General features: G+C 61.3%; 38 protein-coding genes and 1 pseudogene. 17 read left to right on the top strand and 22 right to left on the bottom strand.

All coding sequences use genetic code 11. From position 1 onward, the window contains the following. Window positions 1-387 (bottom strand): DUF262 domain-containing protein (locus tag EIY71_RS26390; protein WP_134023704.1); only part of this gene is annotated, 387 nt, incomplete at its 3' end. A gap of 674 nt (window positions 388-1,061) precedes the next feature. Here EIY71_RS26390 and EIY71_RS26395 point away from each other — a divergent pair. Further along, the gene (locus EIY71_RS26395) at window positions 1,062-1,421 is read left to right on the top strand and encodes a DUF6124 family protein (protein ID WP_007955862.1); all 360 of its coding nucleotides are present in this window, start codon (window positions 1,062-1,064) and stop codon (window positions 1,419-1,421) included. 152 nt (window positions 1,422-1,573) lie between these two features. Then, on the top strand, window positions 1,574-1,783 hold the full coding sequence (locus EIY71_RS26400; RefSeq protein WP_064380963.1) for a hypothetical protein: 210 nt from the start codon (window positions 1,574-1,576) through the stop codon (window positions 1,781-1,783). Between the two features lie 3 nt (window positions 1,784-1,786). On the opposite strand, the gene EIY71_RS26405 is transcribed toward EIY71_RS26400, so the two are convergent. The 6 genes from EIY71_RS26405 to EIY71_RS26430 form a co-directional block, all read right to left on the bottom strand. After that, window positions 1,787-2,578, bottom strand: coding sequence for a transporter substrate-binding domain-containing protein (locus tag EIY71_RS26405; RefSeq protein ID WP_178083796.1), 792 nt, complete (start codon window positions 2,576-2,578; stop codon window positions 1,787-1,789). Between the two features lie 59 nt (window positions 2,579-2,637). Beyond that, window positions 2,638-3,501, bottom strand: coding sequence for a copper homeostasis membrane protein CopD (gene copD, locus EIY71_RS26410; RefSeq protein ID WP_134023708.1), 864 nt, complete (start codon window positions 3,499-3,501; stop codon window positions 2,638-2,640). Between the two features lie 3 nt (window positions 3,502-3,504). After that, window positions 3,505-3,879 carry a copper homeostasis periplasmic binding protein CopC gene (copC, locus tag EIY71_RS26415; protein ID WP_011335143.1) on the bottom strand — a complete coding sequence of 125 codons (375 nt, stop codon included), beginning with the start codon at window positions 3,877-3,879 and terminating at the stop codon, window positions 3,505-3,507. Window positions 3,880-3,910: 31 nt separating this feature from the next. Then, window positions 3,911-4,768 (bottom strand): copper resistance protein B, encoded by an 858-nt coding sequence (locus EIY71_RS26420; RefSeq protein ID WP_134023710.1) that lies wholly within the window; start codon window positions 4,766-4,768, stop codon window positions 3,911-3,913. Between the two features lie 11 nt (window positions 4,769-4,779). Further along, entirely contained in the window at window positions 4,780-6,483 is a 1,704-nt protein-coding gene (locus EIY71_RS26425; protein WP_134023712.1) for a copper resistance system multicopper oxidase, read from the bottom strand. A gap of 95 nt (window positions 6,484-6,578) precedes the next feature. Beyond that, window positions 6,579-7,061, bottom strand: coding sequence for a hypothetical protein (locus EIY71_RS26430; protein ID WP_041475362.1), 483 nt, complete (start codon window positions 7,059-7,061; stop codon window positions 6,579-6,581). 165 nt (window positions 7,062-7,226) lie between these two features. On the opposite strand from EIY71_RS26430, the gene EIY71_RS26435 reads away from it, so the two are divergent. Both EIY71_RS26435 and EIY71_RS26440 read left to right on the top strand, forming a co-directional pair. Next, entirely contained in the window at window positions 7,227-7,886 is a 660-nt protein-coding gene (locus EIY71_RS26435; RefSeq protein ID WP_134023714.1) for a ribonuclease T2, read from the top strand. Between the two features lie 137 nt (window positions 7,887-8,023). Next, window positions 8,024-8,617, top strand: a complete 594-nt coding sequence (locus EIY71_RS26440) for a hypothetical protein (protein ID WP_256661107.1) — start codon at window positions 8,024-8,026, stop codon at window positions 8,615-8,617. A gap of 21 nt (window positions 8,618-8,638) precedes the next feature. Here the strand turns inward: EIY71_RS26440 and EIY71_RS26445 are convergent, their stop codons facing one another. Continuing rightward, the gene (locus EIY71_RS26445; RefSeq protein ID WP_134023715.1) at window positions 8,639-9,496 is read right to left on the bottom strand and encodes a LysR substrate-binding domain-containing protein; all 858 of its coding nucleotides are present in this window, start codon (window positions 9,494-9,496) and stop codon (window positions 8,639-8,641) included. Window positions 9,497-9,606: 110 nt separating this feature from the next. On the opposite strand from EIY71_RS26445, the gene EIY71_RS26450 reads away from it, so the two are divergent. From EIY71_RS26450 to EIY71_RS26460, 3 genes are all read left to right on the top strand, one after another. After that, window positions 9,607-10,314 (top strand): haloacid dehalogenase type II, encoded by a 708-nt coding sequence (locus EIY71_RS26450; RefSeq protein ID WP_134023717.1) that lies wholly within the window; start codon window positions 9,607-9,609, stop codon window positions 10,312-10,314. A gap of 12 nt (window positions 10,315-10,326) precedes the next feature. Next, window positions 10,327-11,100, top strand: a complete 774-nt coding sequence (locus EIY71_RS26455; RefSeq protein WP_134023719.1) for an aldolase — start codon at window positions 10,327-10,329, stop codon at window positions 11,098-11,100. Window positions 11,101-11,287: 187 nt separating this feature from the next. Beyond that, on the top strand, window positions 11,288-12,859 hold the full coding sequence (locus tag EIY71_RS26460) for a GGDEF domain-containing protein (RefSeq protein WP_134023721.1): 1,572 nt from the start codon (window positions 11,288-11,290) through the stop codon (window positions 12,857-12,859). 61 nt (window positions 12,860-12,920) lie between these two features. On the opposite strand, the gene EIY71_RS26465 is transcribed toward EIY71_RS26460, so the two are convergent. The 4 genes from EIY71_RS26465 to EIY71_RS26480 all read right to left on the bottom strand — a co-directional run bounded on the left by EIY71_RS26465 (window position 12,921) and on the right by EIY71_RS26480 (window position 17,284). Continuing rightward, window positions 12,921-13,211, bottom strand: a complete 291-nt coding sequence (locus EIY71_RS26465; protein ID WP_134023723.1) for a hypothetical protein — start codon at window positions 13,209-13,211, stop codon at window positions 12,921-12,923. Window positions 13,212-13,289: 78 nt separating this feature from the next. Next, window positions 13,290-15,719 (bottom strand): TonB-dependent receptor, encoded by a 2,430-nt coding sequence (locus EIY71_RS26470; RefSeq protein ID WP_134023725.1) that lies wholly within the window; start codon window positions 15,717-15,719, stop codon window positions 13,290-13,292. A gap of 99 nt (window positions 15,720-15,818) precedes the next feature. After that, complete coding sequence (locus tag EIY71_RS26475; RefSeq protein ID WP_134023727.1) at window positions 15,819-16,778, bottom strand: FecR domain-containing protein; 960 nt, start codon at window positions 16,776-16,778, stop codon at window positions 15,819-15,821. Continuing rightward, on the bottom strand, window positions 16,778-17,284 hold the full coding sequence (locus EIY71_RS26480) for a sigma-70 family RNA polymerase sigma factor (RefSeq protein WP_134023729.1): 507 nt from the start codon (window positions 17,282-17,284) through the stop codon (window positions 16,778-16,780). The genes EIY71_RS26475 and EIY71_RS26480 overlap by 1 nt, the downstream gene beginning before the upstream one ends. 240 nt (window positions 17,285-17,524) lie before the next feature. Here EIY71_RS26480 and EIY71_RS26485 point away from each other — a divergent pair, with 240 nt between their 5' ends. Next, window positions 17,525-17,965, top strand: coding sequence for a carboxymuconolactone decarboxylase family protein (locus EIY71_RS26485; RefSeq protein ID WP_085748563.1), 441 nt, complete (start codon window positions 17,525-17,527; stop codon window positions 17,963-17,965). A gap of 4 nt (window positions 17,966-17,969) precedes the next feature. Here EIY71_RS26485 and EIY71_RS26490 read toward each other — a convergent pair whose 3' ends face one another. Both EIY71_RS26490 and EIY71_RS26495 read right to left on the bottom strand, forming a co-directional pair. Next, window positions 17,970-19,562, bottom strand: coding sequence for a DHA2 family efflux MFS transporter permease subunit (locus EIY71_RS26490; protein ID WP_064598011.1), 1,593 nt, complete (start codon window positions 19,560-19,562; stop codon window positions 17,970-17,972). Beyond that, complete coding sequence (locus tag EIY71_RS26495; protein ID WP_102688580.1) at window positions 19,559-20,680, bottom strand: HlyD family secretion protein; 1,122 nt, start codon at window positions 20,678-20,680, stop codon at window positions 19,559-19,561. The genes EIY71_RS26490 and EIY71_RS26495 overlap by 4 nt, the downstream gene beginning before the upstream one ends. A gap of 237 nt (window positions 20,681-20,917) precedes the next feature. On the opposite strand from EIY71_RS26495, the gene EIY71_RS26500 reads away from it, so the two are divergent. From EIY71_RS26500 to EIY71_RS26515, 4 genes are all read left to right on the top strand, one after another. Further along, window positions 20,918-22,645 carry a ShlB/FhaC/HecB family hemolysin secretion/activation protein gene (locus tag EIY71_RS26500; RefSeq protein ID WP_134023731.1) on the top strand — a complete coding sequence of 576 codons (1,728 nt, stop codon included), beginning with the start codon at window positions 20,918-20,920 and terminating at the stop codon, window positions 22,643-22,645. A gap of 94 nt (window positions 22,646-22,739) precedes the next feature. Continuing rightward, on the top strand, window positions 22,740-27,209 hold the full coding sequence (locus EIY71_RS26505; protein ID WP_134023733.1) for a hemagglutinin repeat-containing protein: 4,470 nt from the start codon (window positions 22,740-22,742) through the stop codon (window positions 27,207-27,209). Between the two features lie 145 nt (window positions 27,210-27,354). After that, a complete protein-coding gene (locus tag EIY71_RS26510; protein ID WP_134023735.1) occupies window positions 27,355-28,089 on the top strand; it encodes a class II aldolase and adducin N-terminal domain-containing protein in 735 nt (244 codons plus the stop codon). A gap of 222 nt (window positions 28,090-28,311) precedes the next feature. After that, on the top strand, window positions 28,312-28,707 hold the full coding sequence (locus tag EIY71_RS26515; RefSeq protein WP_085748557.1) for a hypothetical protein: 396 nt from the start codon (window positions 28,312-28,314) through the stop codon (window positions 28,705-28,707). A 91-nt stretch (window positions 28,708-28,798) separates the two neighbouring features. Here the strand turns inward: EIY71_RS26515 and EIY71_RS26520 are convergent, their stop codons facing one another. The 3 genes from EIY71_RS26520 to EIY71_RS26530 are packed head-to-tail and all read right to left on the bottom strand — an operon-like array spanning window position 28,799 to window position 32,705. Then, window positions 28,799-29,821 carry a GlxA family transcriptional regulator gene (locus tag EIY71_RS26520; RefSeq protein ID WP_134023737.1) on the bottom strand — a complete coding sequence of 341 codons (1,023 nt, stop codon included), beginning with the start codon at window positions 29,819-29,821 and terminating at the stop codon, window positions 28,799-28,801. Window positions 29,822-29,834: 13 nt separating this feature from the next. After that, on the bottom strand, window positions 29,835-31,496 hold the full coding sequence (locus EIY71_RS26525; protein WP_134023739.1) for a choline dehydrogenase: 1,662 nt from the start codon (window positions 31,494-31,496) through the stop codon (window positions 29,835-29,837). Between the two features lie 39 nt (window positions 31,497-31,535). Beyond that, window positions 31,536-32,705, bottom strand: coding sequence for an aromatic ring-hydroxylating dioxygenase subunit alpha (locus EIY71_RS26530; RefSeq protein WP_085748555.1), 1,170 nt, complete (start codon window positions 32,703-32,705; stop codon window positions 31,536-31,538). A gap of 180 nt (window positions 32,706-32,885) precedes the next feature. Between EIY71_RS26530 and EIY71_RS26535 the strand changes: the two genes are divergently transcribed. The 4 genes from EIY71_RS26535 (at window position 32,886) to EIY71_RS26550 (ending at window position 37,755) form a co-directional block, all read left to right on the top strand. Beyond that, the gene (locus EIY71_RS26535; RefSeq protein ID WP_085748554.1) at window positions 32,886-33,599 is read left to right on the top strand and encodes a class I SAM-dependent methyltransferase; all 714 of its coding nucleotides are present in this window, start codon (window positions 32,886-32,888) and stop codon (window positions 33,597-33,599) included. Window positions 33,600-33,708: 109 nt separating this feature from the next. Continuing rightward, the gene (locus EIY71_RS26540) at window positions 33,709-34,209 is read left to right on the top strand and encodes a sigma-70 family RNA polymerase sigma factor (RefSeq protein ID WP_102688587.1); all 501 of its coding nucleotides are present in this window, start codon (window positions 33,709-33,711) and stop codon (window positions 34,207-34,209) included. 40 nt (window positions 34,210-34,249) lie between these two features. After that, on the top strand, window positions 34,250-35,233 hold the full coding sequence (locus EIY71_RS26545) for a FecR family protein (RefSeq protein ID WP_134023741.1): 984 nt from the start codon (window positions 34,250-34,252) through the stop codon (window positions 35,231-35,233). A gap of 98 nt (window positions 35,234-35,331) precedes the next feature. Then, window positions 35,332-37,755, top strand: a complete 2,424-nt coding sequence (locus EIY71_RS26550; protein WP_134023743.1) for a TonB-dependent receptor — start codon at window positions 35,332-35,334, stop codon at window positions 37,753-37,755. A gap of 44 nt (window positions 37,756-37,799) precedes the next feature. On the opposite strand, the gene EIY71_RS26555 is transcribed toward EIY71_RS26550, so the two are convergent. From EIY71_RS26555 to EIY71_RS28640, 3 genes are all read right to left on the bottom strand, one after another. Further along, a complete protein-coding gene (locus EIY71_RS26555; protein WP_085613177.1) occupies window positions 37,800-38,951 on the bottom strand; it encodes an MFS transporter in 1,152 nt (383 codons plus the stop codon). 110 nt (window positions 38,952-39,061) lie between these two features. After that, on the bottom strand, window positions 39,062-40,168 hold the full coding sequence (locus EIY71_RS28790) for a hypothetical protein (RefSeq protein WP_085748550.1): 1,107 nt from the start codon (window positions 40,166-40,168) through the stop codon (window positions 39,062-39,064). 45 nt (window positions 40,169-40,213) lie between these two features. Next, complete coding sequence (locus EIY71_RS28640) at window positions 40,214-40,948, bottom strand: T6SS immunity protein Tli4 family protein (RefSeq protein ID WP_256578415.1); 735 nt, start codon at window positions 40,946-40,948, stop codon at window positions 40,214-40,216. Window positions 40,949-41,023: 75 nt separating this feature from the next. Here EIY71_RS28640 and EIY71_RS28645 point away from each other — a divergent pair, with 75 nt between their 5' ends. Beyond that, entirely contained in the window at window positions 41,024-41,272 is a 249-nt protein-coding gene (locus EIY71_RS28645; protein ID WP_166673450.1) for a hypothetical protein, read from the top strand. Between the two features lie 44 nt (window positions 41,273-41,316). Here EIY71_RS28645 and EIY71_RS26570 read toward each other — a convergent pair whose 3' ends face one another. Both EIY71_RS26570 and EIY71_RS28795 read right to left on the bottom strand, forming a co-directional pair. Next, window positions 41,317-44,565, bottom strand: a complete 3,249-nt coding sequence (locus EIY71_RS26570; protein WP_305881817.1) for a phospholipase D-like domain-containing protein — start codon at window positions 44,563-44,565, stop codon at window positions 41,317-41,319. A 2-nt stretch (window positions 44,566-44,567) separates the two neighbouring features. Continuing rightward, a pseudogene (locus EIY71_RS28795) lies at window positions 44,568-45,583 on the bottom strand (type VI secretion system tip protein VgrG); the annotation flags it as partial.

The following is a 45,583-nucleotide window of genomic DNA, read 5'->3' on the forward strand; positions in this document are numbered from 1 at the left end:
CAGTTTGAAATATTTTTTTCCGTCGTTATCTGTGCCTTCTATAACGTTCTTATATAGAGCGGTGGCTGCTGTTTCTTCTCCGAGCTCAATTAGGCGATCTACAATGACTCTGAGCAATATTGTAAGGGTGGTAAGCATTTGTTGGCCGTCAACGATCAAATACTCAGGCTTTGAGTCCTCTCCTACTAAAACGATGCATCCTATAAAATATTCTTCGTTGGTTATTTTTTTTCCGGAAGTTGTTTTTATTTGTTGCGCGACATCATCCCAGAATTCTTCTACTTCCTCGCTCTCCCATGAGTACTCCCGCTGGAAGCGAGGGACAATATATTTTTTGTTTGGGGAAAAAATCTCATTTACTGATCTCGTTTCGGCGTTCAATTCCATGGTTGTTATGTCTTATGCCAAGGTTGGTTGATTATGAGCTAGGTCAGCGCTTTTCATGTTTAACGTGCACAAAAATAGAGAGTGATAGACTGCGTTTGATTCTTCTATCGGTCCCTGTTTCGAAGTTAGCAATAAAAAATTACCGAATCAACGTTTCTTAAAGATGAGGCGAATTTATTTTGTAGAACCAGTGCTTTGTGTAAATGGTTCACGGTCCGGAAATCTACCCTGTCTGTCCAGCGACAAGTATTGCGGATGGCAATGAATGATTACCCTCGTCATCTGAGCTTGGTAGCTAGCCCTTCCGCCACCGTGGCTGAGTTGTGAAAGGTCCGCTTTGTTTAAAAAAATTGCCACCACGAACGAAACCCTACACAACCTTGCGCCACCCCCTACACCTAAGACAGAATCCGCCGGCTTGTGCGTCTACCCCGTGGCTTTTATCGTTCTCGGGTCACTGAAAACCAGTGATCGGGTTTGGTAGCCCGTGTGTTAGATGTACAGCGTCATCGTCCCCGGTCGTGCTTTCGGCCGGGGTCTATGGTGGTCATGTACAGGGCGTCTTCGGGCGCGCCGGCTCCTAACACCCGGTCTACCAACCTGTTCATGGCCGCCACCCTTCGTTTGGTAGCGAAAGGGTGAAGCCTTCACTAAAAGTGTTAGGAGTTTCATCCATGTTCAAACCAACACCCAACCCACCAGAAACCGATCCAGTTTCCCCCTACAAATTCCCCGATTCACGAACCCTGAACGAAGCCGCCGAGCGCGCCCTCGATCACTACCTCACCCCACAGCAACGGATCATGGGCAGCCACACCCAACATGACCCGATGTACTTCGCCAACCCGGCCTACGACACCGAATCCCTGCTCGCCAATGCCAGCGAATCATTGGGATCGGCCTCCGAAATGCTCAACAACTTCGCCGCCACCCTGGAACCCGCCCACCGCAAAACCGCCATCGGCATTGCGCAGTTGGTGATGTTGGGGTCTTTGGCGGTGAATCAGGCGCTGGATAACGTCGAGCCGAAGTAGGTTCGGGCAACCCTCTGCGGTGGAGGGTTGATCGTCAGGCGTGGGTTCAACCTGAACCCACGCTGAAAACCCTGCAAGTTTCATCTTCCCGCCACCCGCGCCGGCCTACGATCCCTCCACAAGATCCCGATCCCACCCGAGCGCCACACACCATGAACAATCCACTCAAAGCGCTGTTGATCGTCGCCACTGTCTCGGTTCTAAGCGCCTGTTCCGGCTCCGGTGGTTTGACCACCACCAGTTGTTTCTCCAGCGACTGTCAGTCGCCGGAAGCGCGTAACGTGAATACGTTGAAGTTCGGCGGGAGCAATATCGGTAACAGTTTCAACCAGTACAGCTCCGGCCTGATGCATGACGACTGAGGGTTACTGGGCCGCGGGCACGGCGATCCATTCGCTCAGGACTTTCTGGTATTTGCCGGTGACTTTGCTCAGGTGCAGCCACTGGTCGACGTAGAGTTTCCAGCTGATGTCGTCGCGTGGCAGCAGGTAGGCTTTTTCGCCGTATTGCATGAACTGGCTCGGGTTGACGGCGCACAGGCCGGGTTTGAGTTTTTGCTGATAGAGGGCTTCGGAGGCGTCGGTGATCATCACGTCGGCCTTGTTGTCGAGCAGTTGTTCGAAGATGGTCACGTTGTCGTGCAGCGCCAACTGCGCCTTGGGCAGGAAGGCGTGGACGAAGGCTTCGTTGGTGCCGCCGGCGGGTTCGACCAGGCGCACGTTCGGTTGGTTGATCTGCTCGATGGTCTGGTATTTGGACTGGTCGGCGCAGCGCACCAGCGGGATCTTGCCGTCGACGTCGAGGGTGTTGCTGAAGAAGGCTTTTTTCTGGCGTTCGAGGGTTACCGAGATGCCGCCGACGCCGATGTCGCATTTGCCGGCCTGCATGTCCGGCATCAGGGTTTTCCAGGTGGTCTGTACCCATTCGACTTTGACGCCGAGGCTGTCGGCCAGGGATTGCGCCATGGCGATGTCGATGCCTTCGAATCCGCCGTCCGGGCGTTTGAAGGTGTAGGGCTTGTAGTCACCGGTGGTGCAGACGCGCAACTGGCCTTGTTGCTGAATGGTGTCGAGGTGCGAGGCCGGTTCTTGTGCCTGGGCGGCGCTGGCCATGGCCAGCAGGCCGCAGAAGATCATCGTGCTTTTTGGAATTGTCATGGAGATCGGGCTTGTGCAGTGGAGGTGCGGGCCAGTGTAGTGAATGGGTTTGCCGGGTGTCATCCCGGCTCCGGGCTCAACGTGCCCAGCCACGCCACCAGTCCCACGATCAACAGCGCAATCACCAGCTCCGACGCCACGCTGCGGCGCAGGGCATTGGCCGCCACTTGATGCTGCCCGGCGCGCAACGATTGTTCGAGCAACGGCCCGAGGTGGAAGCGGTTCAACGCGGCCAGCACCAACATGCCTCCGAACAACACAACCTTGATCGCCAGCAGAATCCCGTAGGTGCCGAGCAGGACTTCGCCCAGTGTCGGGCCGACGATGAACAGGTAATTCGCCACGCCGGTGACCGAGAGGATGAGCACAATCGCCGCGCCGACGCCTTCGAAGCGTTTGACGGAATCCGCCAGCGAACGAATGCGCGCCTCGCTGCACAGTGCGTCGAGCCGCGCCATCAAGATCAACGCGAGCATCGCGCCCAGCCACGCACCCGCCGCGAGCAGGTGCAGGATGTCGCTGAGCAGATGCCACGCGTTATCCATCGCGCCGTGTCCGCTCCAGGCCAGGGAGGCGAGGGCGACGGTGCCGGCCATCGATGCCAGCCACAATCCGGGCCAGATCATCACGACGATCAGCGCAATCATCCGCAGCGTCCACGCCAGCCCGACGTCGGTTTCCAGCACCATCATTTGCAGGTGCGGCCACAGCGCCGCGAATTCCGTTTCGCCACTCATGGCGCGGGTCATCAGCACCAGTCCCGCCACTGACAGCAATGCCCCGATCAACGCCATCCCGCGCAGCATCGGCCGAAACCGCAGCACTGCGTCAACGCTGTACAGCCCGAACAACGCCAGCCCGAACAACAGCAGCAAATCCACATACAACGCCAGACGCAGGAGGATGTTGATCAGTTCAGCCATCGCTCACTTCACTTTGAACGTGACGTTGCCGGTGATCGGGTGCGTGTCCGACGACACTGCGCGCCATTCGACCTTGTAAGTGCCGGCCGGCAAGGGCGCGAGCGGGGTGACCAGCATGGTTTTCGGGTCGCTGCCGGCGCTGACTTTGGCCTTCATCGGCATCGGCGAGTGGGCCATGCCGGGCATTTCGGTCATGACCAGTTTGGCGCCGGAGAACTGGGTCAACAGATCCTCCGAAAACCGCAGTTCGATCTTGCCGGGCGCCGCGCCGTCGGCACCTTCGGCCGGGGTCGACGACAGCAGTTTCGGATGGGCCTGGGCCAGGGTGCTCAGGAGCAAACCGCTGGCGAGGACGAGGGAGATTTTCAATGTGCGCATACAAGACCTCGGTGTTGTTTTTTGAAGGGATTCAGAACCACAGCCGCACGCCGAGGACGAGTCGCGCTTCGCTGCGATCCTCGCCTTCTTCCCGTGCGTAATCGGCGGTGCGGCCGTAGGTACGGTTCCAGGTCACGCCGATGTAGGGCGCGAATTCGCGGCGGATTTCATAGCGCAGGCGCAGCCCGGCTTCGGTGTTCGCGAGGCCCGAGCCGATCCCGCGTTGCGGGTCGTTTTTGCCGTAGACGTTGAGTTCGGCGGTCGGCTGCAGGATCAGGCGATTGGTCAGCAGGATGTCGTAGTCGCCCTCCAGCCGCACCGCGCTCTGGCCGTTTTCGCCGATGAAGGCCGTGGCTTCGGCTTCGAAGTTGTACAACGCCATGCCTTGCAGGCCGAACGCGGCCCAGGTTTGCGGAGCGCCGGGTTTGAAGTCCTGACGCACGCCGCTGACCACGTCCCACCACGGCGAAACCGCGTGGCCCCACAGCGCCTGGATTTCCGCGTCTTCGGTCTTGCCGTTGCTGCGTTCGCCCTCGGAGCGCAGCCACAGCCGATCGATGTCGCCGCCGATCCAGCCGGACAAATCCCAGGCCAGGGTGCTGGCGTCGTCGGCGTCCTGCCATTCAAGTTTGTCGGCGAGGAAGTAAGTGTTGATGGCGCTGTCGTGGACTTGGTGTCCGGCGTGGCTGGTGAACACAGCGGCGCGGTCGGCGTCGGTCAGTGCCGGGATCGGCGTGCGGCTTTCGGTCGGCGCGGCGGGCTGCATCATGCCGTCGTCCATGCTTTGCATGCCGGTCATTTGACTGTGATCCATGCCCTGCATGTCGCTGGCGGCGAACGCCGGAGCCATCGACAGGAGTGACAACGAAAACGCGGCAAATCGAGTCATGGTCGGCGTCCTCATTCTTCCACCCGCACTTCGCGGAACATGCCCATTTCCATGTGGTACAGGAGATGGCAGTGATAGGCCCAACGGCCAAGCGCATCGGCAGTCACGCGGTAGCTGCGGCGGGTGCCGGGCGGCATGTCGATGGTGTGTTTGCGCACCTGGAAATTGCCGTTTTCGTCTTCCAGATCGCTCCACATGCCGTGCAGGTGAATGGGGTGGGTCATCATCGTGTCGTTGACCAGTACCAGGCGGATACGCTCGCCGTATTTGAGGCGCAGCGGCTCGGCGTCGGAGAACTTGATGCCGTTGAACGACCAGGCGAATTTCTCCATGTGGCCGGTGAGATGCAGTTCGATGGTGCGGCTCGGATCGCGGCCATCCGGGTCTTCGAACGTGCTGCGCAGGTCGGCGTAGGTCAGCACGCGACGCCCGTTGTTGCGCAGGCCGAGGCCGGGGTCGTCGAGTTTCGGCGCGGTGGTCATGGCTTGCATGTCCACCAGCGGGTTGTCCTTTTCGCTGTCGGGGTGCGCCTGCATCGGGCCCATGTTCATGCTTGAGTGATCCATGCCGCTCATGTCCATCGAACCATGATTCATGCCGCCCATGCCCATGTCGTCCATGGTCACCAGCGGCCGCGGGTCCGGCGCCGGCACCGGGGCCGACAAACCGGCGCGGGCGGCGAGGGTGCCTCGGGCGTAACCGGTGCGATCCATGGCCTGGGCGAACAGGGTGTAGGCGTCGGCGGCGGGTTCGACGATCACGTCATAGGTTTCCGCCACGGCGATGCGCAACTCGTCGACGCTGACCGGTTTGACGTGCAGGCCGTCGGCGGCGACCACGGTCATTTTCAATCCGGGGATGCGCACGTCGAAGTAGCTCATGGCCGAGCCGTTGATCAGCCGCAGACGCAATTTTTCGCCGGGGCGGAACAGGCCGGTCCAGTTGTCATCCGGGGCGTGGCCGTTCATCAGGAAGGTGTACGTGGCGCCGCTGACGTCGGCGATGTCGGTGGGGTTCATCTTCATCTGCGCCCACATCGTGCGATCGGCAACGGTGGCGCCCCAGCCTTTTTCGCCGACATCGTGGATGAAATCGCCGACGGTGCGCTTGTGGAAGTTGTAGTAGTCGGACTGTTTTTTCAGGGTCTTCATCAGGCTGGCCGGGTCTTCGTCGGTCCAGTCGCTGAGCATCACCACGTAGTCGCGGTCGTACTGGAAGGGCTCCGGTTCCCGGGCGTCGATCACCAACGGCCCGTAGACCCCGGCCTGCTCCTGCAAGCCGGAATGGCTGTGATACCAGTAGGTGCCGTGCTGGCGAACCTTGAACTGGTAGACATACACGCCACCCGGCTCGATGCCCTTGAAACTCAGGCCCGGCACGCCGTCCATGTTGGCCGGCAGCAGAATGCCGTGCCAGTGAATCGAGGTGCTGTCCTTGAGCCGGTTACGCACCCGCAGCGTCACGGTATCGCCTTCGCGCCAGCGCAGCAGCGGGCCGGGCAGGCTGCCGTTGATGGTCTGGGCGGTGCGGTGCTGGCCGGTGAAGTTGACCGGGGTTTCGCCGATGAACAGCTCGAAGGCGGTGCCGCTTAACTCGTTCACCTGGCCGGGGCTATTCAAGGCCCAGACCGGCGTGCGCCACAGGCCGAGGCCGCCGAGCAGACTGCCGGCGGCGAGGCCTTTGACGAAGGTGCGTCTTGAGGTGGTGGAAGGCATGCGCTTGAAGTCCCCGTTTGACCAATGACGGGGAGGCTAACCAGCGGCAGCTTTCAGCTGGCTGAGGGGCGGATTACAGTTGTGTCAGGTTCGGCCTACAAACCGAGTCCTTCCTGGACTACCAGCAGCAGGTTGTTTTCCGTCAACGCAATCGCATCCAGCTGTTGCCCGGTTTCGAGCGTCTGCAACCACCAATGGCTTTCACCGTGCTCATCGACCGTGCGCAGCAGCGATGCTTCGCGCCCCGGCAGGACGATTTGCACGCGCCCTGCGCCGTCTTCGGTGAAGCGGGCGATGGGGTCGAATGTCAGGCTGTGGTGGTTGGCTTCGATGATCAACTGGTCGATGGCGTAGTCGTGGGTCTCGCCATCCGGCGAACTTTCGCAAACATGGGTAGGATTGCGCCGAATCTTCAGGCCTACCTCGGTCACCGGTTGCAACCAGCCCTCGATGCGGTGATACAAGGCGTAGACCTGAGCCGGCCAGCAATCGATCTCCAGTTCAGCGCAGGTGATTTCGTCAGCATGGGTGTGCCGGGTTTGTTTGAGTTTCGCGGCGAGTTCGTCTGCTTTACTCATGTCGGTTCCCTGTGTTGAGTTCAACAACATCGTAGTCCTTTCAAAGTAATGCAGGTTTTGCCCTGCGTCATGCGCCTGCAACACAAGCGTGACTCAATCAGCCCCTGACCACGTGACGGTCAGACCACAGAAACCACGGACGCACGCGTCCCAAGGAACGGGAACATGAAAAAGCTTTTTACAATTATGGCGCTGATTGCGCTGACGGTCGGTAGCGTCAGCCTGAGTTCGGCGCGCCAGTCGTCTGCCAGCAAGGCGGAATCGGTGGCGGGGGTATTCGATTACTACCTGCTGACGTTGTCCTGGTCGCCGACCTTTTGCCTGACCCACAAGGACGACCCGCAATGCACCGGCAAGGGTTACGGTTTTGTCCTGCATGGCCTCTGGCCGCAATACGCCAAGGGCGGCTGGCCGGAGTCCTGCCCGCCGCTGACTAACCTGTCGGCCGCCGAAACGGCCAAAGGCCTGACGCTGTTCCCGACCAAAAAACTCCTTGACCACGAATGGAGCAAACACGGCACCTGCAGCGGCCTCGGCGCGATGGGCTATCTGGACGAAGCGGACAAAGCGGTGGGCGCGGTGAAAATCCCGCAAGAGTTGCAACCGTTCAGTAGCTCTTATTACTTCGAAGCGCAGGAAATTGCCGATCTGTTCCGCAAGAGCAATCCGGGCATCCCGTCAGACGGTATCGCCGTGATCTGCAACGGCCCGGAACTCTCGGAAGTGCGCGTGTGCATGGGCAAGGACCTGCAATTCGGCGCCTGCGGCAAGGGCGTGAAAACCCAGTGCCGGGCGGGGGATATTCGAGTACCGCCGTCGCGATAACGCAATCGGTTACTGGCCATAAAAAACAGGCGCCTTTTCAGGCGCCTGTTTTTTTGCGTGCGGGTTTGAACAACGCCGCGACTTTGTTCATGCTTGCGCGCCAATGGATGATGACGCGACACCGCAAGGAGCTTTTCATGAGCGGAAAACCCGCTGCCCGAGTGACCGACCCGACGGCCTGCCCGTTGCCGGGGCATGGCACCAGCGGTAAGAAAACCTTATTGCTTCTTCTATTGACCATCTTGTGTTCAGCCTGCGCTAAAAACCATACGGTCCAGCCTGCAAATCTCAATTTTCTGACGATAGAGAGAAAACCCAGCAGCCTGTATTACGAAATTTACTACGGCTCTGATGTAAATCTTTTGGATCTGTTTGGGAGAGGAATGAGGGAAGGCGCCGCTTCGACAATGTTGGAGTGTGCACTGGGTGACGATCAGGACTTCTCTATCACTAACCGATTCAGGTATTCGGCGTACGGACTGATTGATGTAGATGAGACCAACAAAGCCGGCGGGAAATACAACTACGTGACGAGTGCAACTTTAAGGCATACCGTAAATAACGGTTCAACTCAGGAATTTCTTTCAATTCAGGAGTTGAATGGCCTGTTGTCCGGAAAGCTCCAGGTTCCCTGCAAAGTCGTCATTACCGCCTGGGGCTACAAACCCTACTACTCAAACACCATGAACCTCCCGGTCGCCGACCTGGTGCGCGAAGTCAACAAGCCCTGAGCTCAGCGCCATTTGGGGGGATCAAGCAAATCCCCCCGCATCCACCCCCAGTTCTCCCCGCAAAAACTCTACCAACCCCCGCTGCAATCCACTCAACACCCCTTCGCGACTGACCAGCGCCAGTTCCGTCGGTGGCAGCGGCGGCAAGTCCGTGCACATCCGATGCTCCGGCAACACCGCCGACGCCGGCAGCACCGAAACCCCGAGCCCGGAGGCGACCGCCGCCTGAATGCCGGTCAGGCTGTGGCTGCCGAAGGCCACGCGCCAGGGGCGTTGCGCCACGTCGAGCAGGCGGATTGCCCGTTGCCGGTAAAGGCAACCCTGGGGAAACAATGCCAGCGGCAGCACGCCAGTGGAGGCATCGAATTCCACGCCTTTGACCCAAACCAGTCGTTCCGGCCAGGTCGCCCAGGCGGGGCCGCTGTCGGGTTCGCGTTTGATCAGGGCGATGTCGATTTCGCGGCTGTCGAGGCGTTGCCTCAGGTCGAGGCTCATGCCGCTGACGGTTTCCAGCCGCGCTTGCGGGTGGCTGCGGGTGAAGCCGGCGAGGATCAGCGCCATGCGTCGGGCGTCGAAGTCTTCCGGCATGCCGATGCGCAGGATTTCCAGATCCAGATCGCTGGCCAAGGCTTCGCTGGCCTCAGCGGACAAGGCCAGTAATCGACGGGCGTAGTGGATCAGCAGTTCGCCGTGCTCGGTGACGCTGACGTTCAACCCGGTGCGGTCGCGCAACAGCAGGGCGTGACCGACCAGGTCTTCCAGTTTGCGTACCTGTTGGCTGACCGTGGATTGGGTGCGGTGGACGCGTTCGGCGGCGCGCGTGAAGCTGCCTTCATCGACCACGCAGACGAAGGTTTTCAGCAGTTCCAGATCCAGCATGGCGGCGGCCTCGATATTTGTTTGGCAACTGACGGTCGGCTATTTATTTAATTTCACACTATCACCCCGAGTTCATAAGCTGAAGCCCTCACTTGCAGAGGAATGCCCCCATGACCTTGATCAACACACCGCGCCCGCAATGGCTGACCTTCGATTGCTACGGCACCTTGATTCAATGGGACGAAGGCCTGCGCGCCGTGGCCGAGCGGATCCTCAGCGAGAAGGGCGAGCACCGGGTCGACGCCGGGCGCCTGATCGAGGTTTACGACCGCCACGAACATCGCCTGGAACAGACGCCGCCGCACCGCTCGTTTCGAGAACTCAGCACTCTCGGCCTGCAACTGGCCCTGGAAGAACTGGGCCTGGCGAGTGCCAGCGAAGACAGTCAGCGCCTGGCCGCCGCGATTCCGCAGATGCCGCCGTTTCCCGAAGTCGTCGAGACACTCGCGCAGCTCAAGGCCAAGGGTTTCAAGCTGTGCATCGTCTCCAACACCGATGACGACATCATCGCCGGCAACGTCGCTCAACTCGGCGGCCACATCGACCGGTTGATCACCGCGCAACAGGCCGGCGCCTACAAACCGGCGCCGAGGCTGTTCGACTACGCTCATGAGCAATTGGGCGTCAGCCGCGATCAGGTGGTGCACATCTGCGCCAGCCCGATGCTCGATCACACGGCTGCCCGCGACATGCATTTTCGCTGTGTATGGATCGACCGCGGCACCGGTCGTCAGTTGCTGCCGGACTATCGGCCCGACGCGATCCTCAACACGCTGGACGAAGTGCTGCCGCTGTTCGCGTCCCTTGGCTGGTCATAAAGGAGTTTCGCCATGGCCCATACCCTGACCGGCAGCGCCCGACCCACGCGTTGCGCCTCGTTGAACCTCGACAGCGAAGCCATCATCACTGCTCGCCAAGAGCTGGCGGCGTGCTTTCAACTGGCGGCGCTGCACGGGCTGGAGGAGGGGATCTGTAATCACTTTTCGGCGATGTTGCCGGGCCACGATGACCTGTTTCTGGTCAATCCGTACGGCCATGCGTTTTCCGAAGTGACCGCGCACAACCTGCTGATCTGCGACTTCGCCGGCAACGTGGTGGACGGCGAGGGTCAGCCGGAAGCGACCGCTTTCTATATTCACGCGCGCCTGCACCATCGGCTGCCCCGAGTGAAGGTCGCGTTCCATACCCACATGCCGAACGCGACGGCGTTGTGCCTGCTGGAGGGGCCACCGCTGTTATGGCTGAGTCAGACCGCGCTGAAGTTCTACGGGCGCACGGCAGTGGACGAGCATTACAACGGGCTGGCGCTGGATGAGCGCGAAGGCGACCGGATTGCCGGGGTGATGGGCGAGGCCGACATTCTGTTCCTGAAAAATCACGGGGTGATTGTCGCGGCGCCGACCATCGCCGAAGCCTGGGACGACCTGTATTACCTGGAACGTGCCGCGAGAGTGCAACTATTGGCAATGGCCACGCAACGGGTGTTGAAACCGGTACCGCACGCGGTTGCGCAACGGGCGTACGAGCAGATGCGCGAGGGCGATCCGGAAAGTGCGCGGGCGCATCTGCACAGTGCGATGCGGCGGTTGGCGAGCCTGGGGTAAAAGCGAGGAAAACGGGCAGGCAAAAATAATTCGCGCCGCAGGTCATCCAATTGCCCTGCGCGCCGATAGCAACTGGGTCGGGATCGTAGCGGGGGCACTTGGTTGCCCCACACAACCCGGTGGGCTACGCTCACGAAAACAAGGGTTTCGGGCTTTTGCCCCTGTCGTACCTGCCCAGGACACGCTTTTGCCTATCCCCATTCACGATCCGAACCAAGCCCCCGGCGGCACCCTCAAGCGTTTGCCCCTGCGCAAGGCGGCGGTGTTGTTCATAGTGGCTGTGTGTCTGAGCCTGTCCGGCCTGTTGTATTTGCAGATCGAACAGTCGCGGCGCCAGGATCTGGCCAACGCACAGGTGTCGTCGGCCAACCTGACCCGGGCCATGGCACAGCAGGCTGAAGACACTTTTCTGGCAGCGGATCTGGTGTTGACCAGCCTGGTCGACTGGGTTCAGGACGATGGTTATGGCGCGGCGCAGAAGCCACGTTTGCAGAAAACCCTCGCGTGGCGGGTGCAGCAACTCGAGCAGTTGCACGGCATGTTTCTGTTCGACCGCGAAGGGCAGTGGGTGATTACCTCATTCGCGGATCTGCCGCGCGGCAATGGCGTGGCGGATCGCGAGTACTTCAAGTTTCACCAGCAGAACGTGTCGGGTGTGGCGCACATCGGCCCGGCGATCCGCAGCCGCGAAAACGGCGAGTGGATCATCCCGATCTCGAAACGGGTCAACGACCGCGCCGGCAATTTCCAGGGCGTGTTGCTGGCCGGGATCAAGATGTCGTACTTCGACAAGTTCTTCAAAAGCTTCAGCCTGGACGACAACGGCACCATGTTCCTCGGCCTGACCGACGGCACCTTGCTCGCCCGGCGGCCGTTCGACGAGAGCCTGATCGGCACCTCGCTGGCCAAGGGCGAGATCTACCAGAAGTTGCTGCCCAATGCGTCCGCCGGCACCGCGATGATCGATTCGGTGGTCGACGGTGTGACGCGCCTTTATGGCTATCGGCAGCTGGAAAGCTACCCGTTGGTGGTCGCGGCGTCTTCGTCCCGGGACACGATCCTCCAGGGCTGGTATGACCGGGCGTTCCAGTCCAGCGTCATCGTGGCGCTGGTGATGCTCGGCGTGGGGCTGTTTGGCTGGGTGTTCATTCATCAGGTGCGCGATGGCGAGCGGATCGAGAAAAACCTGCGCAAGGCCCAGCGGACGCTGGAGCAGATCGCCACCCACGACAGCCTGACCGGGCTGGCCAACCGGCGTCTGTTCGAGCGCTCGCTGGAGGTGGAGTTTGCCCGGGGCGCGCGGCAGTCGAGCCCGGTGAGCCTGATCATGCTCGATATCGATTTCTTCAAAAGCTACAACGATGCCTACGGCCACGTGGCCGGCGACCATTGCCTGACGCAGGTCGCGCAGGTGGTGAAGAACTGCTGCCAGCGCAAGTCCGATCTGGCGGTGCGCTATGGCGGGGAAGAGTTCGCGGTGTTGCTGCCGGATACCGACATCAATGGCGCACTGGCGATTGCCGGGCAGATCCGCCGCAGCGTCATGGACAAACACATCACCCACAGCGGCTCGCCCACCGGTTATCTAACGGTGAGCCTGGGCTGCTACTCGTTTATTCCGCTGGGCAACGACAGCCCGGAGCTGTTCATCCAGCGCGCCGATGCGGCGCTGTATCAGGCCAAAAACGCCGGCCGCAATCGTGCGGCCGTGTTATCGATGGACGTCGGCTTCGGCGAATTGCTGCGCTCGGATCGCTGACAAGAAAACAATCGGGTTCAGACACAGGCCATGGCGTTTACCACGGCCTGCTCTTGTTCGTTCAGCCGCCAGTGCCACCGCCGGCACCGCCCGTGCCGCCACCGGCCGAACCGGTGCCACCTCCCGCGCCTGAGCCCGAACCGCTGGCGCCGCCGTTGGTGCCGGTGCCGCCCCCCGCGCCGCTGCCGCCGGACGGCGAGCCCGGCGTGTTATCGGGCGGCATTTGTGAGCTATTGGTGGAGCCGGATTTGGTGCCCGTGGCATCGGCGCCGTCGTTGGCGGCGAATGTCACGGCTGAGCCCGTGGCCAGCAGGCCGATCAACAACAGCGAGGTGAGTTTGCGCGTCATCATGGTCTGTCTCCGGAAAGGGGATCTACCTGATATTGGTCTGACGCGCCGAACCCTTGGTGCCGGCCGGATGACGAGCGGTCAGAAGTCCACGGTGGCCGAAACCTTCAGCGTACGCGGCGTGCCCTGGGTCAGGTAACCGCCGTTGGCCGAGGCCCAGTAAGCTTCGTTGGCGACGTTCTCCAGATTGGCCCGCAGGGTGATCTGCTTTTCATCCAGCTTGAAGGCATAACGCGAGCCCAGATCGAAGCGGTTCCACGCCGGAATGCTCTGGGTATTTGCCGCGTTGAGGTACTGGCCGCCGGTGCGCAACATCCGCGCGCTGAGGGCGGCACCTTCGAGGCCCGGAATGTCCCAGTCGGCGCCGAGGTTGAACTGGAAGCGCGGCACCCCGACGGCGCGGTTGCCGTCATTCACGCCGTTGCTGCTGCCTTCCAGTTCAGTCTTCATCACGGTTGCGCCGCTGAGCAGGCGCAGGCCGTCGAGCGGTTCGCCGTAGACGTTGAGTTCCACGCCTTTGTTGGTCTGCTGGCCGTCGACCCGGAAGATTCCGTCCTGGGTGTAGCTCGACGGTTGCTCGATGCGATAGACGCCGAGGTTGGCGCCGTAGCTGCCCATGTCCAGGCGCACGCCGGCCTCGATCTGCTTGCTGCGCACCGGGGCGAAGGTTTCGTCGCGGTTGATCGCCGTGGTCGGCGGCGTCGGGCCCTTGGCCAGGCCTTCGATGCGGTTGGCGTAGAACGACACGTGCTCCCACGGCTTGATCACCAGGCCGTAGACCGGGGTGGTGATCGACTCTTCATAGCTCGAAGTGCGGGCGCCGGTGGCGGTGCTCCAGCCGTCGACTTTCAGTGCCTGGCGACGCACGCCGAGGGTCAGCAGGATGCGGTCATCGACGAAGCCGAGGGTGTCGGAAATCGCCTCGCTGCGCAGGATGTTCTTGCCGGTGATACGCGGGTCGTTGATGTCGCTGGCGAACGAGGTGGGCGCCGGGCGCGGCTTGTCGGTGACGTTGTACAGGTTGGTGCTGTAGCGCCCGGCGGTGCCAATGGTTTCAAACGCCGAGCGCTGCTCGCCCCAGATCCCCGCCCAGCCGAGGTTCAACTGGTGCGTGACGGGGCCGGTGTCGAAGCGGCCGTTGAGCCCGGCCATGGCGCTTTGATTGTCTTCGTCGTGGGGTGAATAGAGCATGCCGCCACGGGCGTTGCCGTTGAGGTCGGTGACGGTCAGCGACGAGTACACGCCGTTCTCGCGGGTGTGCTTGGCGCCGCCGGACACGTAGGCCGTCCAGTTGTCGTTCAGGTCGTATTCGGCGCGGACCATGCCGAAGGTGTCTTCGAGTTGCGAGTAGCTCCAGCTCTGGGCGTAGCTGGCATTGGCGTGCGGCACTTTGGGGGCTTTGGTCAGGCTCGAATCGACATAGATCACCGAGCGACCCTGGTTGATGACCTGCTTCTGGTAGCCGAAATCGGTCGAGACCCGCAGGCGATCGCCGCGATAGTCCAGGCCGACGCTGAACAGCGACGAGCGCTGATCTTCGTCATCGACCGCGGTGTCGCCTTCGCGCTGCATCAGGTTGACCCGCGCGCCGAAGCGGTTGTCCTCGCCAAAGCGCTGGCCCAGATCCAGATGCCCGCCGACCCGACCGTCGGCGCTGTAATCGAGAGTGACGCTGCGGGTCGGGGTGTCCATCGCGCGTTTGGGTTGCAGGTTGATCCCGCCACCGATGCCGCTGCCGCTCGGGGTCACGCCGTTGACGAACGCGTTCGGGCCCTTGAACAGTTCCACTCGATCCAGCGCTTCGACGGCGATGATCTGCCGGGGCAGCACGCCATAGAGGCCGTTATAGGAAATGTCGTCGGAGGCCAGCGGCAGGCCACGGATCATGAACATCTGCGAGAAGTTGCCGAAGCCGTTGGACTGGCGCACCGAGGCATCGTTGAGCAACACATCGCCGACGGTCTGGGCCTGTTGGTCGGCCATGGTCTTGGCGGTGTAGCTGGTGACGCTGAAGGGCAGGTCGTTGACCTCCTGGTTGCCGAGCATGCCGATCTGCGCGCGCCGCGCGACCTGTTCGCCGCCAAAGGTGTCGCCGCTGTCGTCGCGCAGGGCGCTGACGTTGGTGGCGCCCAGTTCCAGCGCGCCGTCCGCCGCGACTTTCGGGGCCACGGTGTAACCGTTGTGGCCGGTGCTGATCAGCTCGAAACCGCTGCCTTCCAGCAACCGCGCAAAACCGCTCTGCGCGGTGTAACTGCCTTGCAGGCCCGGGCTCTGACGATTGCCCAGTTGCGCCGGATCGAACGACAGCGGCACGCCGACGCTGACCGCAAATTGCGCCAGCACATGGCTGAGCAGGCCGGGGCCGATGTTGACGCTGCGGCTGGCGCTTTCACTGACGCTGTCGGCGGCTTGGGCGGCGCTCGGCAGCAGTGCGCTGAAGGCCAGGGCCAGGCTCAGGTTCAGGGCCTTGAGCGCAAACGTGGCGGGGCGGGGCGATGGCATTGCGGTCATTCGGTGTTCCTGTCGGGGGCGTGGAATTGAAAGGTCTATCCACTCACCGGACGAGACGCGAAAAGGTATCAGTGAATACGGAAAATATTTTCCGAGGGCTCAGACACGCGGTTCCACCGACAGCCAATAACGGGTCAGGCTGTTGATGTTCAGCGGCAACGTGTCGCTGAGCAGACGCAGGCTGGCGTCGGTGTCGCGCAGGGAAAACGCCCCGGACACGCGCATCGCCGCGACGTCCGGATGACAGCGCAGCACGCCCCGGCGATAGCGGCTCAGCTCTCCGAGCAATTCGTCCAGACGCATGTTGCTGGCCAGCAGCATGCCTTTGTCCCAGGCCAGGGAGGCGGTGTCGAAGGTTTCGGCGCTGTCGAAGCTGTTGAGTTTGAAGCGCTGACGCTCACCGGCCTGGAGAATCGCACTGTGCTTGAGCAGTTGCGGGGTGATCTGAACCTGGCCTTCAAGCACCGACACCTGACTGCGCGAACCCTCGGTGCGCACGCAGAATCGCGTGCCCAGCGCGCGGGCCACACCCTGCGGGGTTTCGACAATGAACGGACGGGCGCTGGCGTCTGCGGCGGTGTTGATCAGCACTTCGCCGTTGAGCAGCAGGACGCGACGCTCCACCGGGCTGAAAGCGATGTCCACGGCGCTGTCGGTGTTGAGCACCAGTTGGGTGCCGTCCGGCAATTGCAGGTTCTTCTGCTCGCCGACAGCGGTGCGCTGGTCGGCGGTCCATTGCTGCCACGGCACATGCTGCGAGGCGATGCCCAGCGGCCCGGCCATCAGCAGCAGGCCGAGGCGGGTAAGGGTCTGACGACGGCTCAGGCCTTCTTTGCGGGACGCGCGTTTCAAGGTCTGGATCGCGACGTTGGCCGGCACGCTGCGTAAATCCCCCAACAGCGCTTCGGCCCGTTGCCAGGCCATGGCGTGCTCGGCGCTGCGGCTGCGCCATTGGGCGATGGCCTGATGGTCGGACGGGGTGGCGGTGCCGGAATGCAGTTGCACCAGCCAGTCGGCGGCTTCGCCGAGAATCTGCGGGTTGATCATCGACGAACTCATCAGGCGACACTCAGGCAGGCAATGAACGCGGCACGCATGTGCCGTTTGACGGTGATCAGCGAAACATTCAGGCGCGTGGCGATCTGCGCGTAGGTCAGGCCTTCGATCTGCGACAGCAGGAAGGTCTCGTGGGTCTGTTCCGGCAGTTCGCGCAGCAGCGCTTCGATGCGCCACAGGGTTTCGAGAATCAGGTAGCGGGTTTCCGGCGACGGCACTTCGGCGGCGGGCAGCTGCGCGATGGTTTCCAGGTACGCGCGCTCTAGGTCCTGACGCCGCCAGCGATCGATCATCAGGCCTTTGGCGATGTGCGTCAGCAGCGCCCGGGGTTCATTGCCCAGCGGCTTGATCACCTGCCGGGTGAGCAGGCGCAAAAAGGTATCGTGCGCCAGATCGGCCGCCTCGCAGCGGTTGCCCAGCTTGCGCTGCAGCCAGCCCTGCAGCCACCCGTGGTGTTCGCTGTAGAGCCTCTGGACTTGCTGATTCAACGGCTGATCGAGGGACGACATGGAGGGCAGGTACTCGTTTCGGGCGTCCGTTGCCAGAGATGCAATCGAGAGTGCGATTAGGGTGCAATTAAGAATTGATCGCATTCTAGTGGCGCGCAACGAGTGATGGCAATTGTCCTTTCACACTTTCTTTTCTGACACCGACGCAGTGGCCTACCCATCTTCCGGGAGATTGGCTATTTGCCGGTCCGGGCGCCGGGACTAACGTAGCCCCACATTCACTTGCCCCGGAGAGTCGTCATGAAACCTCGTATCGATTTCTACACCGCGTCCCCCGATGCCCTGAAAGCGATGATTGCCCTGGAAACCGCCGTCTCGAAACTGCCGCTGGAAAAGACCCTGATCGAACTGGTCAAGCTGCGCGCTTCGCAGATCAACGGCTGCGCGTTCTGCATCGACATGCACACCGCCGACGCGATCAAGGGCGGCGAAACCCCGCGCCGGTTGTTCGCCGTGACCGCGTGGCGTGAAGCGCCGTTCTTCACCGAGCGTGAACGCGCCGCGCTGCTGTGGACCGAATCCCTGACCCAACTGAGCCTGACCCACGCCCCGGACGAAGACTACGAAGCAGTCGCTGCCCAGTTCTCGCCCAAAGAAATGGTCGACCTGACTGTGGCGATCAGCACCATCAACAGCTGGAACCGCCTGGCCGTCGGCTTTCGTAAAACCCCGCAAGCCTGATCGATCAATGTGCATCGGCACTCGGCGCGGCCGGTGGTTGCACCTTGCGCATCAAGGGCACCATCGCCGTGGCGATGCCGAAGCACACCATGATCATCAGGAACGTGTCGCCGTAGGTTTGCGTTTGCGCTTCACGGTAGGTCAGCAGCCATAGCTGACGCAGGCTGGCGGTGAGGCCGACATCGCCGCTCTGACCCAGCGCGGCAAAGTTGCCGCCGACCTGGGCCAGCCATTGATTCACTGCTTCGTTGCTGCTGTTCAGATGCTCCGCCAACCGGGTGAAGTGCAGGTTGGTGCGGTCGTTGAGAATGGTCGCGCACGCCGCAATCCCGATTGCACCGCCCAGGTTTCGCATCAGGTTGAACAGGCCCGACGCATGCTTGAGCCGCGCCGGTGCCAGGCCACCCAACGTCAATGTCACCGCCGGCGGCACCGCCAGTTGCTGGGCGATTCCGCGCAGGGCTTGCGGCAGCAGCAATTCTCCGGCGCCCCAGTCATGGGTGATCGGACTGAATTCCCACATCGACAACGCGAACAACGCCAGGCCCGCCATCATGATCCAGCGCAGATCGATGCGATTGGCCAGAAAGGCGTACAGCGGAATCGCCATGATCTGGAACACCCCGGTGGAGAAAACCGCCAGACCAATGTCCAGCGCGCCGTACCCGCGCACCCGGCCGAGAAACAGCGGCGTCAGGTAAATCGTCGCGAACAGGCCGATCCCGGTGACGAAGGAAAAGAAGCAGCCGAGGGCGAAGTTGCGATCCTTGAGCGCGCGCAGGTCGACGATCGGATTAGCCACGTGCAGCGTGCGGCCGATGAAGGCCAGCCCTGCGAGTCCACTGATCCACGCGGTGGTCAGGATGGTCTGATCGCTGAACCAGTTCCACCGCGGGCCCTCTTCGAGGGTGTATTCCAAGCAACCGAGAAACAGCGCCAGAAACACCATGCTCAAATAGTCCGCGCCCTTGAGCAGCGACAGTTCCGGCTGATCAATCTTGACCAGCATCGGCACTGCCACGGCGACGAAAATCCCCGGCACGAGGTTGATGTAGAACAGCCAGTGCCAGGAGGAAATGTCGGTGATCCAGCCGCCGATCACTGGGCCTAATGTTGGCGCCAGCGAAGCCACGGCGCCGATGGTGGCAGCGGCGATTACCCGCTGTTTGCCGGTGAAGAAAAAGAACGCCGTGGTGAACACCAGCGGAATCATCGACCCGCCGAGAAAACCTTGCAGCGCGCGAAAGGCGATCATGCTCTGGATGTTCCAGGCGATGCCGCAGAGCAGGCTGGCGAGGGTGAAGCCGACCGCTGAAGCGCAGAACAGCCAGCGCGTCGAAAACACCCGCGACAGCCAGCCCGACAACGGGATCACGATGATTTCTGCGATCAGGTAACTGGTCTGCACCCACGCCGTTTCATCGGTGCCGGCGGACAACCCGCCGCCGATATCGCGCAGCGAGGCCGAGACGATCTGGATGTCCAGCAGCGCGATGAACATGCCGATGCACATGGTGGCGAAGGCGAACACTTTGGTCGCCGTCGCCATTTCGGCAGCATTGAACGGCTGCGCGGAGGCGGTGAGGGCGGTGCTCATGGCGCGCTGGCCACGGCGGTGGTTTCAGGCTGGGCGCGGGTGTCGACTTCAGCGGTCACCGACAGGCCCGGACGCAAGTGGCCGAGCACGCCGTCCGCCGGGTCGAGCAGGATCCGCACCGGCACGCGCTGGACGATTTTGGTGAAGTTGCCGGTGGCGTTTTCCGGCGGTAGCACGCTGAATTGCGAACCGGTGGCGGGGGCGAGGCTGTCGAGGCGACCGTGGAATTCCTGGCCGGACAACACGTCGGCGCGGATGCTCACGCGCTGGCCGGGTTTCATCCGCGCCAGTTGGTCTTCCTTGAAGTTCGCATCGACCCACAGGCCGCTGGCCGGCACCACTGACAGCTGCTGCGAACCGGCCTGCGCATAAGCGCCGACCCGCGCGCGGCGGTTGCCGATCACGCCGTCGACCGGGGCGCGCAGTTCGGTGTAGCCGAGGTTGAGTTGCGCCAGATCACGCTCGGCCCGGGCTTGCTGGAGGGCGGCGCGGGCCTGTTGTTTCTGGGTTTCGATCACGGTGAGCTGGCGCTGCGCGGCCAGCAGTTCGGCCTGGGCTTTGGCGCTCAAGGCTTGCGCGGTCTTGAAGGTGGCGTCGGCCCGTTGTGCACTTTCCACCGAGACTGCATTGGTGGTCACCAGGCGTTTGTAGCGTGCGTTGTCATCTCGCGAACGGGCGGTTTCGGCGCTGGCGGCATCGATCCCGGCGCGGGCCTGACCGATCACCGCTTGCTGCAGTTGTTCGGTGGCGTCGAGGTTGGCCAGCAGCGCCTCTTCGGCGGCGACCGCGCCTTCAGCCTTGGCCAGATTGGCGCGGTAGTCGCGGGCATCGAGGCGGATCAACACGTCGCCGGCCTTCACCCTTTGGTTGTCGCTGACCAGCACTTCCTCGATGTAACCGGCGACTTTCGGCCCGATCACCGTGACGTCGCCGCCGATGTAGGCATCGTCGGTTTCCTCGAGAAATCGCCCCGTGCCCCACCAATGCACGGCGTACAGCCCGGCGAACACCAGCGCGGCCAGACCCGCAGTCGGCAACAGCAGGCGTTTGAGCAGGGGAGGTTTGGGGGCGCTGACCGGAACGGCGAGATCGGGTTCTACGGTGGGCATGCTGGTCATGGCGTAATACCTGAAGAAGCGGAATGGCTATTACGACCGTAATATGACGCGAGTAATATTTTGTGGCAATTGATTTTTGTCGCCGATCGTCAGATGAAGACTGTCGAAAGAAGAAGCTGACCATTTGTTTAAGAAATGTAAGCGCCGTAGGAAGCGTCTTGCATTTGTGTAGGAAGGCTCTGACTATCACCGCTATTGATGGGGTGGCATTAAGCCAGTTGATTGCAAGGATGTTGAGTGCCGTATTCGCTTTGCGCTGTTTCTCGTAGTCGTTCCCTGCCTCGCCCGCTGTTGTCGGCCTTGTTGTTGAGTGTGTGTGCGCCCAGCGTTCTCGCCGCCGAAACTCCAGCCCCTGGCCAGGAAGTGCTGCGCCAGCAACAACTGCAACAGCGCGATCTGCAACAGCTGCAACTCGAACAGCGCAAGCGGCAACTGGAGCGCGGCGCGTTCGGCCCGACGCCTGCCACTCCGGCCATTCCTGAGTCGATCAAACCCGATGAGCGCTGCTGGCCCTTGAGCGGTACGCGTATCGGTGGTGTCACGCTGATCGACAAAGACAAACTCAACGCCCGGATCAAACCGCTGCTGGCGCCGTGCATGGGCGTCGGCCAGATCAACCATCTGCTGGCGACCATTACCGCGCTGTACGTGGAGAAGGGCTACATCGCCAGTCGGCCTTACCTGAGCAGCGCGCCGGTAGCCGGGCAATCGCTGGATATCCTGATCGACGAAGGCTACATCGAGTCCATCGAACTGGCCGACCAGAGCCTGCCGGTGTCCCTCGGCGGTGCATTCCCGGGCATGCTCGGCAAGCCGCTGAACCTGCGGGATCTGGAGCAGGGTCTGGATCAGTTGAACCGCCTGCGCTCGCTCGATCTTACCGCCGACATCGCCCCCGGCAGCCAGCCCGGTGCGTCGAAAATCATCTTGCGATCGCGCACCTCGGGGCAGTCGCGCTGGAGCTTGGGCCTGGGCGTGGACAACCTCGGCAGCGCCAGTACCGGTCGTGATCGCGACACACTGAGCCTGACCCTCGATAGCCCGCTCGAACTCAACGACCTGTTGAGCCTCAGCGCCAGCGACACCCTCAATCAGGGCGACCGCTACAGCCGCAACGCCAGCCTCTATTACGCGATTCCCTACGGTTACTGGACGTTCAGCACTTTCGCCAGCCACGCCGAATACCGCGCGCCGTTCAAGCTCAGCACGCTGACTTTTCACAGCACCGGCATCACCGATCAACTCAGCCTGCGCGCCGACCGGGTGTTGTGGCGCGACCAGAGCCATCAGCTCAGCGCCAATCTGCAACTGGCGCACAAGGATGTCGACAGCTATCTGGAAAGCGTCCGCCTCGGCATCCAGAGCCCGACCCTGACCGTGGCCGAGGCCGGGCTCAATCTGTTCTGGCTCGACCGCGCGGTGTGGAACCTCGACGTCAATTACGCCCAGGGTTTGCGCTGGCTGGGCGCCGACGACGATGCCGATCGTCAGGTCAAAAACCTGCCCAAGGCACAGTTTCGCAAGTACCGCGCCGGCCTCAGCCAGTGGCGCAACGGCCAGCTCGGCGCGCAAGCCTGGCAATGGCAGAGCCAGCTCAATTTGCAGTACAGCCCGGATCCGCTGCCAGCCATCGAACAGTTGCTCGGCACCGACGATTCCGCTGTGCGCGGTTATCGGGTCAGCAGTGCGTCCGGTGCCAGCGGCGCGATCTGGCGCAACACTCTGCGCCTGCCGCTGCGCACCGATTTGCCAGTGCAGCTCACCCCGCGTGTCGGCCTCGACCACGGCTGGATCAAGGCCGATCACGGCGCCCCGGTTCAACGCCTGAGCGGCGCCAGCATCGGCCTCAATCTGGGCTGGAAAAACCTGCAAGTGGACGTCGATTATCAACGCAGCCTGAACACCCCGACCGGCCTGCACCGCGAGCCTGAAACCTGGCTGATGCGGGTCGGAATACAGATATGAACGTCAGTGAACAACAGCCATCGGACCTGAGCGCGACAGCCGTGGCCTTCAACTCAACGCGCAACGTGATGCCGCACTACATGGAGAGTTTTTTATGCCAATGAATACCTTTGCGTTTCATCTTTCCCCACGGGGCAAACTGCGTTGGGCCATCGCCAGCCTGTTCCTGGTCGCTCACCTGCCGGGCGCCATGGCCGGCGGCGTGGTGGTCGCGCCCGGCCCCGGCGGCACCGCGCAACTGCAGACCCAGGGCGGCGTCCCGATCGTCAACATCGTCGCGCCCAACGGCTCGGGGCTTTCGCATAACCAATTCCTCGACTACAACGTCGACCGACAGGGCCTGGTGTTGAACAACGCCTTGCAGGCCGGGCAATCGCAGCTCGCCGGGCAACTGGCGGCCAACCCGCAATTGCAGGGCCAGGCCGCGAGCGTGATCCTCAACGAAGTGATCAGCCGCAACCCTTCGGCCATCAACGGCGCCCAGGAAATCTTCGGTCGCGCCGCCGACTACGTGCTCGCCAACCCGAACGGCATTTCGGTGAATGGCGGCAGTTTCATCAACACGCCGAACGCCAATCTGGTGGTCGGCCGGCCCGAGCTGAACGACGGCAAGCTGCAAGCCCTGAGCACCCGCGACGCCACCGGTCAGTTGCAGATCCAGGGCGGCGGGCTGCGTAACGGTGAAGGCTCGATCAACCTGATCGCGCCGCGCATCGACAGCCAGGGCGCAATCAGCGCTCGCGATCAACTGAACCTCACCGTCGGGCGCAATCAGATCGACTACGCCAGCGGCCAGGTGAAAGCCGTGGACCCGGCGGGCAACACCACCGATCAACGGATCGACGCCAGCCTGTTCGGCGCGATGCAGGCCGGGCGCATCAACATCGTCAGCACCGCTGAAGGCGCGGGCGTGAAGGTCGGCGCGGTGCAAGTCGCAGGACGTGACGGCGTGCAGATTCGTTCGGCGGGCGACTTGAGCGTCAGCGGTCAGGCGATTCCGGACAGCCTCGACGTGACCCGCGCCGGCATCCGCAGCAGCCAGGGCGACGTCGGCCTGCACAGCGGCAAGGACCTGACGCTGGCCGCCGCCGACGTCAGCGGTCGCGACGTGAAGGTCGATGCCAAGCGCAATCTGACCCTGACCACCGTCGAAAGCCGCAAGCTTCAGGAACAGCGCGAAAACTGGAACAACAGCACCATCGGCATCACCTGGGAAACTTACGAGCGCACCAAGACCGACAGCGATTCGCGCCAGCACGGCAGCCAGATCGTCGCCAGCCGCGACGCGCAACTCTCGTCCGGCAAAGACACCGAACTGAAAGCCGCCAAGGTCGACGCGAAGAACAACCTCATCGTGCAAAGCGGCGGCGATCTGCGCCTGACCGCCGCCACTGAAAGCCACACCCAGACCGATCAGGGCAAGCACCGCAAACACCTGTGGAAAGCCGATTGGGACAGCAGCAGCGAAGAGCAGCGCAGCATCACCAGCCAGCTGAAGGCCGGCAACATTGCCCTGCAAACCGCCGCACTGTTGCGCTCCGAAGGCGCTGAATTGAACAGCGCCGGCGATCTGCAACTGGCCGGCAAACAGGTGGAAATCACCACCGCGACCCGCACCAACCGCAGCAGCGACAACCGCTATTCCGGTGATCTGGTCGGCGGCGGTTTCTTCGGCAAGACCGGCGACGCCGACAAGGGCCAGACCCAGCATCAGGGCAGCAAGATCAACGCGGCCGGCAAACTGTTGGTCAAGGCTGACGACGTGCGCATCAGCGGCAGCCAGGTGCGCGGCGGCAAGGACGCCAGCGTGATCAGCGACAACGGTTCGCTGACCATCGACGGCGTGCAGGACACTTCGCACAGCAACAACCACGACAAGGACAGCAAGTTCTTCGGCATCACCAAGGACGAGTCCCGGCAGAACAGCAAGGACAGCACCACGGTGCGCAGCGAGCTGGCTTCCGACAGCAACCTCAAGCTCAAGAGCGCCAAGGACATCGAACTCGCTGGTTCTACGGTCAAGGCCGGCGGTTCGCTGACGGCGGATGCGGCGGGTGATGTGAATGTGCATTCGACGCAGAACACCCACGACAGCAGCAACAGCACGCAGACCCGTGGTTTCGACGCTTACGCCAAGGAGCAGACGGCGGGGCAGTATCGCGCCGGCGTGCATTACGAAGACAAGGCGCAAACCGTCACCGCCAACGACGTCACGCAGCAGGGTTCCAGCCTCAGCGGCGGCACTGTGCAAGTGAAGGCGGGCGGCGATGTGACGCTCAAGGGCGCCGAGGTGAAATCTACCGCCGGCGACACCACCCTGAGCGGCAAGAACGTCTCGCTGCTGGCCGAGCAGGACAGCCACAACACCTCGACCGAAACCCGCAGCACCGGCGGCGGTTTCTACTACACCGGCGGCCTCGACCGCGCGGGCAGCGGCGTGGATTTCTCGCACAGCACTTCGCAGGACACCACCGCTAAAACCACCGCGCAAACCACCGGCGTGCAGAGCAGCGGCAGCCTGAACATCAACGCTGACAAACTCGCCACCGAAGGCGCGCAACTGAAGGCCGGCAACGGCCTGAACGTCGCCGCTAACCAAGTGGACAACCGTGCCGCCAGCAACACCGAAAGCAGCACTCACAGCGAGAGCAACTGGTCGGCGGACATCGGCGCCAACGTCGAGTACAAAGACATCGCCCGGCCGATTGCCGGTGCGGTGAAAGACGTGCTCGGCGGCAAGGTGCCGGACAAGGACGCACTGACCAATCTCGGTCAGCCGAACGTCGGTATCGACGTGGCAATCGGTCATGCCAGCGCCGATAAAACCGAGCAAGGCAGCAACGCTGTGGTCAGCCGGTTCGACGGCAAGACCGTGGACGTGAAGGTCGGCGGCACGCTGCACGACCAGGGCACCCAGTACAACGCCAGCGCCGGCAAAGTGAACATCGGCGCCGACAAACTGGTGGCCGATGCCGCGAACAACACCCACAGCAGCACCGAAAAAACGGTGGATGCCAAGGTCGACGTGCGCGTCTACACCAAGACTGGTGAAGACGTGAACGTGGCCGGCAGCGGCGCGGGTGGCAGCAGCCAGTCGAGCAAGGATAGCTCTACGGCGGCGGTTGGCGGTTACGCTGGCAATCAGGGCGTGAGCATCAATGTCGGCGGCGATGCACAGTTCGAAGGCAGCCGTTTCGATGGCGGGCAGGGCGGTGTCAGCGTCAAGACCGGCGGCGATCTGGCTCTCAATCAGGCCAACGACCGCCAGAGCAGCGACAGCTCCAGCCTGCGTGGCAACGGTTCGCTGACCGTCGGCACCTTGCCGGGCACCGACGGCACCAAAGTCGATCTCGGCGCCGGGTTCCAGCTCGATCACAAAGGCAACAAGACCACCGACACCCAGGCCCACGTAGCCAGTATCAATGGCAACGGCCCGGTGCAATTGAGCAGCGGCGGCAATCAGGTGCAGCAGGGCACGAAGATCGACAGCGTTGGTGCTATCGACCTGAAGGCCGACGGCAAACTCGACCTGCAAGCGGCCACCGACTCGCACGTCGCCACCGGCAGCAATCTCGGCGGCGGCCTGAAGGCGGGCGGCAGCAAAACCAGCAGCGAGAAGAGCCGCGATCAGGGCGGCAATCTCAGCGGCAACTTCAACATCGGTCGGGTCAACGAGAACACCCAGACCCTCAGCGGTGGTCAGCTTAACAGCCAGAACGGCATCGCCCTGAGCGGCAATTCGGTGCACCTGCAAGGCACTCAGGTCAGCGCGCCGAACGTCAGCATCGATGCGCAGAAGGGCGGTTTCGTTCAGGAATCCGCGCAATCCACCGACAACCGCAACAACTGGAATGTGGCGTTGAATGCCGGTGGCAATCTGAGCAAAAGCACACCGACCGCCGCCGATGAAAAAGTCAGCAGCGATCACGGCTTCAATGCCGGGGCCAAGGTCGGCGTGGATTACCTGCAAGGCACCACCCAGCAGAACAGCCAGATCAAGGCTGACAGGGTGGTGTTGAACAGTGGCGGTGATGCGAGCCTGAGCGGCGCGCGGATTGATGCGCGCAACGTCAGCGGCAATGTGGCGGGTGATCTGTCGGTCGAAAGCCGTCAGGACTCCAGCACTCACGCCAAGGTCGACGTGGATCTGGGCCTGACCGCCAAGAAAACCCCGGCCGACGACAAGGGCAAACTCGCGGGCACCGACTACAAGCCAACGCTGAAAGCCGGAGGCGAATACGCGCACAAGGACAGCGTCAAACAGGCCTCCGGCATCAGCGCTAGTCAGGGTGTGAACCTCGCTGTCGGCGGCGCTACCCAGCTGACCGGCGCGCGGATTTCCGCCGCCGAAGGCAAGGTCGATCTGGGTGGTTCGAAGGTCAGCAGCAGCGATCTGAGCAACCTCGACTACGGCGTGAAAGCCGGCCTCGACCTGCCACATAAAACCGAAGAAAACGCACCGAAGGTGTCCCTTGAAAACGGCAACCTGAAAGTCGGCCCGGTGACCCTGAGCGGTCATCTGGACAGTCAGCCCCTGCAAGCCGGGATCGACGAAAAAGGCTGATTTACCGTCAGTGAAACCGGCGGGAGCGAGCGTGCTCGCTCCCGTTTCTGATGGACACCCGGCTCAAAACGGCAGCCACTGTCGTTTCCCGTCAAGTCGATGAAAGCATGCGCTCTACACTCGGGTGAAACCGGGAGGCCGCGCCATGCACGACAACGTCGAACACCTGAGAATCCAGCTGGCCTGCGCCCTGCGCTGGGCCGCGCGTTTGAACCTGCACGAATCCATCGCCAATCACTTCAGCGTGGCCACTTCGCAGGACGGTGGCGAGTTTCTGATCAACCCCTACGGCAAACACTTCTCGCGGATCCGTGCTAGTGATCTGCTGTTGCTCAATGCCGACGATCCGTCCAGTCTCGACTGCCCGGACTCCCCGGACAAAACCGCGTGGGCCTTGCACAGTGCCTTGCACCGCAACCAGCCCCAGGCCCGTTGCATCCTCCATACCCACAGCAGATACGCGACGACGCTAGCATGCCTGAAGGACTCGCGCCTGCCACCGATCGAGCAGAACAGCATGCGGTTTTTCGAGCGGGTGGCGATTGACGAAGGATTCGATGGCATGGGTCTTGGGGAAGAGGCGGAGCGGGTGAGCAGGCTGCTCGGTGACAAGCCGATCCTGCTGATGGGCAATCATGGATTGCTGGTCGCGGCGCCGAGCGTGGCTCAGGCGTTTGATGATCTGTATTACTTCGAACGGGCGTGCGAGGTGTATATCACCGCACTGGCGACCGGGCAGGAATTGCGCGTGGCCAGCGATGAAGTGGCGCGCAAGACGTGTCGGCAATGGCTGGATTATCCGGGGTTTGCGGATAAGCATTTCAATGCATTGATGGGCATCCTCGACGAAGAGGAACCGGTCTATCGCCAGCTGAATTAGCGATGGGTTCTCGGATGGCTGATCCAGAACCCGCGCGGATTCGCGCCACAGTGAAATTGAGTTTGGCTGGAAAGAACAAATTGTTATAGCGAATGGGTATTGAATGACTGTCAGTTCTGACAGTGTGCAAAAAGCTGATAAGGGACGACGATTGGCTTGAGGCGCGTGGTTTCAATTTAACCTGTGCGAGCATCAAACCAATCAATTCATGGAGCAACAGAAATGGCTGATATTCATTTTAAAGACTTGTTTAACGGTGTGATTAACTGCAGCTCAAAACCTCAAATTAACGGCATTTCGGTAGAAGTGGGGGCGTTGTCAAATGAGGCGAAAGTGGGTGACGAGTTCATCGGCAAATTTCAGGGATGCAGTGATTCCGAAGGTGAGGTACCCATCCAGGGCGCTTCGACATCATTGAGCCGAAATGTAACACGGGCTGACATCGAGAATGGCTCCGTTGATTGCTTTAAGGAATGGAACAAAATCAAACTCATTGGAAATGGCTCGGTTCGTTATAACTACCTGATCAATGGCGTAATGGGGAACACTGCATCGGTAGTGGTCCGGTTAATGAATTCAAGTGGTCAATCGTGCGACGAGGTCCGAACGCACAACTGAACGTCCGAGTTTCAACAATGCCTGCCTGTTGCAGGCATTTTTTTGCCAGCAAGGCTTGCGCAACGTCACGGGTGAATGGCCGCTCTTCGTTTCAAGGTGCCTTGCTCAACGGCTGGCGCATCACCGGCGCACTCCACGCCTGGCGCCGATCCTCACTCGGCGGGCAACCAAAGCGTGCGCGGTAAGTGCGGGAGAAATGCTCCAGCGAGCCAAACCCGGAACACGCCGCCACCTGGGCCACGCTCATCTGCGTCTGTTGCAACAGGTTGTGCGCCCGGGCCAGGCGCAGGGTGATGTAGTACTTGAGCGGCGAGAGCCCGGTCTGATGTTTGAACTGGCGCTCGAGTTGCCGTCGCGACAGGCCAACTTCGCTGGCAATCGCCTCGCAGTCCAGCGGTTCTTCCAGAGCCTTTTCCATCAGTTGCACGGCACGGCGGATCTTGTTGCCGTACATCCCGCTGTTGCCCAGACCGCCGTCGAGCTGATTGTCCGCCGGCGCGCGCATCTGGCCCATCAACAGGTGCAGGCCGATTTCCCGGGCCAGATCCGCATCGAAACGCTGGCCGATCCAGCCCAGCAGCATGTCGAGAATGGTGGTCGCGCCGGCGCAGGTCAGGCGCTGACGTTCGAGGGTATAGAGCTGCGGTCGGGCGCGGACCTTGGGGTAACTCTCCTGAAAACCCTGCAGGTTGTCCCAATGCACCGCCGCTTCGTAGCCGTCGAGCACACCGGCGGCGGCCAGCAGTTCGGTGCCGGTTTCCACGCCGATCAAGATCGCGCCGAACAGCGCCTGCTTGCGCAGCCAACTCTTGAGCGCCGGATTGCGGCTGTGTTGATGCACCTCGAAACTGGCCAGTACCACGCAGGCGTCGAAGGCCTGCTCGTTGTTCAAGCCGTCCTCGGCGATGCTCGCCAGACCGTTGCTGGCCGTCACCGGGCCCGGCTGCAACGACAGCAACGTCCACTCGAACAGCGTGCGCTGGCTCAACCAGTTGGCGATGGCCAGCGGTTCGAGCACTGCCGCCAGACCGAAATTGGAAAACGCCGGCAGCAACAGCACCGCCACTCGCAGCGGTGCTTCATTGCGCGGTACAGCTTCAGCGGATCGGGTCATCGCCATCTCTGCTTCATCGTTGTTCGGTCTGCCAGTGCGGGTTGATCCACACCGGTACATCGAGGGCTGGCAACGGCGTGAGGTTACGGATCAGGTCGCTGGCCTTTTCCGCGATCATCACCGTCGGTGCGTTAGTGTTGCCGCTGACGATCGCCGGCATGATCGACGCGTCCACCACCCGCAAGCCGTCGAGGCCATGCACTCGCAGTTGCGGATCGACCACCGCTTCAGGGTCGCCCGCCGGCCCCATCTTGCAGGTGCCGCTGGCATGGTAGCCGGTTTCCGTGACCTGCCGCGCCCAGGCATCGAGTTCGTTGTCGGTCTGCACCGAACGGCCCGGCACCAGCTCTTCGCCCTTGAACGGCGCCATCGCCGGTTGCTCGATGATTTCCCGCACCAGCCGAGCGCCGGCGCGCATGTCGGCACGGTCCTGCGCGGTCTTCAGGTAGTTGAACAGAATCCTCGGCGGCCGCCGCGGTTCGGCGCTGTGCAGGGTCACGCTGCCCAGGCTGGTGGGGCGCATCAGGTCGATGTGGATCTGGAACGCGTGGGTCGGCACCAGCTCGACGCTGCCCGGTTGCACCGCCAGCGGCATGAAGGTCAGTTGCAGGTCCGGGTGTTCGACGCCGGCTCGGGAACGCAGGAACGCACCGGCCTCGAAGTGATTGCTCGCCGCCAGGCCGTCGTGACGGACGAACCAGCGCGCGCCAATCCACCATTTACCCGGCGCGGTGGTCCAGCGATACAGCGACACCGGTTGTTTGCAGCGAAATTGCACCACCGCGTCCGGGTGATCGTTGAGGCGTTTACCGACGCCGGGCAGGTCGTGCACGACGCCGATCCCGAGGTCACGCAGTTCCGCCGCCGGGCCGACGCCCGAGAGCAACAGCAACTGCGGCGAATTGATCGCCCCGGCCGTCAGCAACACTTCCCGGCGAGCGCGGACGGTGTTCGTTTCGCCGTTCTGTTCATAATCAATCCCGACCGCTTGCCGGCCCTCGAACAGAATGCGTAGCACCAACGCATCGGTGACCACGCGCACATTGCCCCGAGCCAGTGCTTCGCTCAGATAACCGCGCGAAGCGCTCCAGCGCCGACCGTTGCGTGTAGTGCGATCCACCGGGCCGAAGGCTTCCTGACGATAGCCGTTCAAGTCCTCGCTGACGCCATAACCGGCCTCGGCCCCGGCCGCGATGAACGCCGCGCACAATGGTATTTCTACATCGCCGGGAGTGACGTGCAAATGGCCGTCGCCGCCGCGATAGTCATCGCCACCGCCGGCGTGAGTCTGCGCTCGCTTGAAGTACGGCAGTACCTCGCGATAGCTCCAGCCAACGCAGCCTTGCTCGGCCCAGCCGTCGTAATCCCGGGCATGGCCACGGATGTAGACCATGCCGTTGATCGACGATGAACCGCCGAGGGTGCGGCCTCTCGGCGTGCCGATTCGGCGGCCGTCGAGGTACGGCTCGGGCTCCGACTGATAACTCCAGTTATAGCGCGACCCACCCACCACAAGGCCCATGGCGGACGGCATGTCGATCGTCCAGCTCTTGTCCTCGGGCCCGGCCTCCAGCAGCAGGATGCGCACGTTCGGGTCTTCGCTCAAGCGATTGGCCAACACGCAACCGGCCGAACCGGCGCCCACGATCAGGTAATCAAACCCGGTTTCGTCCATGGTTTGCTCCGTTCAGACAAATGACGAGGGAAGGGCGGATCAGTCCACGCAATGGCCGTGAATACCGTTGAACACCAGACGATGAAAGTGATGCACCAGATGCTCGCTTTCATTGCTGCGCTGGGCGTCGATCATGTAGCGGCCCTGGTCGTAACCGAGCGAGCGCAGGCCCTTTTGCACCGAGATGTTCAGGGCGATGTCTTCGGGGCCGAGGTCTCCGTTCATCCACTTCATGCACGCCGTGCTGACGGCGGCGGTTTCGGGGTTGCTGGAGTAGTAACCGAAGCGCAGCAGCGAGCGCTCGGCGTCGAGCGGAATCATGATGAACGAGCCGAGAAGCTCGGAGAACGGGAAGGTGTAGAAGGTGTTGTTCGGCCACAGGCCGATGTTGAAGAAACATTCCTGCGGGTTCAGTTCGCTTTTCAGCGGCACGCCATAGGCCTCGGTCGCCGACAGATTGGCCGGTGCGGCGTAGGTCCACCAGTTGTCGCGTTTGATCAACTGGTAACCCTTGAAATCGATCAGCCGGGCGAGGTCGATGTGGCACGGGCCGGACAGCTTGAAGTGATAGCCCTCGATGGAATTGTCCATGATCACTTTCCAGTTGGCCGGCACGATCACGTCTTGTTCCTCGATCAGATGCATGTCGGCCAGGTCTGGAAACACCCGGCGCATTTCTTCGTCGGCACCGGGGAACAGATCCCGCAGCGACGGCGCATTCGGATCGAGGTTGAAGTAGACGAAGCCGCCGAGTTCTTCCGTGCGCACCTGTGGAATGTTGAACTGCGCCAGCTCGAAATTCTTCATCCGCTCGCAACGCGGCGCACCGCGCAGGCTGCCGTCCATTTCATAGCACCACGAGTGATAGGCGCAGCGCACCACGCCGCCGGTAGTGCCACGGCGTTCTTCGAGCAGGCGATTGCCGCGATGCTGGCAGACGTTGTGAAAACCATGGATCTGCCCCTGCCGATTCTTCGCCACCACCACGCTCTGGTCGAACAGATCCGTGACGACGAACTGCCCCGGCTCGGCGAACTCACTGACATGCCCGGCGACATGCCAGGCCCTCATGAAAATGTTGTCGCGCTCGGCACGGAACAGGCTGTCGTCGTAGAAATAACGCGAGGGCAGGGTGAAGGCCTGCTCCGGATCCTGCTGATCCCAGGCGTCGACCGGACTGTGCTGCTTGCGGGTCTGGAAACTGTGCATGAGGCGATCTCCACGGCGTGTTGTTGTGGGATCTAATCTAGGGTGCGGCGCGAGGGTGGGGTTGATGGATTGCGACCAGTTGATGGGTGGAATGATCAATCTCAGGCTGTATCGGGGAGGTCTTGACAGCCCTGCGATAATGAAACTTCACCGCGATCATGATGCAGAGGAAGGTTTTCCATGGACAATCAAGCACTCAAGGCCTTGTTCGACCAGCAGTCCGCCGTCTATGACAAACAGTGGAGCGGCATGGCGCCCCTTCGTGATGCCCTGTATCTGCTGCTGGATTCAGTGTTCGCGGGCCTGCCGGAGAATGCCCGGATACTCTGCGTCGGCGTGGGCACCGGTGTGGAAATGGCCCATCTGGCGCAGCAGTTTCCCGGCTGGCAATTCACCGCAGTCGACCCTTCGGGCGCCATGCTCGACGTGTGCCGTCAGCGAGCGACAGAGGGCGGTTTTCTCTCCCGCTGCCATTTTCACGAAGGCTACCTCGATACGCTGACGGATGAATCCGGTTACGACGGCGCAACCTGTTTTCTGGTGTCGCAGTTTTTGCTCGACCCTCAGGTGCGTATCGACTTTTTCCGTGAGATTGCCCGTCGTCTGGTACCGGGTGGGATTCTGGCGAATGCTGATCTGGCCTCGGATACTCAATCCCCGGCCTATGAAGCATTGCTGCGTCACTGGATGACGCTGATGGCTTCGGCCCAGGTGCCGCCGCAAATGCTCGAACGAGCGCGCACGGCGTATGCCCGGGATGTGGCGATTCTGCCGGTGCCGCAGGTCGCCAGTCTGATCGAGTCGTCCGGGTTCGAGGCGCCGGTCCAGTTCTTTCAGGCGGGTCTGATGCACGGGTGGTTCTGCCCGCGCAAGGCAGGGATTGCCGCGGGTTAGAGCGCCGGATTGATAGAAGGAAACAGCTTCGTCGGCATTCCCGAGGAATCCATTGCTTCGGCTTAATAGGAAGCATTACTATTCACGCCCCTTTCTTCAGCACGCCGCAATGATCCCCATGCTGCCCCGCAGACCCGGCTTTCTCGAGCATTACGAAGAGTTGATCGGCACCTGGACCCGTCGCCTGCGCAATCGCTCGCAGGCCGAGGATCTGGCGCACGACACCTTTGTGCGGGTGCTCGAATCCGATTCGTCGACGGTGCAGCAACCCCGGGCGTATTTGCATCAGACCGCGCGCAACATCGCGGTGGACGGCTATCGGCGTGAGGACCGGCGGGGCGCCATGGAGTCGGAGGCGATCGATCTCAGTGAGTCGCCGAGCGGCGATCCGGAGCATTACATGCATGCGATCCAGCTGGCCGATTCCATCGAACGCGCGCTCACGGAGCTTCCGGTCAACTGTCGACGTATCTTCGTCTGGCAGAAGATCGAAGGCCTGACCCAGGCGGAAATCGCCGAGCGCCTGGGCCTGTCCAAGAACATGGTGGAAAAGTATATGATCCGCACCCTGCGGCATCTGCGTGATCGCCTGGACGGGGCGCAATCATGAGCCGCGGCGTCTTTTCATCCCCAGCCAAACAGGACATTCCATGATGGATACTCGTGATTGCGCGTGCGGGCAAACAACGGTGCGCGATGACGCGGCACTCTGGTTTGTGCGTTTGCAGGAGCCGGCCGTCAGTGTCGACGAACAGCAGCGCTTCGACGCGTGGCTGAACGAACATCCCCAGCACCGTGACGAATTCCAGTTGCTCCAGGGCTTGTGGACGGCGGCGGATCTGCTGCCGGCGCCACGCCTCAAAGCTTTGTGCGAAACCCCGCCGGCACGGCGCGAACGCCGTCCGTTGTTGCGTTATGCCGTGGCGGCCAGCGTGGTCGCGGTGGCGCTCGGGCTCGGTCTGTTCAGCGGTCTGAATCACCCGCAAGGTTACAGCGCCGAATTCGCCACCGCGCTGGGCGAGCGCAAGCATGTCGCGCTGCCGGACGGTTCGGTAATCGACCTTAACAGCCGCAGCCGTTTGCAGGTGCGTTTCGAGAAGGATCGGCGGCTCATCGAGCTGACTGAAGGCGAAGCGATGTTCAGCGTCGAGCACGATACTTCTCGCCCGTTCGTGGTCGAGGCCGGCAGCGGCAAGGTCACGGTGACTGGCACTCGTTTCGATGTGCGCCGCGATGTGACGCAGACCCGGGTCGCGGTGGAGCAGGGCACGGTCAGGGTGCAGGGTCTCGGTGCGGCCGATGCCGATTTCATCAGCCTCACTGCCGGCCTCGGCACGCGGATCGATGCACAGGGCAAAGTAACGCCGGCCTACGCGGTCAACCCGGCGGAGCTGACAGCCTGGCGCAGCGGCAAACTGGTGTTCAACAACGCCAGCCTCAGCGAAGTCGCCGAGGAAGTGTCGCGCTATCGCGACAAGCCGCTGAAGGTCGCCAACCCCGCCGTGGCCAATTTGCGCCTGACCAGCGTGTTCAAATCCGACAACACCGATGCCTTGCTCAAGGCCTTGCCGAGCATCCTTCCGGTGGCCGTGCGCACCCTTGCCGACGGCAGCCAGGAAATAATTTCAAAATAACATTCAGGTTTTTTTCGAGTTCGTCGTCTTCCTGTTCAACTGCAACTGGTTTGCATTAACAGCCGCACACTCTTGCGATCCACAGGACTCCGTTCGACGTGAAAAACTCCACCGCCAAAAACAATAAATCCCCTTGGTTACCGCTGGCTCTTGCGCTGGCGGTCAACGCCGCCGTGCCGATGGCTTTTGCCGCCGAAGCCATTCACATCCGCGCACAGCCGTTGGGTCAGGCCCTGAGTGAACTGGGCCAGCAAACCTCGTTGCAGGTGTTTTTCAGCCCGGACCTGGTTGCCGGCAAACAGGCCCCGGCGGTGGACGGCAATCTTTCTCCGGAGCAGGCCCTGCGCCAATTGCTGCAAGGCAGCGGTCTGGATTATCAGATCAATGAAGGCTCGGTGACCTTGTCCCCGGCCCCGACTTCCGCCGCCAACGGCCCGCTGGAGCTGGGCGTGACCGACATCAAAGTGGTCGGCGACTGGCTCGGTGACGCCGACGCCGCCGTGGTGCAGAACCACCCCGGCGCGCGCACGGTGATCCGTCGCGAAGCGATGGTCGAGCAGGGCGCGATGAACGTCGGCGACGTGCTGCGCCGCGTGCCGGGCGTGCAGGTGCAGGAAGCCAACGGCACCGGCGGCAGCGATATTTCGCTGAACGTCGGCGTACGGGGTTTGACGTCGCGCCTGTCGCCACGCTCGACCGTATTGATTGATGGCGTGCCGGCCGCGTTCGCCCCGTACGGTCAGCCACAACTGTCGATGGCGCCGATTTCTTCCGGCAACCTCGACAGCATCGATGTGGTTCGTGGTGCCGGCTCCGTGCGTTACGGGCCGCAGAACGTCGGCGGCGTGATCAACTTCGTGACCCGCGCGATCCCGGAAAAAACCACCGGTGAAATCGGCACCACCCTGGAAACCTCGCAGCACGGTGGCTGGAAACACATCGACACCGCGTTCCTCGGCGGCACTGCCGACAACGGCATCGGCATGGCGCTGTTGTACTCGGGCGTCAACGGCAACGGTTACCGCGAGCGCAACAATGGCAACGACATCGACGACGTGATCCTCAAGACCCACTGGGCACCGACCGATCAGGACGATTTCAGCCTCAACTTCCACTACTACGACGCCAGCGCCGACATGCCCGGCGGCCTGACGCAAAAGCAGTACGACGACAAACCGTTCCAGTCCGACCGCGACTACGACGGCTTCAGCGGCCGCCGCAAGGACGTGTCGTTCAAGTGGATCCGGCAGATCGACGAGCGCACCCAGGCAGAAGTGCTGACCTACTATTCCGACAGCTTTCGCGGCAGCACCATCGCCGCCCGCGATCAGAAAACCCTCAGCTCGTTCCCGCGCTCCTACTACACGCTGGGCATCGAGCCGCGTGTTTCGCGTGTGTTTGACGTCGGCCCGACCACCCAGGAAGTCAGCGTCGGTTACCGTTATTTGAAAGAGGCGATGCACGAGCAGTCGAGCCGCCTGGCGCTGGTCAACAACGAGCCGGTGGTCACCAAGACCTCCGACGGTCATGTGTTCCAGGACCGTACCGGCGGCACCGAGGCCAACTCGGTCTACATCGACAACAAGATCGACGTCGGCAACTGGACCGTGACCCCGGGCATTCGCTTCGAACACATCAGTACCGACTGGCATGATCGCGCTGTGCTCGACACCGCCGGCAAACCCGTCCCCGAGAAAAACCGCAGCATCGAAAGCAACGAGCCGTTGCCGGCCCTGAGCGTGATGTATCACCTGTCCGATGCGTGGAAACTGTTCGCCAACTACGAGACGTCGTTCGGCAGCCTGCAATATTTCCAGCTCGGCCAGGGCGGCTCGGGTGATCAGACCGCCAACGGCCTGGAGCCGGAGAAAGCCAAGACTTACGAAATCGGCACGCGCTACAACGATGACGTGTGGGGCGGGGAAGTGACGCTGTTCTACATCGACTTCGATGACGAACTGCAATACATCAGCAACGACGTGGGCTGGACCAACCTCGGCGCGACCAAGCACCAGGGGATCGAAGCGTCGGTGCATTACGACATGGCGGCGCTCGATCCACGCCTCGACGGCCTGACCGCCAACGCCGGTTTCACTTATACCCGCGCGACCTATGAAGGCGAAATCCCGGGCTTCAAGGGCCGCGACCTGCCGTTCTACTCGCGTCAGGTGGCCACCGTCGGCCTGCGTTACGACATCAACCGCTGGACCTACAACATCGACGGTTTCGCCCAGTCCAAACAGCGCTCGCCGGGTACCGGCGTGAATGCTGACGGCAGCTTCAATGGCAACTACATCACCGAAGGCACGGCGGACGGGCAGTACGGCGACATTCCGGGCTACGTGACCTGGAACGTGCGCGGCGGCTATGACTTCGGTGCACAGCTGTCGAACCTGAAGCTCGGCGCCGGGGTGAAAAACATCTTCGACAAGCAGTACTTCACCCGCTCCAGCGACAACAACTCGGGAATCTACGTGGGCACGCCACGGACGTTCTTCGTGCAGGCCAGCGTCGGTTTCTGATCTGCACTGATCGTTCCCGCGTCTCGACGTGGGAACGATCCAGCTCAGACCTTCAGCGCTTTCCCGCCAATCGCCACCGCCACCAGCAACGTCGCCATCAGCCCGAAGGCGAAACTCAAACTGCTGGCATGGGCGACAAAGCCGATCACCGCCGGCCCTGCCAGAATCCCTGCATAACCCAGCGTGGTAATTGCCGGCACGGCGATGCTTTCCGGCATCACCGTCTGTTTGCCCACCGCCGTGTACAGCACCGGCACGATATTCGAACAGCCGGCACCGACCAGCGCATAGCCCAGCAGCGCGGCTTGCCAGCTCGGGGCGAACGTCGCCAGAAACAATCCCGCCGCTGCCAGTAGTCCGCCAAACAGAATGATCCGGGTTGCGCCCAGTGCGCGGACGATCCGGTCACCGGTCAAACGGCCGGCCGTCATGGTCAACGCGAACGCTGCGTAACCCAGCCCGGCATAGGCGGTGTCGATCCCGCGTTCCTGCGCCAGGAACACCGCGCTCCAGTCCAGCGCCGCGCCTTCGGTAAGGAACACGATGAAGCACATGCCGCCGATGAACAGCACGATTCCGTGGGGCACTGCGAACGCCGGGCCCGAGCTTTCACTGCCGTAAGGCAACATGTGCGGCACCGCCTTGAACAGCGCCGCGATCAGCACCACGACCACCACCAGCATCGCCGCCAGTGGCGACAACCCGAGACCGAGCAGGGCGCTCACGCCCGCTGCGCCGACGATCCCGCCGAGGCTGAACAGGCCGTGGAACCCAGACATCATGTTCTTGCCGCTGGCCCGCTCGACGATCACCGCTTGCAGGTTCACCGTCGAATCCACCGTGCCCAGTCCGGCGCCGAACATGAACAACGTGGCGATCAGCGCCGGAATCGACGACACCGTCGCCAGCAACGGCAACGCCGCGCAGATCAGCAGCGTGCCGCCGGTAGCCACCTTCCGACAGCCAAACCGCGTGGCCAGAATCCCCGCCAGCGGCATCGCCAGAATCGAACCAACACCAAGGCACAGCAACAGCAACCCCAACGTGCCTTCATCGAGCCCGGCCCGCGCCTTGGCGTAGGGCACCAACGGCGCCCACGCGGCGATGCCGAGCCCGGCAATGAAGAAAGCGATGCGCGTGGACATCTGTTGCAGACGTCCGGGGGCGAGGGGCGGCGGGGTGTTGATGGCAGTCATGAAACGTCCTTGGTCTTGCGGTCAATGGCGTGATGCAGGGCAACATCGTTGCACATCAGTCCATGGGCCGCGACCTTGAGTTCCCGATTCGGCTGATCGGTGACAGCGTTTCACTGCTCACGGATGCTTTGCGTCAACTTCAAAAAGCGCGGAACGACCGCCTCGGGCGGTGGCACCAGATCTTTCAGGCCGTCGGTGCCTTTCTGGAAAGTGAACATCTGCGCTGCGATCAGCGGGCTCGCGAGACCGCCGACATGGGCGATGGCGGACCAGGCGCGATCCTGTTCGGTGGTTTCCGGACGAGGGTCAAGACGCCAGCCTTCTAGGGTGGTCATGCGATCGCCGATGTAGAACTTCTCCATGATCTTCGACTTTTTCCAGATTTCGGCGTCGTAGCCGGGGCGGTAGTCGGTATCGTAGGTGCCGTCGGTGGGTTTGGCGTGGTTGCCGAGTGAGGCGTTGATCAGGCTCATGATGACGTTGGGCGTGCTGGTAAAGCGCAGGCTGTTCTTGACGTTGAAACCGGTTTTGCCGTCGTCATGGATAAATCCGTAGGGCATACAGACGCCGGGGCCTTCGGGGACTTGATAGAGGTCGCGGGCTTCGAAACGCGCGGCAAGGTCCTTGATCCGTTGTGCGGAGTTTTCGGCGGGTTTGTTCATGTTGAAGTAGAACACCCGGTTGTTGCGCCAGAGCAGGAATTCGTAGGGGATATTTTCGCCGCCCATGACGTAGGAGTCGGGGATACCTAGATCGTGTTCGTATTTTTTTACTTTGGGTATTTGCTCTTCCAGTTTTTTGATTTGTTCCTCCTGCTTTTTCACTTGGTCACGGGAATAGTTCATCTCCTTGATCGATACCAAAAGGTCCTTGTTGGTTTCAAGCTTGTCCTCGAGGCGCTTTTTGTAGAGTTCGGTTTCGTGAACGATGGCGTTGCGTTGTCTTTCAAAATTTTCACGTGTCGTGGCATCGCTGACTCTGATGGTGAGTTCGTCAAAGTCATAACTAACGTAGTCGCCCACCGCATGCACATTCTTGGAAAATACGTGTCCTCCTGCACCTTTCATGTTGCTACGTTCGATAGCAAACGTTGCCCACTCGAATGCTTCCGGTGACTCGAATCTGGTACGTCCCAGACATTCGTGCAAGGCAGGTTCCGCAAGTGCTGACTGACTGCCCAGCAGCAGAACTGCGAAGGAAAAGAAGATTCGGTTCATGAACTGTGCTTACTTCGATGTGGCTTCATGTTCACGACCCGACTCTCACTGCTCACGGATACTTTGCGTCAACTTCAAAAAGCGCGGTACGACCGCCTCGGGCGGTGGCACCAGATCTTTCAGGCCGTCGGTGCCTTTCTGGAAAGTGAACATCTGCGCTGCGATCAGCGGGCTCGCCAGACCGCCAACATGGGCGATGGCGAACCAGGCGCGATCCTGTTCGGTGGTTTCCGGACGAGGGTCAAGACGCCAGCCTTCGAGGGTGGTCATGCGATCGCCGATGTAGAACTTCTCCATGATCTTCGACTTTTTCCAGATTTCGGCGTCGTAGCCGGGGCGGTAGTCGGTGTCGTAGGTGCCACGGGTTGGTTTGGTCGGATCGTTTTGCGAGGCATTGATCAAACTCATGATCACGTTCGGAGTGCTGGTAAAGCGCAGGCTGTTCTTGACACTGAAACCGGTTTTGCCGTCGTCATGGATAAAGCCGTAAGGCATACAGACGCCGGGGCCTTCGGGTACTTCATAGAGGTCGCGGGCTTCGAAGCGGGCGGCAAGGTCCTTGATCCGTTGTGCGGAGTTTTCGGCGGGTTTGTTCATGTTGAAGTAGAACACCCGGTTGTTGCGCCAGAGCAGGAATTCGTAGGGCGTTTCCTTGCTGCCCAGAACGTGGGAATCGGGGATGCCCAGGTCGTGTTCATAGGTTTTGGTCTGTCGTATCTGGTCTTCCAGTTTGGTGATTTCGTTTTCGTGGTTTTTGACGATGTCGGCGCTGTATTTCATTCGCTTGATCGTTTCCAGCAGACGCTCATTGGTTTTGAGATCTTCCTCTAAGTTTTTTTTATAGAGTTCGGTTTCATGGATGATGGCATTACGTTCCCTGTCGAAATTTTCACGGGTCGTAATATCGCTGACTCTGATGGTCAGATCGTCGTAGTTGTAACTAACGAAGTCGCTCACTGCGTGAACATTTTTCGAAAAAACATGGCCGCCGGCACTTTTCATGTTGCTGCGTTCGATCGCGAAGGTTGCCCACTCAAACTTTTCTGGCGACTGGAATCGCATGCGTCCCAAGCACTCTTGCAGCTTGGATTCAGCCCAAGCTGACTGAGCGCCAAGCAGCAGGCTGGTGAAGGCAATGATGACTCGTATCATGAATTGTGCTCATTTGAATGGGGCGTCTTGCTCGCGCTTGCGATGCGAACATCGTTCTTCTTATCGTCATGGTGAGCAATGATCGTCAGGTTCAATCCCGAATCGTTATTCTCACCTTTTGTCCAGTTGATAGGTAACGCCGTGATGAATCCTTGAATCCCGATAGGGGCGGGATACGTTTTTACTCCAGCCAAGGTCTTGCTTTCCCAAAAACCTTGTTCATGGGGCAATGGGTCCGATATCTGGCCGCCTTGATCGAGATACAAAGTTGAGCGATATGTCCAGGTTGGCCAGATTGGGGCTGGAAATCCGCTCTGGTACATTTGGATCGTGGATGATTCGATTACTTGTAATCGACTGAAATTTCGCGGGATAAAGCTGAAGGCAAGTTCATAAGCTTTGGTGTTGTCAGCAGCCTGATTCTGGATCGCTCTCCAGGTCTTTTCAGCAGCAGGCTGATCGAGAACTTCGTCCGAAACAGAAAAGTGAGCCACAGGGCCATTTTGCTTCGCCTGACTCATTCCGAAGTGCTTCTTCCACAAATCCTTGCGCAATTTATTGATTGTCTTCCCTACCTTCTGGTTGTGTTTGCCGTCCAGCTTGGCGTCAGTCGATTCGCTATCGCGCACAATGACTGCCAGCTCAGAGTCACGTGTCCCGCATTGACTGCGGTCATTGATGTTGGCGCTGCCGAGAATCGCTACACGATCATCCGCGATCAACAACTTGCTGTGCACGTAGATCTGTTCAGTGACCACGCGATCGCCAAGCGTATCCCAAGTGCGCAGGTTGAGCAGGGTCAAATATTTTGACCAGTCCTGTTGGGCGTAGACGGGCTTTTTGTTGGTATCCACCCGCTCAATAATCTTCCCGGCCTCTTCCTTGCTCGCCCCGCGATCCATCATGTCCTTTATCGCCATGTGCCGTTGAATGCGTTTGACCAGACTCTGTTCGCCAAACACCAGACTTTGCATGGTCAGGTGAACCTGGTGCATGAGGTTCAGCACGTTCAGCGCACCTTCCGGATGCACCGGCAAAATCAGGTACACGTGAAAAGGACGGTTTTCGGCAATCGCCCGACCGATGCGGTCGGCCAGCGCCTTGCCAATGGTGTTGGTGAGCTTCTGTTCTTTCCCCAGTTTCTGCGTCAGCCAGCCCTGTGCGTTGGTCTGCCAGATCGTCAGAAAACTTTTGAGAAAGGTGCGGGCCTCTTCGCCGGGCTCCTTGCTGATGGCGTTGACTTCTTTCCAGTCGATCTGGGTGAAGTCCTGGTCTTCCATCGCTTCACGCAGTTTGATCCGGGCGACGAAATTCTCGTTCAAGGTGGACGGGTCGCGCAGGCTGGCCATCGGGCCGGACAGCGGCCGGCCTTCCGCCAGCTCGCCCTCGTCACCGAAGTCGGTCTGGAAGAACTGGTTCTCGATGTAGATGAAGTGCTGGGCACTGGAAATGGTCTGCAGCATGGCGCGCAGGCAGTTGTCCTGGACCCCGCCCACGTTGAAACCCTCGGGCAGCGGCAGGTTGACCCTGGCCATGTCTCGACCCTTGGCTTCCTGAGTGGTCATCGCGGCTGAAGCGCTGCGCAGCACTTGCACGCTGACTCCGCCTTGCGCTGTCTGCGGTGGCGTCGGCAGGGTCGGGGCCTGATCGATCCAGACCGGTTTGGGCATGGGCAGCTTCAGGTTGATCTGATTGTTGAGATCCAGGTGATGGGGCAGGCCGGCGTCCCTGACCAGCGTGTTGACCCACTCCATCAGGGCGACGATGACGGTGGTTTTTTCCAGGCTCTTGATCTCGGCGATGTAAGCCTGTTGGCCGTTCCAGCGGTCGATGAAGTTGCGCGACAGGTCGTACACCGACGGCCCTTCGATGCGGCTATGAACGTCCTGCCACGGCATGCGCGGCTGATCCTTGTCCAGCCGGCTGTAATCTGCCGAAGCCAGCGGCTGCGGTTGGTGTTTGAGATATTCAAAGGGCTCCCGGTGATTGGCCACGCGGTCTTGCAGCAACGCGTAAAAGTGCCCGAGCAATGAAGTGGTCAATTGGCCGATGTTGTTCAGCCAACCCATTTTCTCTGCGGGCATCGCGTCGTAACCCTTGTCGCAGAACATCGCGACAAGACGGCCGAGATCGGTCGAGTTCGTCCAGTTGTTGATCAGCTCGTAACTCTTCAGACGCACGGAAGCCTGCAAATTGCCGGCGCTGGTTTCGACTTCGCGAATCCACACTTGAGCCTGGCCTTTGAGCGGTTCGGCCAGCGGCAGGCGCGTCCAGTTGTGTTTGATCAGCGCGGTGATATTGCGGATGGCCGCGTCGGTCAGATATTCCCTGGGCCTGGCCAAAGGATCGATGGAGGACACGGACTCCTTCAGACTTTTGCCAGCCTTCATTGCCCGGTCCAGAACGGGCAGTGGGGGACTTGCGAAGAAGTTCTGAATCGCCGCGATGGCGTTGATCACGCTGGCGCGACGGGGCAACGCCAGTTTGATGTTGGTGTTTTCTGTGCCGATGGTCGTTTCGGCCAGCGGTTTGGACAGGTCGAACAGCGTGCCCAGCAGCAGGCCGGCTCGACTGACGTGCTTGTTCATGTCCATCCAGCCCAGGTGCGGAATCCCCGGGTTATACGCATCGTTACCCTGACGGTCGACGGCGCTGAGGCTGAAGTTGTTGTCATCTCGACGACCGTAGGCCAGGTCGATACCGCCGACATAGCCGATCTTGTTGTCGATCACCACGCACTTTTGGTGATGGGAAAATGTCGAGCCCAGACCCTTCATGTCGCTTTGCTGGATGGCCGGGGTGCAGAAGGCGCGCGGCACTTTCAGCCCGGCGTTGAGCTGGAAAACCGCGAGCATGGTTTCGAAGTCATGAGTGCCGACGCTTGCCGCCGGGCTCAGCCACGGCATGACAAAGACTTTCAGTGTCGGGTGCGCCTGGAGGGCGTTGTACAAGCACTCCCACAAGGTCTGCTTGCCGTCCAGGGTCACATCGTAGTTGACCTGCCAGCCAGTGATGAAAATCGAGGTTTCGGCCTTGGCGATTTTCTTGGCCAGATCCTTGTAGTAATCCTCGCCAGTGGTGAAAAAACGTACCTGGTTGCCACTGCGCTTCGGCGCGAAGGCGGACTTGTCCTGTATGAAAAAGTCCGGCGCGTTGACGGCGGGCAGCGCTTTGCCGGCGGCCGTGTTGATCTGGCTGACTTCCTTGTGGCGAACGCCGTTGTAGGGGGTAGCGGAATCCGTCATGGTCATTCGTCCGTGCTGTGCAGGCGGCTGTACAAGTCGCCGTCGGTGAGCAAGTCCTGCTTGCTGCGTTCGTTGCTGGCGGTGTTGATGGTGCGGTGGTGGGTGCTGTCATGAAAGTCGAGGGCAGCGAGAGCGAAGCGCTCCTTGTCCGCATCCGCCGGTTCGTCATGCAGGGCCACGGGCACGCGTTGCCCCGGATAGCACAGCCACAACGGGCCGGCTTCGGCATAAGCTTTGGAGAGTTTCAGGCGTTGCGGTTCGTCGATATTGACGCGTCCGTTCTCGTCGGTCTGACCTTCGAGCAACGGTTGATCCACGCCGTCCTGGACGATCTGCCAGAGGGTGTGGGCCAGCGGGAAACCTTCATCGCCGGGCACATCGGTCAGGGTAATGTCGAAGAAGTATTCCCGTGGCTCGGGCTTGGTCGGCAATACGCCCGGTTGCGCGGGCGCCATGAGATTGCCGGCCTTGGCCGACGGCGCAGGGATCGGCAGCAGCGGCATCAGGATCGCAATCCCGGAACCTGTTCCCGCCGAGCCACCGGCGTTGATCTTCACCACCGGCCCGACCACCGTGATGCCGCCGCCATCGAGTTTGATGAAGCTGCCACCCGCCTGGAGGGTCAGTTCGCTGCCGGCCTCGATGACCATTTTGTCCCCGGCCTTGAGGTGGATTTCCTTGCCTGCACTGGTCAACTGAGCGGTGCCGAGTTTGATGTGCTGGTCCTGGTTAACGGTCAGGTGATCGCTGGCTTTCACTTCCACTTTGCGATCGGAAATCGTGGTGCGGTGTTCTTCAGCCTTCAGCTCGGTGTAGGTGTTCTTCACCACAGTGTCGTGACGTTCATTCCCAACGCGGATCTTCTGGTCGTGTTCGACGTTTTCATCCCAGTCGCGCTGGGCGTGGATGAAGATTTGTTCGGCGCCTTTTTTGTCTTCGATGCGCAGTTCGTTGTAGCCACCGCCGCCCGGGGAGCTGAGGGTTTTGAAGACGCTGCGGGTTTTGTTCGCCGGCAGGG

Origin of the sequence: Pseudomonas sp. CH235 (assembly GCF_004368175.1) — a bacterium.
GTDB classification, from domain to species: Bacteria; Pseudomonadota; Gammaproteobacteria; order Pseudomonadales; family Pseudomonadaceae; genus Aquipseudomonas; species Aquipseudomonas paraglycinae.

Coding starts and splice junctions, on each gene's coding strand:
- EIY71_RS26395 (WP_007955862.1), top strand. CDS start 1,062: ATGTTCAAACCAACACCCAACCCACCAGAAACCGATCCAGTTTCCCCC.
- EIY71_RS26400 (WP_064380963.1), top strand. CDS start 1,574: ATGAACAATCCACTCAAAGCGCTGTTGATCGTCGCCACTGTCTCGGTT.
- EIY71_RS26405 (WP_178083796.1), bottom strand. CDS start 2,578: ATGACAATTCCAAAAAGCACGATGATCTTCTGCGGCCTGCTGGCCATG.
- copD (WP_134023708.1), bottom strand. CDS start 3,501: ATGGCTGAACTGATCAACATCCTCCTGCGTCTGGCGTTGTATGTGGAT.
- copC (WP_011335143.1), bottom strand. CDS start 3,879: ATGCGCACATTGAAAATCTCCCTCGTCCTCGCCAGCGGTTTGCTCCTG.
- EIY71_RS26420 (WP_134023710.1), bottom strand. CDS start 4,768: ATGACTCGATTTGCCGCGTTTTCGTTGTCACTCCTGTCGATGGCTCCG.
- EIY71_RS26425 (WP_134023712.1), bottom strand. CDS start 6,483: ATGCCTTCCACCACCTCAAGACGCACCTTCGTCAAAGGCCTCGCCGCC.
- EIY71_RS26430 (WP_041475362.1), bottom strand. CDS start 7,061: ATGAGTAAAGCAGACGAACTCGCCGCGAAACTCAAACAAACCCGGCAC.
- EIY71_RS26435 (WP_134023714.1), top strand. CDS start 7,227: ATGAAAAAGCTTTTTACAATTATGGCGCTGATTGCGCTGACGGTCGGT.
- EIY71_RS26440 (WP_256661107.1), top strand. CDS start 8,024: ATGAGCGGAAAACCCGCTGCCCGAGTGACCGACCCGACGGCCTGCCCG.
- EIY71_RS26445 (WP_134023715.1), bottom strand. CDS start 9,496: ATGCTGGATCTGGAACTGCTGAAAACCTTCGTCTGCGTGGTCGATGAA.
- EIY71_RS26450 (WP_134023717.1), top strand. CDS start 9,607: ATGACCTTGATCAACACACCGCGCCCGCAATGGCTGACCTTCGATTGC.
- EIY71_RS26455 (WP_134023719.1), top strand. CDS start 10,327: ATGGCCCATACCCTGACCGGCAGCGCCCGACCCACGCGTTGCGCCTCG.
- EIY71_RS26465 (WP_134023723.1), bottom strand. CDS start 13,211: ATGATGACGCGCAAACTCACCTCGCTGTTGTTGATCGGCCTGCTGGCC.
- EIY71_RS26470 (WP_134023725.1), bottom strand. CDS start 15,719: ATGACCGCAATGCCATCGCCCCGCCCCGCCACGTTTGCGCTCAAGGCC.
- EIY71_RS26475 (WP_134023727.1), bottom strand. CDS start 16,778: ATGAGTTCGTCGATGATCAACCCGCAGATTCTCGGCGAAGCCGCCGAC.
- EIY71_RS26480 (WP_134023729.1), bottom strand. CDS start 17,284: ATGTCGTCCCTCGATCAGCCGTTGAATCAGCAAGTCCAGAGGCTCTAC.
- EIY71_RS26485 (WP_085748563.1), top strand. CDS start 17,525: ATGAAACCTCGTATCGATTTCTACACCGCGTCCCCCGATGCCCTGAAA.
- EIY71_RS26490 (WP_064598011.1), bottom strand. CDS start 19,562: ATGAGCACCGCCCTCACCGCCTCCGCGCAGCCGTTCAATGCTGCCGAA.
- EIY71_RS26495 (WP_102688580.1), bottom strand. CDS start 20,680: ATGACCAGCATGCCCACCGTAGAACCCGATCTCGCCGTTCCGGTCAGC.
- EIY71_RS26505 (WP_134023733.1), top strand. CDS start 22,740: ATGCCAATGAATACCTTTGCGTTTCATCTTTCCCCACGGGGCAAACTG.
- EIY71_RS26510 (WP_134023735.1), top strand. CDS start 27,355: ATGCACGACAACGTCGAACACCTGAGAATCCAGCTGGCCTGCGCCCTG.
- EIY71_RS26515 (WP_085748557.1), top strand. CDS start 28,312: ATGGCTGATATTCATTTTAAAGACTTGTTTAACGGTGTGATTAACTGC.
- EIY71_RS26520 (WP_134023737.1), bottom strand. CDS start 29,821: ATGACCCGATCCGCTGAAGCTGTACCGCGCAATGAAGCACCGCTGCGA.
- EIY71_RS26525 (WP_134023739.1), bottom strand. CDS start 31,496: ATGGACGAAACCGGGTTTGATTACCTGATCGTGGGCGCCGGTTCGGCC.
- EIY71_RS26530 (WP_085748555.1), bottom strand. CDS start 32,705: ATGCACAGTTTCCAGACCCGCAAGCAGCACAGTCCGGTCGACGCCTGG.
- EIY71_RS26535 (WP_085748554.1), top strand. CDS start 32,886: ATGGACAATCAAGCACTCAAGGCCTTGTTCGACCAGCAGTCCGCCGTC.
- EIY71_RS26540 (WP_102688587.1), top strand. CDS start 33,709: ATGATCCCCATGCTGCCCCGCAGACCCGGCTTTCTCGAGCATTACGAA.
- EIY71_RS26545 (WP_134023741.1), top strand. CDS start 34,250: ATGATGGATACTCGTGATTGCGCGTGCGGGCAAACAACGGTGCGCGAT.
- EIY71_RS26555 (WP_085613177.1), bottom strand. CDS start 38,951: ATGACTGCCATCAACACCCCGCCGCCCCTCGCCCCCGGACGTCTGCAA.
- EIY71_RS28790 (WP_085748550.1), bottom strand. CDS start 40,168: ATGAACCGAATCTTCTTTTCCTTCGCAGTTCTGCTGCTGGGCAGTCAG.
- EIY71_RS28640 (WP_256578415.1), bottom strand. CDS start 40,948: ATGAAATACAGCGCCGACATCGTCAAAAACCACGAAAACGAAATCACC.
- EIY71_RS28645 (WP_166673450.1), top strand. CDS start 41,024: ATGGATGATGGCATTACGTTCCCTGTCGAAATTTTCACGGGTCGTAAT.
- EIY71_RS26570 (WP_305881817.1), bottom strand. CDS start 44,565: ATGACGGATTCCGCTACCCCCTACAACGGCGTTCGCCACAAGGAAGTC.